The sequence below is a fragment of the Micromonospora sp. NPDC050686 genome (assembly GCF_040654475.1).
In the GTDB taxonomy this organism is placed as follows: Bacteria; Actinomycetota; Actinomycetes; order Mycobacteriales; family Micromonosporaceae; genus Micromonospora.
Window position 1 is genome coordinate 1 of sequence record NZ_JBFAID010000037.1, and the last position, 57013, is coordinate 57013.

Consider the following 57013-nt stretch of genomic DNA (forward strand, 5'->3'; position numbering starts at 1 on the left):
CCACCGCCACAGCCTGACCCCGGCGACGCCGCCCGGCTGACAGGCCGGACGGCGTGTCATCCATCACCGCGAACGTTCGTGGTCACGGCACTAGCGCTAACACCCGGCGAGACGGCCGGAGGCCGGCCCACCCCCTGCGGGTGGGGCCGACCTCCGGCCGTGCCGTGCGGTCGAGGCCCGCCGGTCAGGCCCGGCTCCACCGCTGATTGGTGTTGCCGTGACAGGACCACACGATCACCGCGGTGCCGTTCGCCGTGCCCGCGTTGTTGACGTCCACGCACAGGGACGGGAACCGGACGTTGCTGATCGTGCCGTTGCCGTTGAACGTCCACTGCTGGTTGGTGCCGCCGTTGCAGTCCCAGATCTGCACCCGGGTGCCGTTGGCCGCGTTGGTCGGCACCTCCAGGCACTTGCCGAGGATCCGCAGGGTCTGGCCGTTCTGGCTGATCTGCTGGTTGGGGTTGCTGTGGCAGTCCCAGATGAGGGTGCCGGTGCCGTTGGCGGTGTTGGAGTTGTCGAGGTCGAGGCAGCGCCCGGCCGACTCGCTGCGCAGCCGGAAGGTGCTCGGCGGCGGCGGCTCGGTGGTGCCGCCGCCGCTGACCCGGTACACCACCGTGCCGTGCGCCGGGACGCTCGCGCTGATCGCCCCGCTCGTGGTGCTGGTGCCGTTGGTCCAGGCGTCCCGCAGCGTGAACGAGCTGCCACTCTTGCCGATCGCCGCCGCCGTGGTGGAGACCGTCGTGGTGGAACTGCCCTGGTTGAACAGGGCGACCGCGACGTCGCCGTTGGCCAGCGGCTTGGCCAGGACCCGCCGGGTGCCGTCGTTGGACACCTGGACCGCCTGGCGGCCCAGGGTGTCCTGGTTGATGGCGATGAGCTGCTGGTTGCGCAGGATGGTCAGCGTCTCCGCGCTGGCCGAGCGCACGTCGTTGCCCATCATCAGCGGCGCCGCCATGATCGCCCACAGCGCGAAGTGGCTGCGCATCTCGGTGTCGGTCATGCCGCCGCGGCCGACCTCCAGCATGTCCGGGTCGTTGAACGCGCCCGGCGCGGCGTAGCCGGCCAGCGGCACGTTGACGTTGACGATGTTCTGGATGCCCATCGGGTAGCCGTTGGTCTGCCCGGTGTTCCACGCGTTGGTGATGTCCTCGGTGGTCCGCCACAGGTTCGCCACGTCGCCCCAGTTGCGCTGCGGCCCGGTCTTCTCGTGGACGCTGTTCGGGTTGATGCTGTAGACGATCGGCCGGCCGGTGGCGGCCAGCGCGTCGCGCATGATGCCGAACCTCGCCACCTGGTCGTTGATGGTGCCGGTGGGGGAGCACCAGTCGTACTTGAGGTAGTCGACGCCCCAGGCGGCGAACTGGCGGGCGTCCTGGTACTCGTGGCCGAGGCTGCCGGTGGAGCCGGGGAACGAGTCGAAGTACTGGGCGCAGGTCTGGTCCAGCGGTCCCTGGTAGATGCCGAACAGCAGACCCCGGGAGTGCAGGTAGTCGCCGAGCGCCTTCATCCCGCTCGGGAATCGCTGCGGGTGCCCCTGGAGATTGCCCTGCGCGTCGCGGTTCGGGTCGAACCAGCAGTCGTCGACGACGACGTACTTGTACCCCAGGTCGCGCAGGCCCTGGTTGACGATGGCGTCGGCCATTCCGCGGATCAGCGTCTCGTTGATGTTGCAGCCGAAGGTGTTCCAGGTGTTCCAACCCATCGGCGGGGTGCGGGCGACGCCGTTGTTCAACGCCTGCGCGGGGCGCGGCGAGACGACCACGCCGGTGACGGCCGACGCGAACGTCACCGCCAGGGCCGCCAGTACGGCCGTGAGCCATCTTCTAGGTCTACGCACGGTTCCTCCTTGCCGGAAGATGCGGACGCGTCGTTGGCTGCCACCGGCCGTCGGGGACGGCGGGGCGGTGCGGTCGATGTCGACTCCGACGAACCCTCCGTCCGGCTCCCGGCTGGTCCTGGTGGTGGCCATCCGGTCGTCGGCGGTTGCGCCGACGGCGACAGGGGGGATCGCCCGTCGCCCGGCCCGGCAGGATCGGGGTCGACAGCCGCGTGGCTGCCCGGTGGCCGACGCGATGATGCCGGCCATGTTATCGATGACATCAACAATTGTAAATCGAGAGACGCCCTGTCCGGGGTGTCGACGCGGCGGCCGGATCGGGCAAGGAAGGCCAGCTCATTGCCGATGAGCATGGTGCCTGGCGCGGCGCGGTCGACCCGGGTCCCGTCGCTGCGACGGGCCGTCGGGTGGATCACTGCGGCAACAAGATGTTCTCGCTAACAACGGTACCTGCCGGGAGGCGGCCCCGTCGACCCGTGGCCGGCTCCCGGTTCGTCCGAATCGTACGGACGCTCCGGGCCCGTTGCGTGGTGGCTCCGCCCGGGGTGGGCGGGTGTGCCGGCCCGCGACCGGGTGGGCGCTGAAGGTGGTCGTTCCGTTACTGAGCTGTTGCCGGCGGGTGTCTTGACGACGCTGGATGTGAGCGTTAACACTAGGGCCGTCTTCGTTCGGAGGTGGTCATGAGCAGTGTGGACGGTGCGGACGAGCGGTACGTGGTCGGAGTCGACTACGGCACCCTCTCCGGACGGGCCCTGGTGGTGCGGGTGCGCGACGGCGCGGAGGTCGGGACCGCGGTGCACGAGTACCGCCACGGGGTCATCGAGTCCGCGCTGCCGGACGGCGGGCCGGCGCTGCCCCCGGACTGGGCGCTGCAGGACCCGGAGGACTACCGGGACGTGCTGCGCCACGCCGTGCCCGCCGCGCTGACCGCCGCCGGCGTCGACCCGTCCCGGGTCGTCGGGATCGCCACCGACTTCACGGCCTGCACGGTGCTGCCGACACTCGCCGACGGCACCCCGCTGTGCCAGGTGCCGGAGTTGCGCGACCGCCCGCACGCCTGGGTCAAGCTCTGGAAGCACCACGCCGCCCAGCCGCACGCCGACCGGATCAACGCGCTGGCCCACGAGCGACGCGAGCCGTGGATCGGCCGCTACGGCGGGAAGATCTCCGCCGAGTGGCAGTTCGCCAAGGGGCTGCAGATCCTGGCCGAGGATCCCGACGTCTACCGACGCGCCGAGCGCTTCATCGAGGCGGCCGACTGGATCGTGTGGCAGCTGTGCGGCGCGGAGACCCGCAACGTCTGCACCGCCGGCTACAAGGGCATCCGGCAGGACGGCCGGTACCCGTCGCGGGAGTACCTGACCGCGCTCCACCCGGACTTCGCCGACTTCGTGACCAAGCTGGACGGCCCGCTGCTGCCGCTGGGCGACCGGGCCGGCTCACTCACCGCCCGGGCCGCCGCCTGGACCGGTCTGCCGGAGGGCATCGCCGTGGCCGTCGGCAACGTCGACGCGCACGTCACCGCCGCCGCCGCCCGGGCCCTCGACCCGGGCCGGCTGGTGGCCATCATGGGCACCTCCACCTGCCACGTCGTCAACGGCCGCGACCTCGCCGAGGTGCCCGGCATGTGCGGCGTGGTCGACGGCGGCATCAGCCCCGGCGCCTGGGGCTACGAGGCCGGGCAGAGCGGCGTCGGTGACATCTTCGGCTGGTTCGTCCGGCACGCCGCCCCGGCCGGGCTGGACTCGCACGAGCGGCTGACCGAGCTGGCCGCCGCCCAGCCGGTCGGCGCCCACGGGCTGGTGGCGCTGGACTGGTGGAACGGCAATCGTTCCCTGCTGGTCAACCACGACCTCAGCGGCCTGATCGTCGGGCTGACGCTGGCCACCCGGCCGGCGGACGTCTACCGGGCGCTGCTGGAGTCGACCGCGTTCGGCACCCGCATGATCATCGAGGCGTTCGTCGAGGCCGGGGTGCCGATCACCGACCTGGTGGTGGCCGGCGGCCTCACCTCGAACCGCCTGCTGATGCAGATCTACGCCGACGTGACCAACCGGCCGCTGAGCATCATCGGTTCCGCCCAGGGGCCGGCGCTCGGGTCGGCCATCCACGCGGCCGTCGCCGCCGGGGCGTACCCGTCGATCCACGAGGCGTCGGCGGCGATGGGCCGGGTGCACGAGGCCGCCTACCGGCCGGATCCGGCGAACGTGCGGGCGTACGACGCCCTCTACGCCGAGTACCGCGCGCTGCACGACCACTTCGGCCGCGGCGGCAACGATGTCATGCTCCGCCTGCGGGCGATCCGTAACGCGGCCGTCGAAGCGGGCGCGGCGCAGGCCGACACGGTTCTGGAGGTGGTCGGATGAACACCGACGTGACGGGGCAGTTGAGCGCGCTACGGGAGTCCGTGGCCCGGCTGCACGCCGAACTGACCCGGTACGCCCTGGTGGCGTGGACCGCCGGCAACGTCTCGGCGCGGGTCCCCGGCCAGAACCTGATGGTGATCAAACCCAGCGGGGTCGACTACGACGACCTGACGGCGGACGCCATGGTCGTCTGCGACCTCAACGGCAATGTGGTCGACGGCGGCGGATCCCCGTCCAGCGACACCGCGGCGCACGCCTACGTCTACCGGGCGATGCCCGAGGTCGGCGGTGTCGTGCACACGCACAGCAGCTACGCCACCGCCTGGGCGGCCCGGGGCGAGGCGATCCCGTGTTGGCTGACCGCCCAGGCCGACGAGTTCGGCGGGGAGATCCCGGTCGGGCCGTTCGCGCTGATCGGCGGGGACGACATCGGCAAGGGGATCGTCAGCACCCTGTCCGGGCACCGCTCGCCCGCGGTGCTCATGCGCAACCACGGGGTCTTCACGATCGGCAAGGATGCCCGCGCGGCGGTCAAGGCCGCGGTGATGTGCGAGGACGTCGCCCGCACCGCCCACCTGGCCCGCGCGCTCGGCCAACCGCTGCCGATCGCGCGGGCGGACGTCGACTCGCTGTACGACCGGTACCAGAACGTCTACGGCCAGCGCCCGACCACCGGGTGACGGCTGGCCGCGGACCCGCTGACCAGCACCACCTCATCCCACCACCACACCCCGGCCGGCCGCCCGCGGGCGGTGCGGTCGGCCATCCAACCCCGAGGAGAACCGATGAGAACCAGGAGAACGGCACGCAACGTCATCGCGGTGCTCGCCGCCGCACTGCTCGCGGGCAGCGTGGCGGCGTGCGGCAACAGCGACACCGGCGGCAGCGGCGGGGAGGGCGGCGACGGGAAGATCGTCATGGGCTTCTCCCAGGTCGGCGCGGAGAGCGGCTGGCGGACGGCGAACACCACCTCGATCAAGGAGGCCGCCGCCGATGCCGGTATCGAGCTGAAGTTCGACGACGCCCAGCAGAAGCAGGAAAACCAGATCAAGGCGATCCGCAACTACATCCAGCAGAAGGTGGACGTGATCGCCTTCTCGCCGGTGGTGGAGTCGGGCTGGGACACCGTCCTCAAGGAGGCCAAGGACGCGGGGATTCCGGTGATCCTCACCGACCGCGCCGTGGACTCCGCCGACAAGTCGCTGTACAAGACCTTCCTCGGCTCGGACTTCGTCAAGGAGGGCCGCCTGTCCGGCGAGTGGCTGCTGGAGAACACCAAGGACGCCACCGGGCCGGTCAACATCGTCGAGCTCCAGGGCACCACCGGCTCCGCCCCGGCCAACGACCGTAAGAAGGGCTTCGCCGAGGCCATCGCCGCCAACCCGAACCTGAAGATCGTCGCGTCCCAGTCGGGTGACTTCACCCGGGCCGGCGGCAAGCAGGTGATGGAGCAGTTCCTCAAGGCGAACCCGAAGATCGACGTGCTCTTCGCGCACAACGACGACATGGGCCTCGGCGCTCTCGAGGCGATCACCGCTGCCGGCAAGGTGCCCGGCAAGGACATCACCATCATCACCATCGACGCGGTGAAGGACGGCATGCAGGCCCTCGCGGACGGCAAGTTCAACTTCATCGCGGAGTGCAGCCCGCTGCTCGGCCCACAGCTGATGGACCTGGCGAAGAAGGTCCACGCCGGCGAGGAGGTGCAGCCCCGGATCGAGACCGAGGAGACCACCTTCACGCAGGAGCAGGCCAAGGAGGCCCTGCCCAACCGCAAGTACTGACCGGCGCCGGGGTCGCCGTCCCACCGGACGGCGGCCCCGACCCGTCGCTCGTTCCCGTGCCGAACCACCAGCCAGAAGAGGTCCGATGGATGACGGATAGCCCTCCGGTCCTGACGATGACCGGGATCAGCAAGTCGTTCCCGGGAGTACGCGCGCTGCACGACGTGGACTTCCGGCTCTTTCCGGGCGAGGTCCACGCCCTGATGGGCGAGAACGGCGCCGGCAAGTCCACCCTGATCAAGGTGTTGACCGGCGTCTACGGCATCGACGAGGGCACCATCACCCTCGCCGGTGAGCAGGTCGCCTTCAGCGGGCCGATGCAGGCCGCCGCAGCCGGCGTGAGCACCGTCTACCAGGAGGTCAATCTCTGCACCAACCTGTCGGTGGCGGAGAACATCTTCATCGGCCGGGAGCCGCGCCGGCTCGGCGCCGTCCGGTGGCGTGAGGTCCGCCGGCGGGCCCGCGCGCTGCTGGCCCGCCTCGACCTCGACCTCGACCTCGACGTCGCCGCGCCGCTGGGGTCGTACTCGCTGGCCGTGCAGCAGATGGTCGCCATCGCCCGGGCGATCGACGTACGGGCCCAGGTGCTCATCCTCGACGAGCCGACGTCCAGCCTGGACGCCGGTGAGGTCGCGCAGCTGTTCCGGATCATGCGGCAGCTGCGCGACGAGGGGATCGCCATCCTGTTCGTCACCCACTTCCTCGACCAGGTGTACGCCGTCGCCGACCGGATCACCGTGCTGCGCAACGGCGCCCTGGTGGGCGAGTACCCGACCGGGGAGCTGCCGCAGTTCAGCCTCGTCGAGAAGATGATCGGCAAGGAACTCGACGCGCTGGAGCGGCTCGACGAGCACCCCAAGCGGGCGGTCGCCGCCCAGTCCGCCGGGGCGCCGCTGGTGGAGACCTCGGAGCTCGGCCGCAAGGGCGCCGTCGCCCCGTTCAGCCTGCGCATCCACGCCGGCGAGGTGGTCGGCCTGGCCGGCCTGCTCGGTTCCGGGCGTACCGAGGTGGCGCGGCTGCTGTTCGGGGCCGACCGCGCCGATCACGGCCAGGTGGCGGTCGACGGTGGCCGGGCGTCGCTGCGCACCCCGGTCCAGGCCATCGACCGCGGCGTGGGGTTCTGCTCGGAGAACCGGCGCGCGGAGGGCATCGTGCCCGAGCTGTCGGTGCGCGAGAACATGATCCTCGCGATGCAGGCGGCGCGGGGCTGGCTGCGGCCGATTCCGCGCCGTCGCCAGGACGAGCTGGTCGACCGGTACGTCAAGGCGCTGAGCATCCGGCCGGCGAACCCCGACCTGCCGGTCCGCAACCTCTCCGGCGGCAACCAGCAGAAGGTCCTGCTGGCCCGGTGGCTGATCACCGAGCCGCGGCTGCTGATCCTCGACGAGCCCACCCGCGGCATCGACATCGGCGCCAAGACGGAGATCCAGAAGCTGGTGGTCCAGCTCTCGGACGGCGGCATGGCCGTGCTGTTCATCTCCGCCGAGTTGGAGGAGGTGCTGCGGCTGAGCCACCGGGTCGCCGTCATGCGCGACCGGACGATGGTCGCCCAGCTCGACAACGACGACACGCTCGACGCCGATCGCGTCATGCAGACCATCGCCAGCGGAACCAACCGGGAGGAGGTGAACCGATGAACCCCACCGCAGGCCGGCTGCGTGCCCTGACCGGGCACCGGCTGTTCTGGCCCGCCCTGGTGCTCGTGCTGATGCTGGTCGCCAACACGGTCTACCGGCCCGGCTTCCTGACCGTCGAGGTCAAGGACGGGCACCTGTACGGCACCCCGATCGACATCCTGCGGCTGAGCGCACCGTTGATCCTGGTCGCCCTCGGCATGACCCTGGTCATCGCCACCGGCGGCATCGACCTGTCCGTCGGCTCGCTCTGCGCGATCAGCGGCGCCATCGCCTGCCTCTACATCAGCAAGGCGCCCGACCAGAACAGCCCGGCCACGGTCGGCACCGCGCTCGCCCTGGCCCTCGGCACCGCGCTCGTGCTCGGCATGTGGAACGGCGTCCTGGTCGCCGTCATCGGCATCCAGCCCATCATCGCCACGCTGATCCTGATGGTGGCCGGCCGGGGGGTCGCCCAGCTCGTGACCGAGGGGCAGATCATCACGATCAACTCCGGTCCGTACCGGGCGATCGGGCTCGGGCACTTCCTGGCCCTGCCGCTGGCGATCCTCATCGCGCTGGCGGCGGCGCTGCTCGTCGCCGCGTTCACCCGCCGCACCGCGCTCGGCCTGATCGTCGAGTCGGTGGGCGGCAACGCCGAGGCGAGCCGGCTGGCCGGCATCCGCTCGGGTCGGGTCATCTTCCTCGTGTACGTGGTCAGCGCCGCCTGCGCGGCGGTGGCCGGCTTCATGATGACCGCCAACGTGTCCAGCGCCGACGGCAACTCCGCCGGTCTCTGGGTGGAACTCGACGCCATCCTCGCGGTGGTCATCGGCGGCACCTCTTTGGCCGGCGGCCGGTTCTCCCTCAGCGGGACCATCCTCGGCGCACTGATCATCCAGACCCTCACCACCACGGTGTACGCCATGAACATCTCGCCGCAGACGTCCCTGCTGTTCAAGGCGGTCGTCGTCATCGCCGTCTGCCTCATCCAGGCGCCGGCGTTCCGGGCCAGGTTCGCCCGGCGCCGCAGCGGCCCGACCTCCGGGCCGGCGGCGGCTGCGCGGGAGAAGGAGCAGGTGCCGGCATGAGCAGCACGTCGTTGACCAGCGGCCGGGCCTGGCGGCCCACCCTGCCCCGCCGGCACGTGCCGGTCCTGGCCACCCTCGCCCTGCTGCTGGTGATGTACGGCATCGGGGTGTCCCAGTACCGGGCGTTCTCCAACGTGCAGGTCGTCTTCAACGTCTTCATCGACAACGGCTTCCTGCTGGTCGTCGCGGTCGGCATGACCTTCGTGATCCTCACCGGCGGCATCGACCTGTCGGTCGGGTCGGTGGTCGCGATGACCGCGATGGTGTCGGCCGCGCTGCTGCGCGACGGCCTGCCCCCCGCACTGGTGCTGGTCGTCGCGCTGCTGATCGGCCCCGTCCTCGGTTTCCTGATGGGCTGCGCGATCCACTTCTTCGAGATCCAACCGTTCATCGTCACCCTCGCCGGCATGTTCTTCGCCCGCGGCATGTGCACGTTCATCAGCGGCGGTTCCATCCCCATCACCGACGGCTTCTGGACCGCCATGTCGCAGGAGCGCATCGGCAACCCCGCGGGCAACTTCGTGTCGATCAGTGTGCTGATCGCGTTCGCGGTGGTCCTCGTCGCCGCGTACGTGCTGGCGTACACCCGGTTCGGCCGCAGCGTGTACGCCATCGGCGGCAACCCGCAGTCCGCCCTGTTGATGGGGCTGCCGTTGGGCCGGACCCGGATCGCCGTCTACACGGTCAGCGGGCTGTGCTCGGCCATCGGCGGCATCCTGCTGTCGTTCTACACGCTCTCCGGCGCCCCGTTGATCGCCGTCGGCATGGAGTTGGACGTGATCGCCGCGGTCGTCATCGGCGGCACGGTGCTCACCGGCGGGTCCGGCTACGTGTTCGGCACCATGCTCGGCGTGCTGGTGCTGGGGGTCATCCAGACCCTGATCACCTTCGACGGCAGCCTCAACTCCTGGTGGACAAAGATCGTGATCGGGGGGCTGCTCTTCGCCTTCATCCTCCTCCAGCGCCTCATCGGCATCCGCTTCAAGTGACCGCCCCTCTCGCGGAAGGCAACAAGATGGCAACACACCCCCAGCCCGAGGTCTGGTTCCTCACCGGCAGCCAGGGGCTGTACGGCGAGGACACGCTCCGGCAGGTCGCGGACCAGTCCCGGCAGATCGCGGCGCGGCTCGACGAGGCACCGGACATTCCCGTCCGGGTGGTCTGGAAGCCCGTCCTGACCTCCAGCGCGGACATCCTCGCGGCCTGCCGGGACGCGGCCGGGCAGGGGGTGGTCGGGGTGATTGCCTGGATGCACACGTTCTCGCCGGCCAAGATGTGGATCGCCGGGCTGGACGCCCTCCGGACACCGCTGCTGCACCTGCACACCCAGGCGAACGTCATGCTGCCGTGGGACGACATCGACATGGACTTCATGAACCTCAACCAGGCCGCGCACGGCGACCGCGAGTTCGGGTACATCCAGACCCGGCTCGGCGTGGCCCGCAAGACCGTCGCCGGCCACGTCTCCGACCCCCGGGTCGTCGGGCGGATCGGTGCCTGGGCCCGCGCCGCCATCGGCTGGTCGGCGGTGCGGTCGCTGCGGCTGGCCCGGTTCGGGGACAACATGCGCGACGTCGCGGTGACCGAGGGTGACAAGGTCGAGGCGGAGCTACGCTTCGGCGTCTCGGTCAACACCTACGGCGTCAACGACCTCGTCGCGGTGGTCGACGAGGTGTCCGAGGCGCAGGTGGACGACCTGGTCAAGGAGTACGACGACACGTACCGGATGGATCCGCGGCTGCGTACGGGCGGGGAGCGGCACGACTCCCTGCGGTACGCCGCGCGCCTGGAGATCGGCCTGCGCACCTTCCTTGACGACGGCGGCTTCCGGGCGTTCACCACCAACTTCGAGGACCTCGGCGGCCTGCGCCAGCTGCCCGGCATCGCGGTGCAGCGGCTGATGGCCGACGGGTACGGGTTCGGCGGCGAGGGCGACTGGAAGACCTCGGTGCTGGTCCACACGCTGAAGGAGATGGCCGTCGGCGTGGAGGGCGGCACCTCCTTCATGGAGGACTACACCTACGACCTCAAGCCGGGCGAGGAGGTCGTGCTCGGCGCACACATGCTGGAGGTGTGCCCGAGCATCGCCGCGGACGTGCCGAACGTGGAGGTCCATCCGCTGAGCATCGGCGGCCGGGAGGACCCGGTGCGGCTGGTCTTCGACGCGGCGGCGGGCCCGGCCGTGGTGCTCGGCATGGCGGACATGGGGGAGCGGTTCCGGCTGGTGGCCAACGTCGTCGACGTCGTCCCGCCGCCGCACCCGCTGCGCCGGCTGCCGGTGGCCCGGGCGGTCTGGCGGCCCCAGCCGCATCTCGCCGGTTCCGCGGAGGCGTGGATCACCGCCGGCGCTCCCCACCACACCGTGCTCTCGCAGGCGGTCGGCGTGGAGGAGCTGCGCGACCTGGCCGAGATGAGCCGGACCGAGCTGGTGGTCATCGACGCGGACACCGACCCGTACCGCTTCGCCGACGAGCTGCGCTGGAACCAGGCGTACTACCGGCTCGCCCGGGGGTTCTGACCGCTTCGCACCGGGTGGTGCTCTATCGCCGAGGGCGGGGAGCACCACCCGTTCGCGTCCGGGTCCCGCCTCCGGTGTTACGTCTTGACTAACGTCGTGTTATCGCTCACAGTCGATGGATAGGACGGCCGACATCTCTGGTTGGCCGGGCCGAGGAGCGTTCTACCGCAGTCCCACGCGTCGCGCGCCGCCCTGGGCAGGAGGCGCAGTTGTTAGCGATCACATGCGGTGTGACCGCGGCCCGGTTCGAGCCGGGCGCACCGGGCTGGCGGCCGACGGACTTCCCCGAACCTGTCATCGAAGGAGGATCATGGTTGCCATCGGTGGGCTCTCGCGGGCCGTGGCGCGCCGGCGTGGCCGGCTGTCGCGGGTCGCCGCCGCCGTCGCGGCGGTGGTGCTGGGTGGCGCCCTGGTGGGCGTCGCACCGTCGCCGGCGTCGGCGGCGACGGTGGACACGAACGCCTGGTACGTGTTGGTGAACCGGAACAGTGGCAAGGCGTTGGACGTCTACAACCAGGCGACGAACGACGGGGCGCGGATCACCCAGTGGACGCGGAACGACGGTGCCTGGCAGCAGTGGCAGTTCGTGGATTCCGGTGGTGGTTACTACCGGTTGAAGTCGCGGCATTCGGGCAAGGTGCTCGATGTGTACAACTTCTCCACGGCCAACGGCGCGTCGATCGTGCAGTGGAGTGACGGCAACGGCACCAACCAGCAGTTCCGGTTGGCGGACTCGGCCGGTGGTTACGTGCGGTTGATAAACCGCAACAGCAACAAGGCGGTCGAGGTGCAGAACGCCTCCACCGCAGACGGTGGCAACGTGGTGCAGTACGACGACTGGGGTGGCAACAACCAGCAGTGGCAGTTGGTCCGGGTCGGCGACAGCGGCAACCCCGGCCCTCCGAGCGGGAACTTCACCAACCCGGTGGTCTGGCAGGACTTCGCGGACGTCGAGGTGATCCGGGTCGGGGACGTCTACTACATGACCGCCTCCACCATGCACTACTCGCCGGGCGCGCCGATCCTGCGCTCCTACGACCTGGTCAACTGGGAGTTCGCCGGGCACTCCGTACCCCGGCTGGACTTCGGCACGAAGTACGACCTGCCCCCCGGTCAGCAGGCGTACGTGGACGGCATCTGGGCCTCGACGCTGAACTACCGGCCGAGCAACCGGACGTACTACTGGGCCGGCTGTATCGACTTCGCCCAGACCCACATCTACACCGCCTCGGCCGTCGACGGCGCCTGGAGCCGGCTCACCACCATCCCGAACTGCTACTACGACGCCGGCATGCTGATCGACGACAACGACACCATGTACGTCGCGTACGGCAACGGCACGATCAGCGTCGCGCAGCTCTCCGCCGACGGGCGCACCCAGGTCCGGTCCCAGCAGGTCTACCAGACGCCGTCGAGCATCGGCACCCTGGAGGGGGCCCGCTTCTACAAGCGCAACGGCGCCTACTACATCTGGCTCACCCGCCCGGCCAACGGCCAGTACGTGCTGAAGTCGACAAACGGCCCGTTCGGCCCGTACGAGCAGCGGCAGGTGCTGCTCAACCTGCCGGGCCCGATCTCCGGCGGCGGGGTGCCCCACCAGGGCGGGCTGGTGCAGCTGCCGAACGGCTCCTGGTACTACATGGCGTTCACCGACGCCTTCCCGGGCGGCCGGATGCCGACGCTGGCTCCGATCACCTGGACCGCGGACGGCTGGCCGCAGGTGCAGACCGTCAACGGCGCCTGGGGCGCCAGCTACCCCAACCCGCTGCCGCTGCGACCGGTCAAGCCGCTCACCGGCGTGGACACCTTCGCCGGCACCACGCTCGGCCCGCAGTGGGAGTGGAACCACAACCCGGACAACAGCCGCTGGTCGGTGAACAACGGGCTGCGCCTGGAGACCGCCACCGTGACCAACGACCTGTACCGGGCCCGCAACACCGTCACCCACCGGATCCAGGGTCCGACCTCGACCGGGACGGTCGAGCTCGACTACTCGACGATGCGCGACGGCGACCGGACCGGACTCGCCATGCTGCGCGACGTCTCGGCCTGGATCGGGGTCCGGCGGGACAACGGCGCGACCCGGGTGGTCATGACCAACGGGCTGACCATGAACAACAGCTGGGACACCGCCAGCACCGGCAGCGAGATAGCCAGCGCACCGATCTCCGGCGGGCGGATCTGGTTGCGCGCCAACGCCGACATCAGACCCGGCTCGGGGCGGCAGGCCCGCTTCTCGTACAGCACGGACGGCGTCAACTTCGTCTCGCTGGGTAACGCCCTGACACTCAACAACAACTGGACATTCTTCATGGGCTACCGGTTCGCCATATTCAACCACGCCACCCAGGCCCTGGGCGGCGCGGTGACGGTACGCCGGTTCGAACTGTCGACGCCGTGAGGTTGCTCACCGTACGGTCCTCGGCCGGGCCCGCCGAGAACGGCAACTGACGCTGCCGAAAGGCCTGTTCCGCATGCCTCTGCAGGGTGTGGAACAGGCCTTTCGGTAATCCCGGCGGCATTGGCCCGGAGCGCGCCGGGCGTTGGCAGCGGTACCGCAGGAATGGTGTCCGCCAATTCGCCGGCGGGCCGATATGGGGCCGTCAATCCGTGGGCTCCGTGGCGCTCGGACCCGCACCGGAACTGGCGTAGACTGTCGGCGATCCAGTGCCGGCCACCGGCGGAGCCTGCTCCGACGTGGCGGCAGCGGGAGCGGGATTGGGCACCGCTCCGCCCCGGTCGACGTCGACGGGCCGCGGTCCCGCCCGGCGTGGGAAAGGGAGTGGCCGTGCGCGGTCCTGCGATGACTGACGTGGCCCGGCTCGCCGGTGTCTCGCACCAGACGGTGTCCCGGGTGTTGAACGGGCATCCCAACGTACGCGAGCAGACCCGGCTGCGGGTGCAGGCCGCCATCACCGAACTCGGCTACCGGCCCAACCGGGCCGCTCGGGCGCTGGTCACCGGCCGGTCCCAGGTGATCGGCGTGGTGGCTCAGAACACCACCCTCTACGGCCCGGCGTCGCTGCTCGCCGCCCTCGAACAGGCCGCCGCCGAGGCGGGCTTCGCGGTCAGCGTGGGCAGCGTCCGGGATCTCGACCACCGGTCCATCTCGGCGGTCGTCGAGCGGCACCTGGCGCACCGGGTCGCCGGGGTCGTGGTGATCGCACCCGTCGAGTCGGCCGGCGAGGCCCTGGCGCGGCTGCCCAAGGACGTCCCGCTGGTCACCGTCGACGGCGACCCGGACGGGCCGGTCCCGCTGGTGACGGTCGACCAGGTCGCCGGCGCGCGGGCCGCCACGCAGCACCTGCTCGACGCCGGGCACCGTACGGTCTGGCACGTCTCGGGGCCTTCGGACTGGTTCGACAGCGCCGGCCGGATCCAGGGCTGGCGGGAGGCGTTGCAGGCGGCCGGCGTTGAGGTCCCGCCGCTGGTGCCGGCGGACTGGTCGGCGGCGGCCGGCTACCGGTGTGGTCAGATGCTGGCCCGGATGCCCGAGGTCACCGCGGTCTTCACCGCGAACGACCACCTCGCCCTCGGCGTGCTGCGCGCCCTGCACGAGCACGGCCGCCGGGTGCCCGACGACATCAGCGTCGTGGGCTTCGACGACGTGCCGGAGGCCGCATACTTCATCCCGCCGCTGACCACCGTGCGGCCGGACTTCGCCGCGGTGGCCCGGGCCAGCCTGGAGATGCTGCTGACCCAGATCGAGACGGTCAGTGGTGGCGCCCTGCGACGCACCATCGCCCCGAGGCTGGTCGCCCGCGGCAGCGTCGCCGGGCCGCCCCGCCGCTGAGCATGGCCGACCCTCGGCCCGCCGAAGCGCCGGGCCGGGGACGGGTTTGCCGCCCCCGGCCCGGGCGGCGGCCTACACGAACCGCCAGAGGTGGTCGCTGGTGCCGTTGTCGTCCCAGATGACGACCTGGGCGCCCTGCGCCGTCGAGCCGCCGGTCACCGCGAGGACGCGCCCGCCGTTGGCGCACTGGATCCGGAAGTAGCCGTTGGCGCCGTACCGGAGCCGCCAGCGGTGGTCGGCGGCGCCGTTGTCGGCCCACTGCAGCACCCGGGCGCCGTTGGCGGTGCCGGCGTTCTCCACGCCGAGCACCCGGCCGCTGTTCGAGTTGCGCAGCCGCAGGTAGCCGCCGCTGTCCACGATCGCCGTCCAGAGGTGGTCGGCGGTGCCGGTGTCACGCCACTGGATCACCAGACCGCCGTCGGCGGTGGACATGTTCTGCACGCCGAGGACCAGGCCGCTGGCGAGGTTCTGGATCCGGCGCGCGCCGTTGGGCACGAACCGCCACTGGTTGTCCGGCGTGCCGTTGTCCGGGTCCTGCACCACCCGGGCGCCCTGCGCGGTGTTGCCGTTGAGCAGCGCCAGCAGCTTGCCGGAGTTGCCGTTGCGGATCTTGTGGGAGCCGTCGCCGACGTCGCCGAGCGTCCACCGGTGGTCGGCCGTCCCGGTGTTCGACCACTGCACGACCTGGGCGTTGTCCGCGGTCGACATGTTCTGCACGCCGAGCACCTTGCCGCTGTTGGCGTTGCGCAACCGCACCGCGCCGCCGTCGACCAGGAGTTCCCAGCCGTGGTCGGCGGTGCCGTTGTCCGCCCACTGCAGGGCCGGGGCGCCGTCGGCGGTGGACATGTTCTCGACGCCCAGCACGAGACCGCTGGCGGCATTGACCAGCCGGAAGGTGGCGCCGGCGGTGCCGCCGGTCTGGCCGTTGGCGTTCCAGTAGACGGTGTAGTTGTGTCCGTGCGCGTCGTGGAACGGCCCGAGGTTGACGGTGGAGCCGTTGGCGGTGGCGGTGAAGCTGAGCGCGGTGCTGCTGGTCCGGGTGACCGAGGCGGTGACGAGTGCGGGCAGCGCGGACAGCGCCGTGTTGCCGTAGTTGCCGGAGAGCACCACTGGCCCGTAGGTGAGCGCCACCACGTTCGGGTCGTCGTTCGCGGGCTGCGCCTGCACCCGCATCGGCAGCCGTACGGTGACGGCGTCGCCGCTGGTCCACGACCGGGTGAGGGCGGCGTACGTCCCCGGTGTGGTGGCGATGTCCTGGGCCACCCCGTTGACGCTGACCGTGGCGCCCGTCGTCCAGGCCGGGATGCGGATGCGCATCGTCCACGACCCGCCGACGCTGCCGCTGACGGTCAGGGTGGTGGTGTCCCCGACCGGGTAGCTGGTGGTCTGGGTGACCGTGATGCCCCGCTGCGACCAGGTGAGCACCGACGGCATGAACAGGTTCACGGTCAGCGTGCTGCCGTTGTGGAAGTAGACGGCGTCCATCAGGGCGGTGTTGCTCTCCAGGCCGGTGCCCTGGCAGCACCAGAAGGAGTTGTAGTCGGTGCTCCAGGTGCCACCGCCCCACGCCGGGCCCACGCCGCGCCGGCCGCCCGGCTGCAGCGGGGTGAAGTAGGTGATGTGGCCGTGGCTGTCGGCCGGGTTCTGCGCCCCGACGAGGTGGTTGAGCAGCGCCCGCTCGTAGAAGTCGAAGTACGCGGTCCGCCCGGGGTCGAGCTGCCACAACTCCCGGGTCAGCTTGAGCATGTTGTACGTGTTGCACGCCTCGCAGGTGTCGTTGCGCAGGTAGCCAGCGATGGCGTTGGGGGCGCGGAAGTGTTCGGCCTGGCTGTTGCCGCCGATGGCGTAGCTGTGCGCGTTGACGGTCATGGTCCAGGCGTTGCTGGCGATGTCGCGGTAGCGGGTGGTGCCGGTGGCCTTGAACTCCCGGGCCGCGCCGATCCACTTCGGCACCTGGGTGTTGGCGTGCAGCCCGTTGAGCTGGTCGGAGTTCGCGGCCAGCGGGTTGAACACCGCGGCGTGGTCGAACCGTTGCGCGGCGGTCAGCCACCGGCCGTCGCCGGTCTGCTGGTACAGGTCGGTCAGCACGGCGTTCATGCCGCCGAACTCGGTGCCCAGCATGGCCTGCATCTGGGTCGAGGTGAGCCGACCGGTGCGCCAGTCGACCCAGCCGGCGAGCGCCAGCAGGACGTCGCGGGCCTGGTTGGTGCCGACGAGCCGCCACACGTCGAGCAGGCCGGCCAGCGTCTTGTGGATGCAGTAGTACGGCACGTTGCCGTTGTTCAGGGTGCGGGCCTCGAGGGCGGTGAAGTCGGACTCCGGAAACCCGGACAGGTAGCCGGCGTTGAAGCCGGCCGCGGCGTTGTTGGCCTGGCACTTCGCCAGTTCGGCCACCATCTGGTTCGCCTTGTCCCGGCACGTGGTGTCGCCGAGCACCGCCCACGCCTGCGCCCACGCGGTCAGGAAGTGCCCCTGGACGTGGGTGCGGAAGGGGAACGTCGGGGCGTCCCATCCCCCGTTCGCGGCGGCGCCGCCGGTGGAGAGCCGGTGGTTGGCCCGGAAGTTGTAGAGCAGCCGGTTGACGTCGACGAAGCGCAGGTAGGTGAGTGTGCGGTCCTGGTTGTCCTGCCAGCGGCTGGCGGTCAGCCGCACCTGGCCGGGGTCGAAGGCGTACGCCGAGACGCCGATGTCGGGCCGGACCGGGGGCAGGGCGGCGCCGGCGCCGCCTGCCCGGACGGTGGACCCGACCGCGGAGGCGACGGCGGTCGCGCCGGCGGCCCGCAGGAGGAGGCGACGGTTCAGGAACGGAGAGGGCATCACAGGGCTCCCTGGGCAGGGCGGACCCGCCCGCGCCGCGACGGTCGGTGGCGGGGCGGGCGTGGCTCGACGGGGTCGTCCGCACGCGGCACGCCGTGGCCCGGACGGCCGCCGGGGCACCGGCGACCACACAACGAGCGATGCGAACGCATCGATGTTATCGCTAACATAGCGGCGGGGCGGGCGGGCTCGCAAGACCTGACGGTCGCAGGCCGACCCACGCCGGAAACGCCGGGGGAACCACTCCGGGCGCGGACCGGTCCACCCTGTGTTAGGCCGGGGCCCTTGTTGACACCCGTGTGTCAACAAGGGCCCCGGCCTTTCAGCTCACGTCCCGGGGCGGACCGGTGGTGCGGCGGTCAGGGCTGCGGCGCGTAGACCTCGGCCATCGCGTGGAACGCGGCCTTCGGCTCCCACCGCCCCGAGTCGAGCACCTTGACCAGGCCGTACGAGGCGAGGTCGAGGTCGGCCCGTCCACGGTCGGGCCGGTGCGGCAGGTTGCGCGCCGCGAAGGTGCACCAGAACGCGGCGTCCACCGGCTCCCGCTCGTACACCTCGACCAACTCGCGCAGGTACCGCGCCTGCTCCTGCTCGTCGCGGTCCAGCTCCCGGGTCAGCTCCCGCCCTCGCGTGCCGTCCCACTCGACCAGGAACGCGCCGCGGGCGCCGAGGTCCGCCGCGCCCCGGTACGTGGTGCAGCCGAACTCGGTCACCGCCACCGGCTTGCCCTGCTCGGCCAGCACCCGCAGGGCGTGCTCGTAGACGTCGGCGTTCTCCTTCGAGCGGTAGAGGTCCACACCGATGACGTCGAACGGGGCCCAGTCGACGCGCTCGGAGGGCAGGGCCGCGTAGCTGATCCGGCCGCCGAAGCGCTCGCGGACCCGGGCCACCGCCTCGGCGAGGAACGCGTTGAGTCGGGGCGGGATCGTGGGGAAGAGTTCGCGCAGCCGGTCCGGCCGCGACAGCAGCGCGAGCCGCTCGTCCAGCGTGTCGCCAGGCAGGAAGCCGCGGGTGAACAGGGTCAGTTCCGCCCCCGTGACCAGTACGACCTCGGCGCCGTCGCGGCGGAGGCGCTCGGCCCGGTCGGCGCAGTCGGCGAGCAGGTCCAGCAGTTCCTCGGTGGTCAGGTCGTTGGTGAAGGGCGAGAACCAGACCTCCAGGCCCGCGTCGGCGGCGTGCCGGGCGGCGACCTCGAGGCGCTCGGGCCGGCTGCCGGTGATCCGTACGGCGGTGCAGTGCAGGTCGTCACGGATCACCCGCAGGTCCCGGCGGACCGTTTCGGGGTCGAAGGGCTCGTGCGTGGTGGGGCCGGGGCCGAGGGCCCAGCCGGTGTCATAGGTGATTCCTCGGGTGCGCATGCCGACAGGGTACGGCACGTACCCTAAAAAGGAGACGGTGCGTACCCTAGGATGGGTGGGTGAGACGACGGCGCGGCGCGGTGCTGGTGGACGCGATCCTGCGGGCCGCCGCCGACGAGCTGGTCGAGTCCGGGTACGCCGGGCTGACCATGGAGGCCGTCGCGCGGCGGGCCGGGACCAACAAGAACGCGGTGTACCGCCGCTGGCCGGGCAAGGCCGCGCTGGGCATCGCCGCCTATCGCCGGCTGGCCGCCGCCGCCACGGATGTGCCCGACACCGGCAGCCTCCGCGAGGACGTGCTGGAGTTGCTGCGCCGGGTCAATCGGCAGTTCTCCTCACCGCTGGGCGCGGTGCAGCGTGACCTGCTGGCCGCCGCCGCGACCGAGGCGGACCTGCTCGCCGGCCTGCGGGAGGCGTCGGCGGACGCCGGCTCGCTGCTCTGGCTCGGCGTGCTCGAACGCGCCGTCACCCGCGGCGAGGCCCCGGCGTCGGCGCTGCATCCCCGGGTGGCCACCGTCGCGGTGGTGCTGCTGCGCAACGAGTACGTCGTCCGGGGCGCCCAGACCGCGCCGGACGACGTCCTGGTGGAGATCGTCGACGAGATCTACCTGCCGCTGATCCGCGGTCGGGCCGGGTCGGCGCCCCTACACCCGTCTGCGGATCCACCCGATGACCGCGGTCACGATGAAGAGGATCGCCGCGACCACGAACAGCCAGAACAGACCCTTGACCGCCAGGCCGACGATCGCCAGGACCAGCCACACCACCAGTAGAGCAACGATCAATGCGATCATGAGCCGCCACTTACCCGCACCTGACCTGCGCAAACCCTGCCCGCGGGTTACCGGTCGTCCGCTGGGCAGTTGGACGAGCAGCCGCAGGGCACAGCCGCGGCGGCGGGGGCGGCGCAGCAGGCGTCCCCACGCCAGGCGTCGCGGCCTTCCTTGACGGCGACGGCGGCGATGACCAGGGCGGCGAGCGGGTCGGCCCAGGACCAGCCGAACAGGCTGTTGAGGCCGAGGCCGACGAGCAGGACCGCTGAGAGATAGGTGCAGAGCAGGGTCTGCTTGGAGTCCGCGACCGCGGTGCGGGAGCCCAGTTCGCGGCCGGCGCGGCGCTGGGCGTACGACAGGCCCGGCATGATCGCCAGGGACAGCGCGGCGAGCGCGAGCCCGACGGGGGAGTGCCCCGCGTCGGCGCCGCCCAGCAGCGCGCGGATCGACTCGGCGCCGACATAGCCGGCGAGGGCGAAGAACGAGACGGCGATGATCCGTAGGGCGGTCCGCTCCCGGGCCTCGGGGTCGCGGCCGGCGAACTGCCAGGCCACCGCCGTGGCGGAGGAGACCTCGATGATCGAGTCGAGGCCGAAGCCGATCAACGCGGTGGACGAGGCGACCGTGCCGGCGCCGAGCGCCACGACCGCCTCGATCACGTTGTAGGTGATGGTGGCGGCGACGAGGAGCCGGACCCGGCGGGTGAGCACCGCGCGGCGGTCGCCCGACGGCCCGCCGGAGGTCCGCAGGAGGGGCAGGGTCATCAGCAGCAGCCCTTCGCCTCGCTGTCGGGGCAGCTCGCGGGGTCGACGGCCAGGACCAGGCCGAGCAGGTCGCCCAGTGCGTGCGCCAATCGGGGGTCGGCCAGCTCGTAGCGGGTGCGTCGCCCTTCGGGGGTGGCCACGACCAGGCCGCAGCCGCGTAGGCAGCTCAGATGGTTGGAGAGATTCTGCCGCGTGGTGCCGAGCAGGTCGGCGAGCTGCGCCGGGTAGCCCGGCCCGTCGCGCAAAGCCAGCAGCAGCCGCGCCCGGGTCTGGTCGGACAGCGCGTGGCCGAAGCGGGCCAGCACCTGCCCGTGGGTCAACGTCTCCACGCGCCAACAGTACACCGATTGCTGTATCAAGTCACCGGCGCCCGCGCACCCCGACGTTCTGCCTCAACGGCCGCCAGCTCACCAAGCTGCGCAACTCCGACGACCTGACGGCGGCCATCGACGGCGCCCTCGCCGAATGAGCGCCGCCCCCGCCGTGGCGCGCGTCGAGGCCGCCTCGTCCTCGTCGCCTGGTACGCCGCCGTCGCCGCCGCGATCCTGCACCGCTTCTGGGACTACTGGACGACGCTGCCGTAGCGCCGGCGGACGCCCGTCTGTCAGGAAGCAGATCCCCCCGCGCCACTTGCACTTATTGCAATGTAAACATATGTTGGCGGGAGTGGACGGGGAAGGAAGTGCGGCATGGGAGCGGGGCACGACCATGGTGGGCAGGTGCTGCGGGCCGGTGCGAAGCACCGGGGCCGGCTCTGGGCGGCCTTCGGCCTCCTCGCCGGGTTCATGCTGGTCGAGGCGGTCGCCGCCTGGCTGACCGGTTCCCTGGCGCTGCTCTCCGACGCCGGGCACATGTTCACCGACGTGCTCGGCATCGGGATGGCGCTGGCCGCGATCACCGCGGCGAGCCGGGCCTCCCGCGACGGGCAGCGCACCTTCGGCCTCTACCGCACGGAGGTGCTCGCCGCGCTCGCCAACGCCGTGCTGCTCTTCGGCGTGGCGATCTTCGTGCTGGTGGAGGCGGTGCGCCGGTTCGCCGAGCCGCCCGAGGTGCTTGCCGGGCCGATGCTGGTCGTGGCGGTGGCGGGCCTGCTGGCCAACGTCGGGGCGTTCCTGCTGCTGCGCTCCGGCGCGACGGAGAGCCTGAACGTGCGGGGCGCCTACCTGGAGGTGCTCGGTGACCTGTTCAGCTCCGTCGGGGTGATCGTCGCCGCGGCGGTCATCGCCCTCACCGAGTGGTGGTACGCCGACCCGATCATCGCCGTGGCGGTCGGCCTGTTCATCCTGCCCCGCACCTACCGGCTGGGCCGGGCGGCCGTGCGCGTGCTGGTGCAGGCCGCGCCGCCGCACCTCGACGTCGCCGAGGTCCGCGACGCGCTGGCCGCGGTCGACGGCGTCGCCGACGTCCACGACCTGCACGTGTGGACCCTCACCTCGGGCATGGAGGTGGCCTCGGCGCACCTGATCCTGGCCCGTCGCGGCGACCTCGCCGCCGTGCTCGCCGGGTCCCGGCAGGTGCTGCACGACCGGTTCGGCATCGAGCACGCCACCCTCCAGGCCGAACCCCAGGACGCCGACGGGGTGTGTGACAAGAGCGGTTGGTGACGCCCGGGGCGGCACCGTCCCGGCGGCCGGCGTACGCCGGGGGGCCGGACGGCCCGGCGGTCCGGGCCCGCGGTCCCTGGCCCGGCAGCGCCGGCCGCGTGACGATGGCGGGGTGGGGACCGCCCCCGGAGGTGACGCGATGATGTACGGATACGGCCCTGGCGGGCTGTGGATGACGCTGGTTCCGGTGCTGTGGCTCGCGCTCGGCGCCGGGCTGGTCTGGGCGCTGCTGCGGCTGGTCCGGCGCCCGGACGGCGAGGGCGGGCGGCAGACCCGGGAGACGCCGCAGGAGATCCTCGACCGCCGGTACGCGTCGGGCGAGATCGACGCCGAGGAGCACCGGCGCGCTCGGGCGCAGCTGGCCGGCCGGGACGCCGGCGCCTCCTGATCCGCTCAGCCGGTGACCGGCGTGGCCGCCGCCCGGCGCGCGGGTTGGAAGAGCTCGACGAGGTTGCCGGCGGGGTCGGCGAGCAGGATCTGCCGCCCGCCCGGGCCGGCCACCACGTCGCTGCGGAACGGCACTCCGGTGCCGCGCAGCCGGCCGATCGTGGCGTCGAGATCGTCGACGACCAGGTGGATCCGGTTGTGTCCGGCGGTGGCGGCGTCGTCGGGGGTGGCGCGGGCACCCGAACTGGCCGGGCCGGACAGCAGCAGCCGCAGCGGGCCCCGTACCACATCGGCGAAGGCGGGCGCGGCGTCGAAGTTCAGGGTGAAGCCGAGGTGCGTGGTGTAGAAGTCGACGGCTGCCTGGACGTCGTCGACGAGGTAGCGGACGCTGGCGTACCGGTCGGATGCGGTCACTGCGGGGCCTCCTTCGGGCGGGTGCTGGCGGTGAGGACGGGCGTCAGGTGTCCGACCCGTCGCTGGATCTCGGCCGCGACCCGCCGAAAGGACGGATAGCTGGCCCGGTCGGTGTCGCCGGCCGCGGCCGGGTCGGGGATGCTCCAGTGCACCCTGCGGGGCTGGCCGGCGAAGTCGGGGCAGGACTCCCGGGCCCGGTCGCACAGGCTGATCACGTAGTCGAAGCGGCGCCCGGCCAGCGTGTCGACGTGCCGGGTGCGCTGCCCGGCGACGTCCGTGCCGAACTCCTCGCGCAGCACCCGTACGGCGTTGGGATGCAGGCGGTCCCGGGGCCGGATGCCGGCGCTGGCCACCTCGACCCGGCCGCCGGTGTGCCGGCGCAGCAGGGCCTCGGCGATCGGGGACCGGGCGCTGTTGCCGGTGCACACGAACAGCACGCCGGGGCGGGGCGAGCGTCGCGGGCCGATCTCGGCGCACTGCGGCGCGGCGGGCGGGTGCAGCGCCGGGTGCAGTGCGGCGCCGGTGTCGGCCAACGCCTGGGCGCAGCGGTCCAGATCGAGGTGGTGGTAGCTGTCCCGACCGTCGAAGCTGCTGCGGGTGGCGGTGACCAACCCGCCGTCGCGCAGCAGCCGCAGGTGGTAGGAGACCAGGTTCTGCGGCTCACCCACCAGTGCCGCCAGGTCCCGGACCCGGTGGTCGCCCTGCGCGAGCACGGTCAACAGCCGCCACCGCAGCGGGTGGGCGGCCAGCCGTAAGAACGCCGGGGCGGCCCGGCTCGGCGACGCCATGACCGGAAAATACATCAAACCCGTTTGATGGAGCAACGGGTTCGGGTCATCCCGGGCTCACCCGGTGGCGGTCAGCCCCCGGGTTCGTCGTCCTCGTCGTCCTCGGCCCAGCCGAGCGCGACGAGCAGGGCGGACCAGTCGTCCGGGCCGGCGATGTCCAGGTATCCGTCGCCGAGCAGGTAGTCGAGCACCAGGTCGGCGGGGTTGTCGGCGAGCTTCTCGAACAGGTGGCTCTCGTACCACACCACGCCGGTGTCGGGGAACCACCACACCTCGCCGGTGGTGGCGTTGGCCAGCAGCGGCTCGTAGTTGCGGGCGCCGACATGAACCCAGTTGCCGGGGTCGGGGACGTCGGCGGCGACCTCGTCGAGGGGTATCTCGGGCTCGCCGATCCGGTCGGCCTTGAGCAGCACCAGGTCGCCGGCGCGCGGGCCCTCGGTGATCGCGACGACCTCGGCCAGGCCGGGCGGGAGACCGGCCGCCTCGACCGTGCGGCCGGGCGGGAAGTCGCCGAGCACGATGCCGTCGTCCCGGTCGGCCAGCACCGCCCGGATCCGCTCGACCCGCCGGCGCAGCTCGTCGTTCACTCGATCACCTCGATCCTGATGGGCGTGCCGTCGGTCAGGTTCTGGATCTGCGGCCAGATCTGCCGGGTACCGATGTCGGTGTTCGTCCGGGCGTGCAGGAATCTGAGGTTGCTCGCGTGGTCCGGGCCGCCGAGTTGCAGCTCCCAGACGTGGTCGGGATGCATCCGGGTCGGATCCGTGACCCGGTCGATGAGCCTGCGGGAGAACTCGGGGTTGCGCCGGCCGTACTGCTCGTGGATGCGCTTGATCAGGTCCTGCCGGTAGTCGCTGGTGATCTTGTCATTGCGGGCGACCGGGTTGGTGGCCTTGTAGAGCTTGCCCTCCTCGCCGAGCTTCTTCAGCGCGTTGGTCTTGCGCTGGAACGGGCCCTTCGGCATGAACGGCTTGCGCTGGATCTTGATGGTCACCGGGGGCAGGTCCGGGTTCGGGCCGCGTACCCGGGGCTTGTCCAGCGCCTCCACCGCCTTGCGGACCAGCTTGCCGGCCCGGGGCTTGCCGGCCCCACCGGCCCGGGAACCACGCCTAGCCACCGGTCACTCCTGCACTGCCCGAACCCGCCGGCATGCCCACCCTCCGAACAGGACGACCGAACCGCTACCACTGGCAGCTTAGGAGACGCCGTCGCGCCGCACCGACCGTGGTGCGGCGGGCGAGCCGGCTGATGGGCGCGGCGAAATCTTTCCGCCGGCTGCTGTCGGGAGCCGGCGCGCGGCTCCGACCTCTCCATGACCACCCCGACCGGGGGCGGGAGAGAACGGAGCGACGACCATGACCAAGGTGACCGCACAGCTGTCGGTCTCCCTCGACGGGTGCTACGCCGGACCGAGGCACGACGGCACCGGCAACTGGATGGAGTCGGCGGAGAGCCTCGGGTTCTTCCGGGTGACCCGCTGGGTGATCGACGCGATGGCCTGGCGGGAGCGGTTGGGCTTCGCCGGCGGCGAGCAGGACACCAACTCCCAGATCATGGCGGAGACGTTCGCGGCCGCCGGGGCGTACGTGATGGGCCGGCGGATGGCCGACGGCGGTGAGGTGCCGTGGGGCGACGAGCCGCCGTTCCGGGCGCCGGTCTTCGTCGTCACGCACCGGCCCCGCGAGACCCTGGTCCGTGGGGGCGGGACGAGCTTCACCTACGTCACCGACGGCGTCGCCGCCGCGATCGAGCGGGCCCGGGCCGTGGCGGACGGCCGGAATGTGGCCGTGGCCGGCGGTGGGGAACTGGTCCGGCAGGTGCTGAAGGCCGGCCTGCTGGACGAGTTGGAGCTGCACATCGCCCCCGTGGTGCTGGGCGCCGGGATGCGGTTGCTGGACGAACGCCTCGACCTGGACGGGCGGGAAGGGATCGAACTCACCCCGATCCGGGTCGTGCACACCCCGCAGGTCATCCACGTCCGGTACGCCGTCGGGGGCCGCGCGCGGCTGGTGCTCGACGACCGGGGCAGCGGCGGCGGTCCGGCCCGGGTGGAGGTCGCCGCGGGTGACTGACCGCGGTCGCACCGGCTGCCCCGCCCGGTTTGTCCGGCCACCAGGCGGGTAGGGCGAGCCGGCAACCGAGTGGAGGGCGGTACGGGGATGCGCAGGAGTCGGATGGATGACGTGGCGGTCGGCGCGGCCGGCGACGTCGCGGGAGCGGTCGTCGATCCCCGGCAGGGGCTGCGCCGGTTGCGCGGCACGGTCGGCGGGAGCGCCCTGCCGCTGGGGGTGGGCCTGGTGCTCGGCTTCCTGCTGGCCCGTGCCCGCCGGCCCGGCTGACCGGCGCTGCCCCGGCCCGGTGGGATGGCGCCGGGGCCGCCCGCCGGGCCGGGACGGGAGAACCGGCCGGATCTGGGCGTTTAACGCCAATCGGTGCGGGTAGGCGCGGCATCCGGACGGTCAACGCGAACGGGCACGGGTAGCCCGGCAACCGGCCGGCGGCCCACGGGGCCGGTACGCAACCGGGAGGCGTGACGTGCAGGAGATCGTGGGCGAGAGCCTGGCCCGTCGGCTGGTGGAGTGGGGTGTCGACACCGTCTTCGGCCTGCCCGGCGACGGCATCAACGGGCTGATGGAGGGCTTCCGGCGGCAACGGGAGAAGCTGACCTTCGTCCTGGTGCACCACGAGGAGGCGGCGGCTTTCATGGCCACCGGCTACGCCAAGGCCACCGGGCGGCTCGGCGTCTGCGTGGCCACCTCCGGCCCGGGCGCCATCCACCTGCTCAACGGGCTGTACGACGCCAAGCTCGACCACGTGCCGGTGCTGGCGATCACCGGCATGCAGGAGACCTCGGTGCTCGGGCAGAACTACCAGCAGGAGGTGCACACCCCGCTGCTGTACCAGGACGTCGCGGTCTACAACATGATGGTCACCAACCCGCGGCAGCTGCCCGGGCTGGTCGACATCGCCATCCGCAACGCCCTGGCCAAGCGCACCGTCGCCCACCTGAGCTTCCCCAACGACGTGCAGGTCGCGGCCCTCGACGAGGACCCGTACCGGCACGTGAGCCCCGGGGAGCCGCCGGCCAGCAGCCCGGTCGTGTCGCGTCCCGCGGTGCCGGCCGAGCCGGCCGACCTGGCCCGCGCGGCGGAACTGCTCAACGCCGGGACGAAGATCGCCATGCTGGTCGGCGTCGGCGCCCGGCACGCCCGCGACGAGGTGCTCGCGGTCGCCGCGGCGCTGGGCAGCCCGATCGTCAAGACGCTCTCCGGCAAGATGGTCGTCCCCGACGACCATCCGCTCACCACCGGCGGCCTCGGCCTGCTCGGCACCCGCCCGAGCGAGGAGCTGATGGAGGAGTGCGACACCCTGCTGATGGTCGGCACCTCCTTCCCGTACGCGAAGTTCCTGCCGGCGCCGGGGCAGGCCCGGGTGGCGCAGATCGACATCGACGCCAGCCTGATCGGGATGCGGCTGCCGGTGGACGCCCCGGTCACCGCCGACGCCGGGGTCGCGCTGCGGCAGTTGCTGCCGCTGCTGGCGGCCCGCACCGACCGGTCCTTCCTGACCAAGTACCAGCGGGAGCGGGACGCGTGGCGCGCGGAGATGGTCGCCCTGCAGGACCCGACCCGCGACCCGATCGCGCCGCAGTACCTGATCAGCTGCGTGGACGAGGCGGCCACCTCCGACGCGATCCTCACCTGCGACTCCGGCACCATCGCCACCTGGTCGGCCCGGCACTGGACCATCCGCGGCCGCCGGGAGTTCTACCTCTCCGGCAACCTGGCCACCATGGCGCCCGGTCTGCCGTACGCGATCGCCATGCAGCACGCGTTCCCCGGCCGGCAGGTGATCGCGTTCGTCGGGGACGGCGGGTTCGCCATGCTGATGGCCGAGTTCCTCACCGCGGCGCGGCACCAGCTGCCGATCAAGGTGATCATCAACAACAACAACTCGTACGGGCAGATCCTCTGGGAGCAGATCGTCCTCGGCTACCCGGAGTACGCGGTGCGGCACCGGCAGCCGGAGGCGGACTTCGCCGCCTGGGCGCGCGCCTGCGGCGGGTACGGCGCCAAGGTCACCGACCCCAGGGCGCTGCCCGGGGTGATCCGCGACGCGCTGTCCCACCCCGGCCCGGCGCTGGTCGACTGCGACGTCAACCCCGACGAGCCGCCGATGCCGGGCAAGGTCGGCTACGACCAGGCCAAGCACTTCACCGAGGCGTTCCTGCGCGGCCAGCCGCACAAGGCCGCCACCCTCACCACGGTGGCCCGCGACAAGATCAACGAGCTGCGGTCGTGATCCGGCGGACCGCAGCCCGGCCGGCCCCGGTCGCCGGCGTGCCGCTGCCCGACCCCGTCCTGCGGCCACCCGCGCCGGCGCACGACGTCGACCTGGCCGCCCTCGCCGCCGACCTGTCCACCGAGGTCGACGGGGAGGTGCGGTTCGACGACGGCTCCCGGGCCGCCTACGCCACCGGCGGCTCCAACTACCGGCAGGTGCCGCTCGGCCTGGTGCTGCCCCGTACGGTCGAGGCGGCGGTGGCCGCGGTCGCCGTCTGCCGGCGGCACGGCGTGCCCGTGCTCTCCCGGGGCGGCGGCACGAGCCTGGCCGGCCAGGTCACCAACGTGGCGGTGGTGATCGACTGGTCGAAGTACTGCAACCGGCTGCTGGCGGTCGACCCGGCCGCGCGGACCTGCCTCGTCGAGCCGGGCATCGTGCTCGACACGCTCAACGACCTGCTCGCGCCGCACGGGCTGGAGTTCGGGCCGCGCCCCTCCACCCACAGCCACTGCACCATCGGCGGCATGATCGGCAACAACTCCTGCGGCTCCACCGCCCAACGCAGCGGCAAAACGGTCGACAACGTCGTCGAGCTGGAGGTGCTGCTGTACGACGGCACCCGGATGTGGGTGGGCGAGACCAGCGACGAGCGGTACGCCGAGATCCAGCGCCGGGGTGGCCGCCAGGCCGAGATCTACCGGGCCCTGCGGGAGCTGCGCGACGAGTACCTGACCGAGATCCGCGCCCGGTACCCGCACATCCCGCGCCGGGTCTCCGGATACAACATCGACAGCCTGCTGCCGGAGAAGAACTTCCACGTCGGGCAGGCGCTGGTCGGCTCCGAGGGCACACTGGTCACCGTCCTGCGGGCCCGGCTGCGGCTGGTGCCGGTGGTGCGGGCCACGTCGATGGTGTTCCTGTCGTACCCGGACATCGCCGCCGCCGGCGACGCGGTGCCCCGGGTCCTGCCGCACCGTCCGGTCGCGCTGGAGGGCCTCGACGACAAGCTGATCAATTTCGAGAAGCGCAAGCACCTGCACCCGGCCGCCCTGCACAAGCTTCCCGCCGGCGGCGGCTGGCTGATGGTGCAGCTCGGCGGCGACACCGTGGCCGAGGCGGAGGCGGCCGCCGCGCGCCTGATCGACGACCTGTGCCGCGACGGCGGCGGGCCGGGCGTGCACCGCTTCGACGACCCGGCCGACGAGGAAGACATGTGGCGGGTCCGCGAGTCCGGGCTTGGCGCGACCGCCCGGGTGCCGGGGGAGCGGGACACCTGGGAGGGGTGGGAGGACTCCGCGGTCCCCCCGGAACGGCTGGGCGACTACCTGCGGGACCTGGACCGCCTCTTCCACGAGTACGGATTCGAACAGGCGTCGCTGTACGGGCACTTCGGGCAGGGCTGCGTGCACACCCGCATCCCGTTCGTGATGACCACCGCGGACGGCGTGCGCCAGTACCGCTCCTTCGTCGAGCGGGCCGCCGACCTGGTCGTGACGTACGGCGGCTCCTTCTCCGGCGAGCACGGTGACGGGCAGTCCCGCGGCGAGCTGCTGGTGAAGATGTTCGGTGACCGGCTGATCCGGGCGTTCGGCCAGTGCAAGGCGATCTTCGACGCCGACGACCGGATGAACCCCGGCAAGGCGGTCGCGCCCTACCCGCTGGACAGCCACCTGCGGCTCGGCGTGGACTTCAACCACGGCGACGTGGACACCCGGTTCCGCTACCCCGACGACTCCGGCAGCTTCAGCCGCGCCGTGCTGCGCTGCGTCGGCGTCGGCCAGTGCCGCCGGGAGCACGGCGGGGTGATGTGCCCGTCGTACATGGTCACCCGGGAGGAGGAGCACTCCACCCGAGGCCGGGCCCGGCTGCTGTTCGAGATGCTCGACGGCACCGCCCGGGGCGGCCCGATCGGCGACGGCTGGCGCTCGGACGCCGTCCGCGACGCCCTCGACCTCTGCCTGGCCTGCAAGGGCTGCAAGGCGGACTGCCCGGTCAACGTGGACATGGCCACCTACAAGGCGGAGTTCCTGTCCCACCACTACGCGGGCCGGCTGCGCCCCCGGTCGCACTACTCGATGGGCTGGCTGCCGCTGGCCGCGGCCGTCGCCGGCCGGGCTCCCCGGCTGGTGAACGCGCTGGCGCAGGCCCCGGCCCTGGGCCGGCTCGCCAAGGCGCTCGGCGGCGTCGACCGGCGCCGGGACATCCCGCTCTTCGCCACCGAGTCCTTCCAGCGCTGGTTCGCCCGGCGTACCCCCGGCGGGGACGGCTCGCGCGGCGAGGTGCTGCTCTGGCCGGACACCTTCACCAACCACTTCCACCCCGACATCGGGCGGGCGGCGGTCGAGGTGCTGGAGGCCGCCGGCTGGCGGGTCCGGGTGCCCGACCAGCCGGTCTGCTGCGGCCTGACCTGGATCTCCACCGGCCAGCTCGACGTCGCCAAGCGGGTGCTGCAGCGGACCGTCGACGTGCTGCGCCCGCACCTGCGGGCCGGGACCCGGGTGGTCGGCCTGGAGCCGAGCTGCACCGCCGTGTTCCGCAGCGACGCCCACGAGCTGTTCCCCGTCGACGAGGACGTGACCCGGCTGCGCCAGCAGACGGTGACCCTGGCGGAACTGCTGCACGAGCACACCCCCGGCTGGCGGCCACCGCGACTGCCGGCGCACGCGCTGATCCAGACCCACTGCCACCAGCACGCCATCCTCGGCACCGACGCCGACCGGGCGGTGCTCGCCGCCGCCGGGGTGCACGCCGACGTCCTGGACTCCGGCTGCTGCGGCCTGGCCGGCAACTTCGGCTTCGAACAGGGCCACTACGAGGTCTCCGAGGCGTGCGCCGAACGGGTGCTGCTGCCCGCCGTACGGGACGCCGCCGACACCGACGTGATCCTCGCCGACGGCTTCAGCTGTCGTACCCAGGTCGCGCAGAGCGCCGCGGCCGGACGCCGGGCGATCCACCTCGCCGAGCTGCTCCGCGCCGGCCTGCGCGGCGGCCCGGTGCCGGCCCGGCCCGAGTGGAGCTGGGCCGAGCGGCCCACCCCGCCACCCCGGGCCGCCCGCTGGGCCGCCGCGGCGGCCCTCGCCCTGGCCGCGCTGGCGCCGGTGGCCGCGCTCGCCGTCCGGGCCGCCCGGCGGGGGCGGTGACGGCGTGCGGCTGAGCGTGGCCGCGTACCGGGTGCCCACCGACGCCCCGGAGGGCGACGGCACCCTGGCCTGGGACGCCACCACGCTGGTGCTGGTCTCCGCGACGGCCGACGGGCACACCGGCCTGGGCTGGACCTACGGTCCGCCGGCCGTGCTGCCCGTGGTGGCCGACCTGCTCGCCCCGGTGGTCGCCGAGCTGGACCCGGACGACGTGCCGGCCGCGTGGGCGGCGATGCGCCGGCGGCTGCGCAACGCTGGCCGGCCGGGCGTCGCCGGGCTCGCCCTCTCCGCCGCCGACTGCGCGATCTGGGACCTCAAGGCCCGCCGGCTCGGCCTGCCGCTGGCCCGGCTGCTGGGCACCGCCCGCCGGCGCGTCCCGGTGTACGGCAGCGGCGGCTTCACCACCTACGACGCCGCCCGCCAGCACCGGCAGCTCGCCGCCTGGGTGCACGAGGAGGGCATCCCCCGCGTGAAGATCAAGATCGGCGAGTCCGGGGGGAACGAGGCCACCCGCGACCTGGCCCGGATGGCCGCCGCCCGGCGCACCATCGGCGACCAGGCCGAGCTGTACGTGGACGCCAACGGCGGCTACCAGCGCAAGCAGGCCGTCCGGGTGATGCGGGCCGCCGACGACCTCGACGTGCGCTGGTACGAGGAACCGGTCAGCTCCGACGACCTGGCCGGCCTCGGCCAGGTGCGCGACCAGGTGCTGCCCGACGTGGCCGCCGGCGAGTACGGCTTCGACCTGGTCTACTTCCACCGGATGGCGCCGTACGTCGACTGCCTCCAGATCGACGTCACCCGGTGCGGCGGGATCACCGAGTTCCTGCGGGCGGCGGCGGTGGCCGCCGCGGCCGGGCTGGAGGTCTCCGCGCACTGCGCCCCCCACCAGCACCTCGCGGTCGCCGCCGCCACCCCCAATTTGCGGCACGTCGAGTGGTTCCACGACCACGTCCGGATCGAGTCGATGCTCTTCGACGGCGCGGTGCCGGCCACCGGCGGCGCGGCGGCCGTTCCGCTGGACCGGCCGGGCGTGGGGCTGACGCTGCGGGCCGGCGAGGCGGACCGGTACCGGGTGGCCTGAGGCGGAGGAGGTTCGACGATGCGGGCACGCGAGGTGCGCCAGCAGACCGGCCGGGTCCTGGTGGTGGTCTGCGACCAGGGGGAGGAGGCGGTCGCCGCCGTCGGGGCGGCCCTGCGCGAGCAGGGGATACGCGCCGCCCGGGTGACCGCCGTCGGCGGGTTCGCCGACGCCGAGGTCGGCTGGTTCGACCGGGACGCCGGCGACTACCGGCGGATCCCCGTGGCCGAGCAGGTCGAGGTGCTCTCGCTGCTCGGCGACGTCGCGGCCCGCGACGGCACGCCGGTGCTGCACGTGCACGCGGTCCTCGGCCGCCGCGACGGCGGCACGGTCGGCGGGCACCTGCTGCGCGGCCGGGTCTGGCCGACGCTGGAGGTGATCATCTCGGAGGTGGCGCCGGAGCTGGCCAAGCGGGTCGATCCGGAGACCGGGCTGGCGCTCATCTCCGGGTCGTGACGGCCGGTCAGCCGGGCGGCCGGCACGGCGTGGCCTGGCCCAGCGTCACCGCCGTCTCCAACATCAACGCGTGCACGAACGCCTGCGGCAGGTTCGCCCGCAACTGCCGCTGCTGCACGTCGTACTCCTCGGTGAAGAGCCCCGGCGGGCCGCAGGCGGCGCGGTTGCGTTCGAACCAGCGTTGCGCCTCGGCCACGTCGCCGGCCTGCCACGCGGCCAGCGCCGCGCCGAACCCGCAGAGCAGGAACGCGCCCTCGGCGTCGCCCAGCGGGCGGCGGTCCGGACGGAACCGGTACAGGTACCCGTCGCACTCCAGCTCGGCCAGGACCGCCCGCCGGGTCGCCTCGGTGCGGGGGTCGTCCGCCGGCACCGCGCCGCGGATCGCGGGAAACAGCAGCGCCGCATCGACCCGCCCGTCGTCGTACGCCCGCTGCCACCGACCGGACGGATGCAGGCCGTGTGCCGCCGCGCCGGCGAGAATCGCGTCCGCCAACGCCACCCACCGTCCGGCCAGGCCGCGCGGCGCGATCCCAGCGGCCGAACGCAGGCCGGCCACGCAGGTGAGCTTCGAGTGCGTCCACTGCCGGGCCGACAACTCCCAGATCCCCGAGTCCGGCTGCCGCCAGCACTCCGCCACGATCCGCGCGGTGGAGTCCAACGCCCGCCAGCCGTCGTCGGTCAGCCGGTCGTGCCGCCCGGCGGTCGCCAGCAGCAGCAGGACCTCGCCGAGGCTGTCCAGCTGGAACTGCCCGCTCACCCAGTTCCCGGTGCGCGGCGGCGCCCCCGGATACCCCGCCAGGAACTCCAGCCCGTGCGGTGGCGGCATCGGGCCGCCGTCGACGGTGTACGCGGGGGCAAGCCGGTCCCCGTCGGCGAGCACCCGCGCGGAGAGGAAGGCGACCGCGTCGTCCAGCAGGTCGTACCGCCCGATCCGCGCGGCGGCGTGTCCGGCGAAGGACTGGTCCCGCAACCAGGCGTAGCGGTAGTCGAAGTTGCGGCCGGCGAGCGCCCGTTCCGGCAGCGCCGTCGTGGCCGCCGCCACCATTCCGCCGCCGGGCCGGGTCAGCCCGCGCAGCACCGCGTACGCGAACACCGCGTCGCGCTGCGCGGGGCCGCCGGCCAGCGGTGGCAGCGCCTGCCGCCAGGTGTGCTCGGTGGTGCGCCACAGCTCGGACGGCTGGGGCGGCTCGTCCTCGATCGGCCGGTCGGCTATCTCCAGCACCAGGTCGTGCCGGCCGCCGGCGGGCACGGTGAGCTCACCGCAGAGCGCACCGTCGCCGGTGGGCCGCAGCCCCTCGCCGCCGCTGTGCCGCAGGTACAGGTTGCCCGAGCGGGCCAGCCAGTGCGAACCCTCCCGTCGCGCGTCGCGCACCGGCTCGCGGCCGAAGTCGGCCCTCGGGTCGAGCCGGACCCGGACCACCGCGTCCCGGTCGACCGCGCGGATCTGGCGCAGCAGCACCACCCGTCGCTGCTCGCCCGGGTAGCACAGGGCTTCCCGGGACTCGATGATCCCGTCGGTGGTCACCCACCGGCTCAGCCACACCAACGACGCCGGCTCGTAGTGGCCGCCCCAGACGAAGCGGGGATTGGCCGGGGTCACCAGATAGTCGCCGCGACCGCCCAGCAGCCTGCTGAACACCGGCGGGTCGGCCCAGCCGGGGGCGCACAGCCAGCTGATGTTGCCGTCGGGTCCGACGAGCGCGCCGCGCCGACCGTCGGCGAGCAGCGCGTACTCGCGCAGCACGCTCGGTGCGTGCGTCGCCGTCTGCGCCCCGGGCGGATGGTCGTCGCGGCCCACCGGCAGCGGCTACCCGCTCCGTACCGCCGCACACCCGACCGGCGGTCCGGAGTAGCTCGGCCGGCACCGGGTAGACGCCGGGACCGCACAGCGACGAGACCGGGAGGGCGGGATGGGCCGGAACCCACAGCACGCACGGGTCGCGGTGATCACCGGGGCCAGCGCCGGGGTGGGCCGGGCCACCGCCCGCCTGCTGGCCCGGCGGGGTATCGCCATCGCCCTGCTGGCCCGGGGCCGCAAGGGGCTCGACGCGGCCGCCGAGGAGGTACGCGCCGCCGGCAGCCGGGCGCTGCCGATCGAGGTGGACATGGCCGACTACGACCAGGTCGTCGCCGCCGGGCGGCGCGTCGAGTCCGAACTCGGCCCGATGGACCTGTGGATCAACGACGCCTTCAGCTCGATCTTCGCCCCGTTCCGGCAGACCCGGCCGGAGGAGTTCCGCCGGGCCATGGAGGTCACCTACCTCGGCTACGTGCACGGCACCCGGGTCGCGCTCGACCACATGGCGCCCCGCGACCGGGGCGCCATCGTGCAGGTCGGCTCGGCGCTGGCGTACCGGGGCATCCCGTTGCAGGCCACCTACTGCGCGTCCAAGCACGCCATCGTCGGCTTCACCGAGGCGTTGCGCTGCGAGCTGATGCACGACCGGAGCAACGTCAAGGTGACCATGGTGCACCTGCCCGCGCTCAACACCCCGCAGTTCGACTGGCTGGCGTCCCGGCTGTCCCGGCACGCCCAACCCGTACCGCCGATCTACCAGCCGGTGGTCGCGGCCCGGGCCATCGTGGCCGCCGCCGACCGGCCCGGCCGCCGGGCGTACTGGGTCGGGGCCTCCACCGCGCTGACCATCCTCGGCAACCGGCTGGCGCCGGGGCTGCTCGACCGGTACCTGGCCCGCACCGGATACCAGTCGCAGCAGACCGACCAGCCCGCCGATCCGCACCGGCCCGGGAACCTGTGGCTACCGGCGGACGGACCCCAGGGCCGCGATCACGGCGCGCAGGGCGAGTTCAGCGGCCGGTCACACCCGCACAGCGCCCAGGCCTGGCTGTCCCGGCACCGGTTCCTGACGGCCGCCGGCCTGGCCGCCGCGACTGCCGGGACGGTGGCCTGGCGCCGGCACTGACCGGGCTCACCGACGGGCGGCGGAAACCGGCCGGCCGGCGCGGTCGCGGGTCAGCGCCGCGACGGCCTCGTCGGCGCCGTCGAAGATCGGGAAGACCGCCTCCAACCGCATCGTGTGCAACACCGTACGCACGAACGGGGGCGGCGCCGCCAGGCACAGCTCGGCCCCCCGGGCGCGGGCGTCCCGGTGGGCGCGGACCAGCAAGCTCAGCCCCGTCGAGTCGATCACGTGCACCTCGGCCAGGTCGACCACCACGTCGCCGCCCATGTCGGCCGCGTGCCGCAGCGCCGCGCGCAGCGTGTCGCCGCTGTCCAGGTCGATGTCACCGGTGGCGGCGACCAGGGTCACCCCGGCTCGGTGGTCGATGCCGGCGATGCCACCCGGGCCGTGCCCCGCGCACCGCGCGTGGTGCCCGCCGGCGGATCGGGGCTGGCGACTGCAGTGCGGGCAGTGGTGGGGCCCGGCTGCGAGCGGCGAGCCGGTCCACGCCTGCTCGGCCAGCAGGGGCCAGACGACCTCGGCGTCGGTGAGCGGCGAGGCGGCGTCCGTGACGGTGTCGCCGCAGCTGTCGCAGATCAACGTCAGCACGTGGGCGTCCGGGACGGCGGTCATCCTGGTGTCCTTTCCGGGTACGGGCCGGCGGCGCCGCCGCTCGGGCGCCGGGCCCGGCGGGCTCGCCCCTGCCTCCTGGTGCGCGGACCGCGTCGGCCCACCATGCTGGTGCGCGGACCGCGTCGGCCCACCATGCTGGTGCGCGGACCGCGTCGGCCCACCATGCTGGTGCGCGGACCGCGTCGGCCCACCTTGGCCAACCGGTATGGCGGTCACCCCACGACCACATGACGGTCAGGTGACAGGTCGGGGTCGCGGCGCCCCGTGTCCGCTGGGGCGGCTCAGCGACCCTTCCGATCAGCACGACCGCCCGGGTCGTACGCTGGTCCGGCACCTGCCGCGACCTTGGGAGCACCGATGACCAGCGCTGGAACCCGCGCCGCCCGGCTGGCCCGACCCGCCGACGTGCCCGCCCTCGTCGACCTGGTCCAGTCGGCGTACCGGGGGGAGTCCAGCCGGGCCGGCTGGACCACCGAGGCGGACCTGATCGACGGCCAGCGCGCCGACGCGGCGATGGTGGGCGCGGCGGTGACCGACCCGAACGGGGTGGTGCTGGTCGTCGAGGACGGGGCCGGAATCGCGGCCTGCTGCCAGCTGGAGCGCCGGGACGACCACGCGTACTTCGGGATGTTCGCCGTGTCGCCGGGCCGGCAGGGCGGCGGCCTGGGCCGGGCGATGCTGGCCGAGGCCGAGCGGTTCGCCCGCGACGAGTGGGGCGTCGGTGCGCTGCGGATGACCGTCATCCGGCAGCGGGAGGACCTGATCGCCTGGTACGAGCGCCGCGGCTACGCCCGCACCGGCGAGCTGACCCCGTTCCCGTACGGCGACGAGCGGTTCGGGCTGCCACTCCGGCCGGACCTGGTGTTCGAGACGCTGACCCGGAAGCTCGGCTGAACCGCGCCGCAGCCGGGGCGCCGCGACCAGGGGTGTGCTCGGTGGAGGGAGCGGAGCGCAAGCGGTAAGAGGTTTGTCAGCGGGGAACCCTCCTACCGTCGGGGGCGTTCCGAGACCGCGACGGCCGTGCCGTACGCGCCGATCCCCGGAGGTCAGATGACCGCCCGTCCCCAGCAGCTTGGGCCGGTGGACCCTCCGTCGCTCCTGGCGACGTTGAATACCACCTGGCACCGTGCCGCGCTCAACGTCTTCATGTTCGTCGTGCTCGCCCACTGGGCCGAGCATCTGGTGCAGGCCGCTCAGATCTGGCTCCTCGGCTGGAGCCGGCCCGAGGCTCGTGGCCTGCTGGGTCTGCCCTTCCCGTGGTTGGTCGAGTCGGAGTGGCTGCATTACGGCTACGCACTGGTGATGCTCGCGGGTTTCTGGTTGCTGCGGACCGGCTTCGTCGGTCGGGCCCGGCTGTGGTGGGGCATCGCCCTCGGCGTCCAGGTGTGGCATCACCTGGAGCATCTGCTGCTGTTGGTGCAGGCCCTCACCGGCCAGTACCTGCTGGGCCGCGCGGTGCCGACCAGCCTCGCGCAGGTCGTGTTTCCCCGGGTCGAGCTGCACCTGTTCTACAACGCCGTGGTCTTCGCGCCGATGGTGATCGCGATCGGTCTGCACCTGCGACCGACCTGGCGGGAGCAGGCGCTGATGAAGTGCAGCTGCCGGCCTACCGCGGTCGCGGAGGCCTGAGATGGCCGGCCCCGCCGTCCGGCCCGCCCGGGCGGTGGGCGCCGGCCGGGTCGCCGGTCTCGCGGTGGCGGCACTCGCCCTCGGCGTACCGCTCCTGGGCGTGCTGGTCGCGGCGGCCCCGGTCCGGCTGGTCGCCGCGGCGCCCGCCGACCGGGCCGTACGTGCCCAGCCGCCGTCCGAGGTCACGATGACCTTCGACCGCCCGCCGACCGTGTCCGGGACGCACCTGTCGGTGGCCGCCCCCGACGGCACGGCCCGGGTCGGCCGGCCGACCGTGCGGGGGCGCACGGTCAGCGTCGCGGTGCCGCCAGCCGGCGACGGGACCTACCTGGTCGCCTATCACGCCGAGTTCGGCGCCGGCCGTGAGCTCACCGGCACGATCCGGTTCGTGGTGCGCCGGGACGCGGGGCCGGACGCCGCCGCTGCGGGTGCCGGCCGGCCCGACGCCGCCGGCCCGGCTGTCGACCGCTCCGACGCGGTCGACCCGCCCGGGCCCTCGGGGTCAACGGGCGGAGGCCACTCGCACGGCGTGCCGACGGAGCCGTGGGTGCTGCTCCTGCTCGGGTTCGACCTTCTGGTGCTGGCGGTCGTCGGGCTGCGACTGCGCCGCCGGCGCCGGCCGCATCTCCGGGGCCGGATGTCGCGCCGGGGTTGCACTGACTAACAGTCATACTCCACTATGACTATTAGTCATAGAGGGCGTCGGGTGGGGGCATCGGGGTTCCGAGCTGCCCGTCCCGCCGGCTGATCGCCGCCAGACCGCGGTGCATTCCGGTCGGCGCTGCCAGTCGGGTGGGGCGCGAACCGCCGGGGAGGTACCGATGGTTGCCGCAGACAGTACGAAGCGAGAGGCTCCGGTGCTTTCCGGCCGGTTGCCCATCGCCGGGCACGCGCCGCTGCTGATGAGCCAGGGGCTGCGGCTGATGGAACGCGCCCGCGACACCGGGCCGGTGGTCAGGATCTACCTCGGGCGCAAGCCGGCCTACGTGGTCAACGATCCCGACCTGCTGCGCCGGGTCCTGGTCACCGACGCCTCGGCCTTCGCCGGGAAAGGGCCGCTGGTCGAGAAGGCGAAACTTGTGCTCGGCAACGGGATCTCCTGCTCCACCGGCGACTTCAACCATCGCCAGCGCCGCCTGATGCAGCCCGCCTTCCACAAGGAACGGGTCGCCGGCTATGTGGACGTCATGCGCGCGGTCGCCACCGAACGGATCGGCGGCTGGCACGCCGGCGAGCGGCTCGTGATGGAGCAGGAGATGCGCGAGATCGCCCTCACCGTCGCGGCGAAGGCGCTCTTCGCCTCCGACATCGGGCGCGAGGCAGTCGAGGAGTTCCGCACGTCGATCCCGGTCGCGGTCCGCGGGGTGGCCGTCCGCACCATGATGCCGGCGCTGGCCGCCCTGCCCACGCCCGGCAACCGCCGATTCGATCAGGCGCTGCGGCAGCTGCATCGGATCATCGACCGGATGATCGAGGCGTACCGGCGCGACGGCGTCGACCACGGTGACGTGCTGTCGATGCTGCTCGCGGCGCGCGACGAGGAGACCGGCGAGGCGATGCCGGACAAGCAGATCCACGCCGAGGTGATGACCATCGCGACGGCCGCCACCGAGACCACCAACGGCGCGCTGGTCTGGGCGGCGTACGAGCTGGGCCAACGGGAGGACGTCGAGCGCCGGCTGCACGACGAGCTGACCGACGTGCTCAGCGACCGCCCGGTCACCGCGGCCGATCTGCCGAAGCTCGAGTACACCCGACGCTTCCTCAACGAGGTGCTGCGGCTGTACGCGATGTGGGTGCTGACCCGGCAGACGACCCGCCCCACCGAACTCGCCGGGATCGCCCTGCCGGCCGGCGCGACCGTCATGTTCAGTCCGCAGGCGATCCACCGCGACCCGCGGATCTACCGCGACCCGACCCGGTTCGACCCGGACCGCTGGCTGCCCGAGCGCGCCGAGGAGGTGCCCCGCAACGCGTTCCTGCCGTTCGGCTCCGGCCGCTACATCTGCATCGGCGAACAGTTCGCCATGACCGAGATGCTGGTCGTCTTCGCCACGCTGGTCCGCCGGTGGCGGCTGCGGCCGGTGCCCGGCCACGTCGTGAAGCCCTCGGTCGCCAAGGGCGGCCTGCCGAACAGCCTGCCCATGGTCGTCGAGCCGCGTCACCACTGAGGGTGCCGAGCACTATCCCAGGAGGATTCATGGCCATCCCGGTCGACCCGCCCCGGCGGCCCGCGCGCTGGTGGGCGCTGACGCTGCTCTGCTTCGTACAGTTCATGCTGGTCGTGGACGACACGGTGGTGAACGTCGCGCTGCCCTCGATCCGTGAAGACCTGGGCTTCTCCGCCACCGGGCTCGCCTGGGTGGTGAACGGCTATCTGCTCGCCTTCGGCGGGCTGATCCTGCTCGGCGGGCGCGCCGGCGACCTGGTCGGGCACCGGCGGGTGTTCCTCGTCGGCGTCGCCGTCTTCGCCGTGGCCTCGCTCGCCTGCGGCGTCGCGCAGGAGCCCTGGCAGCTGGTCGTGGCCCGGTTCCTGCAGGGCGTCGGCGGCGCGCTCGCCTCGCCGACCGCCCTCGCGCTGATCACGCTCATCTTCGCGGAAGGTGCGGAGCGGGCCAAGGCCATCGGCCTCTGGGGCGGCATCGCCGCCCTCGGTGGCATCGTCGGCTACGTGTTGTCGGGCCTGCTCACCGACCTGGTCTCCTGGCGGCTGGTCTTCCTGATCAACCTGCCGGTGGCGGTCGTCGTGCTCGCGCTGGTGCCGATGCTGATCCCGCCCGCGGCGACCGCCTCGCGGCACCGGGTCGACGTCCCCGGCGCGGTGACCGCAACGGTCGGCCTCGCCGCCCTGGTCTTCGCGCTGCTGGAGGCGCCCGCCGCCGGCTGGGGCAGCGTCCGCGCGCTCGTCCCGCTGGCGGTCGCCGTCGTGCTGCTCGCGGCGTTCCTGCTGCAGGAACGCCGGGTCGCGCACCCGCTCGTGCCGTTGGGGTTCTTCGCCAACCGCACGCGCAGCGCGGCGAACGGCACGATGATGCTCTTCACCACCGGCCTGTTCGCGATGTTCTTCCTGCTGACCCTGCACGTCCAGGAACGACTGGACTGGTCGCCGCTGGAGACCGGGCTGGCATACGTGCCGATGGCGGTGACCCTGCTGATCGGCATCTCGCTGTCGCAGCGGCTGGGCGGGCTCATCGGAGCGCGGGCGGTGCTGATCCTGGGGCCCCTGCTCACCGCGGCCGGGATGTTCTACCTGTCCCGCATCGACGGGACCGACCGGTACCTGACGGACATCCTGCCCGGGATGATGCTGGTCGCGCTGGGCGCCGGGCTCGCTGTGCCGGTGCTCGCCACCGCGGCGATGTCCGCCACCACCGCCGAGGACGCCGGGCTCGGCTCGGGGATGCTGACCGTCGCCCAGCAGATCGGCGGGGCGGTCGGCCTGGCCCTGCTGGTCAGTCTCGCCGGCCTGCGATCCCGGCAGATGCTCGCGGGCGGCGCCGCGGCGGATACCGCCGCCATCGGCGGAGCCGTGCTCGCCCTTCAGGTCGCGGCCGGGATCCTTGCCGTCGCGGCCCTGCTCACCCTCGCCATCCGGCAGCCGCGACCGGCCGCGCCGCCGGCCACGAGCGACAGTCCGGACCGTACGTCGATCGGAGTCACCTCATGAATCGCCTACCAGGAAAAGTCGCGCTGGTCACCGGCTCGACCTCCGGCATCGGCCGGGCCATCGCCACGGGATACGCGGCCGAAGGTGCCACCGTGGTGGTGCACGGCCGCGACAAGGAGCGGGCCGACGCCGTCGTCGAGCGGATCAGGGCCGCCGGCGGGCGGGCCGAGGCCGTGCTCGCGGACCTGTCCCGGCCGGGGGAGGCCGATCGGCTGGTGCGAGCGGTGCTCGACAGCCACGGCGGAATCGATGTCGTGGTGAACAACGCCGGCGTGATGAGCATGGGCACCGCGGAGCAGGTGACCGAGGAGGTCGTCGACCAGGTGCTCGCGATCAACTTCAAGGCGCCCCTGTTCGTCACCCGGGCCGCCCTGCCGTCCCTGGCAGAACGGGGCGGATCGGTCGTCAACGTCACCACGGCGGGCGCGCACCGGGGCTCGCCGGGCGGCGCCGTCTACGCTGCCGCAAAGGCCGCCCTGCACCTGCTGACGGTGAGCTGGGCAGCCGAGTTCGCCCCCCGGGGCGTACGGGTCAACGAGCTGATCCCCGGGGCGACCCGGACGCCGATGATGGCGCCCCTGCTGGATGCCCCCGAGGTGCAGGCCATGCTGGCGCAGCGGATCCCGGCCGGCCGGGTGGCCGAGCCGGAGGACCTCGTCGGGGCGGCCGTCTTCCTCGCCTCAGCCGAGGCGAGCTACGTGACCGGGGCGGTGCTCGCCGTCGACGGCGGTTTCCTCGCCGGTTGAGCCGGCCCACGGGACCCGCTCGAGGATCCGCAAGCCGTGAGAAGGCCCGGGCACCGGACGGTGGCTATCAATTGCGGAGTGGGGCGCGACCACGTGTCGCGTCCCCCTTCCATCAGCCTCCGAAGGGATTGCCATGCGGCACGGCGTCACCCAGCACCGCGGCCTCCACGTTCCCCCGGGGAACACGGCACAGCACGGACGGTTCGGCAGGATGTTTCCAAACCTGCCGCCCCGTCGCCCGACCGGCCTGCCCCTGGCCGAGGAGTACGGACTGCCCGGCGGCCGGTTGGACGCGGGCGAGATCACCCCGGACAAGCTCGGCCCGGTGGACACCGGCTTCGTCTACCTCGCCCAGTTCATCGACCACAACGTCACCTTCGACCCGACCACCGTCCTCAACCAGCAGGTGGACCCGGAAGCCGTCCAGGCGTTCCGGCCGCCCCGGCTCGACCTCGACGCGCTCTACGGCGCCGGCCCCACCGTCGACCCCTACCTCTACGACCAGGCGTCGCACGGCACCAAACTGGTGCTCGGGCCCGGTGGGATCGACTTCGCCCGCACGCCCGACGGGGTGCCCCTGATCGGGGACCCGCGAAACGACGAGAACATGCTGATCGCCCACATCCACATGGCGTTCATCAGGTTCCACAACCGGGTGGTGGACGGCCTGGCCGACGGCAGCCTGACCGACGCGGTCGGCGACCGCTTGCGGCCCCGCCCGGCCGCGCCCGCTGACGCGCCGGCCGGTCGGCTCGACGACCTGCTCTCGCTCGACAACTACTACAACGAGCTGCTCTACAAGGCGCAGCAGCTGGTCCGCTGGCACTTCCAGTGGATCGTGGTGCACGAGTACCTACCGCTCTTCGTCGGGCAGCACGTGGTCGACGACATCTTCGAGAACGGGCTGCGCTTCTATGACCCCCGTCCGGTGCCGTACATCCCGGTGGAGTTCGCGGTCGCCGCGTTCCGGGTGATGCACTCGACCGTGCTGCCCCGCTACCAGATCAACGAGAAGTTCCACATGCCGCTGTTCCCGGCCGACCGCAACGCGGCCACGAGCCCGCGGGCCGACCTGCGGGGCGGGCGGATCCTGCCCGAGCACTCGGTCGACTGGTCGTTCTTCTTCCGGACCGACCCGAACCGGGTCCCGCAGCGGGCCAAGGCGTTCGGCGCCTCGCTCGCTCCGGTACTGCTCAACCTGCCGTTCGTCGCGGTGCCCGGGGCCAAGGAGGGTGCCCTGGCGAAGTCGCTCGGCTCGCTCGCGGTCCGGAACATGCTGCGCAGCGAGGCGCAGCAGCTTCCGTCGGGTCAGGACGTCGCGCGGGCCATGGGCGAGGTGCCGCTCTCCGACGAGTTGCTGGAGTTCGACGGCCCTGCCTACCTCTGGTACTACATCCTCAAGGAGGCGGAGGTGCTCGCCGGCGGGCACCGGCTGGGCCCGGTCGGCGGCCGGCTCGTCGCCGAGGTGCTGCTCGGGATCCTCAAGGCGGACCCGATGTCGTACTGCGCCGCCTACCCGGCCTGGCGGCCCACACTGGCCGGCCAGAACGGCGACTTCGGCATGGTCGAGCTGCTCCGGTTCGCCGGTCTGGCGCCGCGCCGATCCGGCGCCGGGGATTGACGGCGTCCCTACCCGTGTCCGGCTGGCGCTGGCCGTACGACTCGTGCACTATGACTGACAGTCATAGTGCACGAGTCGTGGAGCGCCCGGGCCGGCCGGCCGACGGGCGGATCAGACGGAGGTACCTGTGGAACGCGTGACGGGCATCGGTGGTCTCTTCTTCCGAGTCAAGGACCCGACGGCGATGACGAAGTGGTATGTCGACCACCTCGGCCTCACCCCACCGCCCACGCCCGAGGAGGACCGGGACTGGTGGCAGGAGCAGGGCCCCACCGTCTTCGCGCCGTACGGCGCCGATGTGGAGGAGGAGACCGGGCAGTCGGTCCGCCTCAACTTCCGCGTCCGTGACCTGCCGGCGATGCTCGGGCAACTGCGCGCCGCCGGCGTGGAGGTGAGCCCCGAGGCGGAGGAGTACCCGGAGGGCCGGTTCGGCTGGGCGATCGACCCGGAGGGCAACCGGATCGAGCTCTGGGAACCCGCCCCCGACCGGCTCAAGCCGCCGACCGGCTGACCGGCGTACGGCACGACGACGGGGTGGGGCCGCCAAGGCGACCCCACCCCTGCTGTCGGTCGACGTCCTAGCCCGCCCGCCTCACGGCGAGGGCGGCGAGGTCCGGTAGAGGCGGTTCGGCGTGTCGTCGAGGAAGTCCCGCGGGTCCAGCCGGAAGCCCGTGAAGCGGTAGGGCAGGATCCGGTGCTCCTCGCCCGCGGTCCGCGGCTGGACGTGCTGCCGCAGCGCGTACCACAGGCTGACGTCGTTCTCCTCGCCCACCGACGCGCCGGCCTCGGCGGCGTACCGCGAGGTCAGGGCACTGTCGTCGGTGCCGACCTCGTAGCCGTCGTCCAGGTTGCCCCGGTACGGCACGACCCAGACGTCGGCGCTGCTGGTCCTGCCGTCCGGGCCGACGTTCGAGCCGGGCAGCACCTCGTAGGAACGGAGCAGGCCGTTCGGCTTGGGCGCGTCGCTCGCCACCCGCAGCCGGGAGCCGGCCTCCAGGGTGTGCGCACCGCGCGGCAGGTCGCGCCAGTCGGCCGCCCCCCGGGCTCCGACCTGGACGGTGTTGCCGCCGATGGTCGCCACGTCCGGGTCGAGCCGGTAGTAGTGGTGGTGGGTGTGTGGCAGTCCCGCCACCGTGCCGGCGGCCGGTCGGCCGCCCACGCCCACCGACGCGGCGATGACACCGTCCTCGAAGAGCTCCCACCGGTGCACGTACTGGTAGTCACCGGCCTGGAACTTCGCCCAGAACGCGACCTTGGCCGGCTCGATGCCGCTGGGGCCGTACCGCTCGACGTGGACCGCGCCGGTCGGGTTGGCGGCGGCGTCGTACTGGCTGTCGTTGGTGGCGATCGCCGTGGGGGGCAGGTTGCCCGCGGCCGCGTTGGGCGCGGTCGGCACCAGCGGCACCAGGGGTGATCCGCCACCCTGGGCGCCGAGGCCGTTCTTGGCCACGCCGTGCGGCGTGCCGTAGTCGACCAGGGTGAAGGCCAGCTCGCCCCGGAACAGGACGGGCCGGCCGTCGAAGTGTGCGTGGGCCAGCCGGAGCCCGGTGCCCTGCATCGTGTTGATCGAGTATCCGAAGGTCCAGTTGGCGTGGGTGATGTAACCGCCAGGCATTGGTTTTCTCCTCGTCAGTTGTGGGGAGCCTGGGTCTGCGGCCCCGACGCGGTGCCCCGCGCCTCTTCGGTCGGGACGACCTCGCGGGTGCTCAGGTCCACCGCCGCCTGCCCGACCCGGGTCGGCTCGTCGCCGCGGGACCAGAAGTAGAGCTGGAAGAGCCGGTGGCCGTAGCGGGGGTGCTCCTCGATCTGGGCCGCCCGGGCCGGCAGGGCGACCATGTCGACCGGGCCGCGGGCGCGCAGTCCGTCGTACCGGGCGTCGGCCACGACCAGCTCGTACGCCTCCTCCCGCTCCTCGGCGGTCAGCGCCGGCTGGACCCCCGGCCGCTCGACGATCGCCTCCACGACGCCGGCCCGCAGGTCCAGCACGGCGATGACGAGGACGCTGCGGTCGTAGTCGTAGATGACTGCCTCGGCGAGGCGGACCGACACCTGGGCGTCGGCGACCTTCTGCTCCTCCTCGCGGAACTCGATGTCGATCAGCCGGTGCCGGTTGCCGCCCAGTCGCTCGGCGACCAGCGGATCGGCGTCGATCGCATCGGCCACCCGGTCCTTGATCTGGTCGAGCAGGTCGAGGAAGACGGAGGTGGAACCAGGCTGGTCCTGGACCAGTTCGAGAAGTTGGCTTACTTCGTGGGAATGCAGCAGTGCGGGCATTCTGTCCTTCCTCACAGTAATGCGGCCGTGGGCGGCGGCGCTTTCCCCCGCCGAAGATCGGCGGCAGCCGCGCGCCGGCCTGCTTTGAAATGGTTACCGATCTCCGTTTCAGAGACATGGCGCACCGATCTCCATCCATTGGTAGGTGGCCCCGGTCGGCACCGCTTCTTCCCCCTTGCTGCGTGGCGCGACGGGGAACCTGCAACGACCGGTCCGCACGCCGCGCAAGCTGCGAGAAGTCCGGCCGATTCCGGAGGAGTACGAATGGAGGCGCGTCGCGTCAGAATGGGAGGACCACGTGAATGACCTGCGCGTGTTCGGCGAACAACTCCGGACGTTGCTGAGTGGGCTGCTGGGATTTGGGGACCCGGGAGCGCCGGAACGCAACACCCGACTGATCCACCAGATTTTCGAATGGTACAACCAGGGTGATCTCGATTCCATCGTGGAGAGCGTCACCGACGATTTCGAACTGCACGACGTACCGGCCGGGGAGATCTACCGCGGGCCGGACGGCCTGCGCCGCTGGTTCTCGATCTCGAAGACCGCACTGCCCGAGGCCCGGCTGTTCATCACGAACCTGGTCGCCGCCGGCGACAAGGTGGCGAGTGAGCACGCCGGCGGGGGCCTGCAGACCGGTCCGCTGGAGGTGCCGGGCGGCACGATCCCGCCGACCAACCGCCTGGTGAAGGCCGAGGTGGCCGAGACGTTCGAGTTCCGCGACGGGCGGATCTTCCGGTGGCGCGTCTACTACGACGGCGCGGCACTGGCCTCGCAGTTGCTCGGGGCCACGGCGGGCGGCCCCACCGGGTCGACCGGCTCCACCCCGGACGGGACCGGCCCGGGGACGGGACCAGCTTCCGGTGGTGCCGGGCCGTCCGGTGGCGCCGAGGCCACCCGACCGGCATCGGGTGGCGCCGCCGCGCGCGACTGACGCCGGGTACCGGTGCCGCGGGGCCCGTCCGGACGGACGGGCCCCGGTCGTGCCGACCGGCGGTCTCAGTCTTCCGCGGTCGGTGGGTGGAGGCGGTCGAGTTCGGCGAGCACCGCCTCGACCGCTGCGGTCTCCGCGGCGTAGTAGGCCTGACCCCAGACCGCGACGAGATGGGGGTACTGGAAGGCGGGCAGCAGTCCGCGGCCGACCTCGCCCAGATCGGTGCGCTGCTCCCGCAGCCAGCACAGGTAGCCGCGCAGGGTGCGGCGCAGCTCGTCCGGCTCGGCCTGTTGGCCGAAGAAGAGGCGGAGCATCACGCTGTGCTTGATCACCGGAGGATCCACCTCGTCCCGACCCAGCCACGCCCGCAGGGCGGTCATCCCGGCGTCGGTGATCCGGTAGTACCGCTTGGTCTGCGGGCCGGGCTGCGGTTCCTGCCGCTCGCTGATGTAGCCGTGCGAGAGCAGCCGCCGCAGCTCGCTGTAGACCTGGCTCTGCGCCGGGCTCCAATAGAAGAAGCGCATGTTCTTGGACCACTTGCGCAGGTCGTAGCCGGTCAGCTCGCGCCCGAAGGAGAGCAGGCCGAGAACCGCGTACGCGGTGGCCGGCAGCTCGGGAGCCCCGGATCGGGGATGATCTGCCACGTTGGTCCTCCTTGCGGTGAGCAGCGGCGCCTTCCACTATGACTATTAGTCCTAGTGCGTGGCCCATGATGTCGGGGATGCGAAGCTGCCGGAGGATCTTCCCACCCTCGACTCGGGGCCGGTCAACGGAGGGAGCCGGCATGGCACCGGCAGGTCTGATGGTGTACGCGACGGTCAACGCCCGCCCGTCGGCGGTCTATGCCGCCCTGACCGAGCGCGAGGCGTTGGCCGCGTGGTTCGCCGAGCGGGTCGACCCGCAACCCGGCGCGGGGCGCCTCCGCATCGACGGCAGGTTCACCCCCGGGTGGGCCAGCGGCAGCGTACGGACCGTGCACGCGAAACCCGGCCAGCGCCTGGTGCTGTGCTGGGAGGCCGGCCCCGGGTCACCCCTCGGCATCGACCTGGTGGCGGTGCCGTCGGGACGCACCGTCGTCCGGTTCGTGCAGAGCTCGCCGCCGCGCCGCGGTCCCGACGACCCCTCAGCCCTCGACTTCTGGTGCCTCGCGGTGGGCAACCTCGCCAACCATCTGGAGGGTCGCCGGATCGTCCGGCATGACTTCGCGCGGCCCCGCCGCGGCATGGCCCAGGCGGAGACCGTCCTGGCCGTCCCCGCCCGCCGGGTGTACGCGGCCCTGACCGTGCCGGCGGAACTGGAACGGTGGATCGCCGCCACCGCCGTGGTGTCGCCCATCGTCGGCGGCCGGTACGACTTCGGCTGGGGGGACGACGTCGGACCCCGATCCATCGTCGACCTGGAGCCCGCCCGGTCGCTGACCTACACCTGGCGGGAGCGCGGGCACCGGGACAGCCTCGTGCGGTGGACGCTGCGGTCCGCCGGGGGCGGCACGAGTGTGCGGGTGCAGCACGAGCTGGCCGGCCGCCCGGCCGAGCGGCACCAGATCGGCTGGGAGAACTTCCTCATCGACCTGCAGCGGATGCTCGAGGTCGAGGGGGACTGGCAGCGCAGCGTGTGGCAGGACGAACCGGTCGGCGCGGAGGCCTGAGGCAACGACGATCGCGCCGGCGGTCGGAAGGGAGACGAACAATGGAGCGGGTACTCGGCATCGGGGGATACTTCTTTCGGCCGAAGGACCCGGAAGGGCTGGCCCGGTGGTACCGGGACAACCTGGGCACCTCGCCGGACGACCTGGACGGCTACTGGTTCCAGCGGGGAGGTCCGACGGTTTTCGCGAGACGGACGACAACGGGCGGTTCGGCTGGGCGACGGACCCCGAGGGCAACCGCTTCGAGCTGTGGGAGCCCGCCGTCGACGTCTCCGATCCGGCCGACCGGACGTGACGGCCCGCCTCATGCCCGACCGGGTTCCGCCGACGACCGGGTCGCGCTGATCGCCCAGAAGCCGGACCGGCCGTTGCGCAGGTCATCCTGCGCGGCCCGGATCAGCGCGAGGAGCTGGTCGGCGCCCGACGGCCGGATGTGCCGGACCACCTCGCGGTGCCGCCGGATCAGCGCGAGCTGCGCCGAGCGGAGCGCGTACGCCGCCTCGTCCGAGATGTCGACCGACCGGATCCCGCCGAAGCCGGCCCGGCGCAGCCGGGCCTCCAGCCCCGCCGGCGCGGTGCCGAGGGGCCGGGCGGGCCGACGTCGGACCACCTCGCTGAGCATGAGCCGGCCCCCGGGGGGCAGCGCGAGCCCCGCCAGACGCAGCACGGTGGCCGGGTCGTCCCCGGCGCGGGCCGGTTGGAGTGCCAGCACCCGATCGTAGGGTGGGCCGGGCGTTCCTTCCGGCGACGAACCGGCGATCCGGATCGGCGCCGCCGTGCCGGCCGGCAGCGCCCGGATCCGGCGCCGGGCGTGACCCAACCGGACCGGGTCCGGCTCCATGGCCCGCACCGGGCAGCCGAGGCGCAGGGCGAGGTAGCGGCACGTCTCCCCGGCGTCGCCGCCGAGGTGCAGGACCCGGTCCTGGGCACGTAGCGGCAGCTCGTCGATCGCCCGCTCGATGAGCGCCGGCCCGGCGTACGAGCCGAACTCCCAGCCCTGGTGCGCCGGCCCGTACCAGATCAGTCGCCACAGCTCGTCCGTCGCCCAGTCCCCGGGCCAGGTCAGCGCGGCCGTGGTCGGCGTCGCCGTGGTCGCCGCGGCGGTCACGAGGCCCGCCGTGCATCCGCGGGCGCGCCCCACCGGCCGGTGAAGGCGATCTCCGCCAGCGGCAGCCGGGAGCGGGGTGGGGGAGCGCCGGAGGGATCGTCGGCCGCGCGGCCGACGGCGAGGACGACGAACGGCTCGAACTGCTCCGGTACCTCGAACTCCGCCACCAGCGCCCGGCGGCGGAACCCGCCGAGCTGCACGGTGTGCCAGCCCGTGGCCCGGGCCTGCACGCTGAGTCGGGCGACCGCGAGACCCAGCTCGTACTCGGTGCCGACCAACGGACCGCCGTCGACGCCGCGGGCCTGGCGCAGGGCCAGGATCAGCGCGCCGGCGTCGCGGGCGATCGTGCGGTTCGCCGGGGCCAGCGCGCGGTGCAGCTCCTGGAAGGTGCGGTCGCCGTTGCGTCCGACCAGGAAACGCCAGGGCTGCCGGTTCCACCCGGAGGCGGTCCACCGGGCCGCCTCCAGCAACCCGGCCAACCGGGTCCAGGGCAGCACCGAGCCGTCGAAGACCTGGGTGTTGGCCGCGGGGGCCAGCAGCGGGTGCACGACGTCGATCGCGACCGAAAGCCCATTCATGCGTGGGATCCCCTCCCCGGCCGGCGAAAGGCCGGCCACCACTTCCGCGCAATTCAAGGGCGTTGGCGAGGGTCGCTCCACCTGAATCTTGCTCAACTGTCCGGTGTCGATACCAGCAAGATCCGAGAAGTTCGCCGTACGCCCCTCCGTATACGAATTGATCGCCGTGTTCGGCGCGCAGCCGCAAGTCGAGCGGCGGGTGATTCAGGAGGTTTGGCGTGCGATTCTGTGCAGCGGTCTTTCGTCGACCCGGCGGGCCGTCCCGGCCTGATCGGCCTGTGCCGTGAAGCGGGCGGCAGGCAGCGGAGGCGTCGCTGGGGCGGAGGGGGAGGGATTTCGCCTGCGCCGCCTCGCCGTCGATCCGAACGGCTCCGGGGACGGGGCGATATCGCCCGACGGAACGAGGTTCGTCGCCTCCTCGAAACGGAACGGTTCCGTGAATCTGTGGTTCTTCGACCTGCGGACCGGGAAGTGGCAGCAGGGCACGTGGGGGTCCGGTGACGACATCGAGGCGCAATGGTCGCCGGACGGCCGACAGTTGGCCTTCACCTCCTCCCGGGGTGGCCACAAGGCGATCTGGCTGTACCGGCTGAGCGACGGCCAGATCCGGCAGTTGACGTCGGCCGACCACGAGGAGGAGTACCCTTCCTGGTCGCCGGACGGGCGGATGGTCGCCTTCGTCGGCGGCCCGTGGGGCCGTCGGCACTTCCTGGTGGTGCCCGCCACCGGCGGCACGCCTCGCCGGGTGACGACCGACCCGGGTCGTGCCGGCGCCTGCTCCTGGGCGCCGGACGGGCGGTGGCTCGTCTGCCACTCGTACGACACCGGCGCCGGGGCGGTGTGGTTGCTGGACAGCCAGACCGCGGAGGCGATTCCGGTCACCGACGGCTCGTCGTGGGACTACAAGCCGACCATCTGCCCGACCCGGCCGGCGGTCGCCTTCTCCCGCAGCAACGAGGGACGGTCCGTCATCTGGGTGCAACGGCTCGGTGACGGCACCGGCCAGCCGCTCGTCGTCACCGGCGCCGACGACCGCTGGCCCACCTGGACCCGGGACGGCAACCACCTCTTCTTCCACCGCCTGGTCGACGAGGGGGCGGGCATCGCGGTGTGGGACCGGCGGACGAAGACCGTACGGGAGCTCGTGCCGGCCGAGCAGCGGCCCCGCTACGCGTCCTTCGCCCCGGACGGGCGCCGGATCGTGTACGGCACGGAGGCCGGCGGCCGGTCCGCGCTGCGGATCCTGGACCTGGACACCGGGGCCTCGCAGCCCGTACCGGCGGGCGAGGCTGCCTTCCCGACCTGGTCCCCGGACGGCCGGACGATCGCCTGTACGGTTCGGCCCGACCCCGGCTCACGGTGGGAGATCGCGACCGTCGATGTGGCCGGGGGGCAGGTGCGCCTCTGGACGACCGGTCGCACCGACCTGCGTGGACTTCACGCGCCCGTCTCGTTCGCCCCGGACGGGCGGCGCCTGGTGTTCCGCAGCGAGACCGAGCCGTTCGAAGCGAACCTGCTCGTCCTGGACCTGGACAGCGGCCAGCTCACCAACCTCACCGAGGACAGTTGGTGGGACGAGGCCCCGGCGTTCTGCTCCGACGGGCGCAGCGTCGTCTTCATGTCGACCCGGGGCGGGGACTGGACCTGGGGTTTCTACCGCATCGACCTGGACAGCAGGGAGGTCGTGACGGTGGCCGGCCCGGACTACGTCGAGCGCAACAATCCGCAGCCCACCGTGGACGGCCGGATCCTGTCGACCATGGTGGCCTCGAAGGTCGAGGAACTGTACGAACAACTGCCCGACGGCACCGGCCGGGTGGTGACCGAGGCGGGACCGGGGGTCCGCTACCCCGTGCCGTCCCCCGACGGCGAGCAGGTCGTGTTCACCCGTACCCGGACGACCGTCGAGTACTGGCTCGCGGAGAACGTCTGGGCCGCCGACTCGCCGCTCGCCCCACTGGGCCGCCCGCTGGTCGCCGAGGCCGGGGCGCCGGGGGCGATCGAGCAGCCGCCGCTCGGTCCGGTGCGCAGCCCCGTCGACACCCGCCGCAGATGACGGATGTGACCTCGTCCCATCCGGTCGGGTGGGCATCGACCGGCGCGGCCAGCCACCGCGCGCGACAGGAGGAACAGAAGATGACCGACGCACCGGGATGGGCGCCGCACGACGCCGACGCCGCGGCCGAGGAGGACAAGAACCACATCTACGACACGGTGACCGGGCCGATCTGGCGGACGGCCGTCTACGAGCCGGTCCACGGCGGGTGGGAGTTCACCAACATCGCTGGCGCGCGGCTGCTCGACGACGTCGCGGCGGCGTTCCGGATCGGGCCGCTGACCCACGTGCTCGAACTCTGCTCCGGCACCGGCGCGGTCGCCCGGTACCTCAACCAGCGGACCGGTTGCTCCGTCACGGGCGTGGAGATCAACGAGGCCCAGCTCACCGCGGCCCGGCGCGCCCGGGCCGAGGCCGGCCCCCGGATGGCCCGGGTGTCCTACGTGGCCGGGGACGTCACCCGATGGCAACCGGATCGGCTCTACGACCTGGCCCTGGTCATCGACTCGCTGTCCCTGCTGTCGGACCCGGTCGCCGCGCTGCGCAACGCCCGGCGGGCGCTGTGCTCCGGGGGCTGGCTGGTCTTCGCCGACACCGTGGCGGGGCCGGAGCTGACCACCGAGACCGAACGCCGCGCCTGGGACCTCGACGGCCTTCGCCCGCTGCCGGCCCGGCCGCGGTCCGTCGACCTGTTCACCTCGGCGGGCCTGACGGACGTCCGCATGATCGACGCCACCGCCACCGCCGTCGACTGCTTCCGGACCATCGCGGACGCGTTGAGCGAGCGGGCCGACGAGCTCGCCGCGGTGGCCACGGCCGAGGAACTCGCCGACTGGCGCGCCTCGACGCGCTTCTACCTCGACGCCTACCGCACCGGACAGCTCACGTACTGGCACGGGTTCGCCCGCCGACCACGTCGGGCGAGCCTGCCCACGGCGGCCTGATCCGACCTCGACAAGGAGTAGACATGATCTTCAAGCGCGAGCCCGTCATCTTCCAGGTGGCCCTCTTCGCCCTGTTCAACCTGCTGGCCGCGTTCGGGGTCATCGGCTGGAGCTGCGCCCAGATCACCGCCGTGAACGCCGCGGTCGCCGCGGTCTTCGGGGTGGTCACCCGGCAGCTGGTCACCCCCCTTACCGACCCGCGGGACGCGTACGGGCGCCGGCTCGCCGCCGCCGGCGGGGGCTCGGCCGACGATCGGCCCTACCGGTGAGAACCAGTGCGGGCCGGGGCGCGCTGTTCGTGCCGCCCCTGCCGCCGGCGGTCGTGGAACTCGCCGGGCGCCGGCACCGGCGGGGGGAACTGACCACCCGGCTGCTCCTGCAGACCCGCGCGTTCGCCTTCGTCGAGGGCTACGAGCTGAGGCGGCGGGCCGGACGGGCCGGCATCCACGAGGACCTGGCGCGGATCCGGCCCGAGAACCGCGGGTTCGCCTACGAGGGAGCCGCGCTGGCCGCGGCGCTGGCGGACCTCACGGCCCCGCGCCGGGCGCCCGGTCCCGGCGACCCGGGTGGCCGGAACACCCGGCTGGGTAACCTGCTCGACGGTCCCGGCGCCGGCTTCGTGCACCTGATCCACGTCGGCGCCGGATGGTCGGCCGCCGTGCTGCCCTGGCGGGCGGTCCGCCGCCGGCTGACGCTCGACCCGATGCTGCGCTGGCTCGCCCTGGACGGGGCCGGGTTCGCCCGGGGCTTCTTCGGCGGGCCGCGCTGGATCCGCCGGCTGGCCGACCGGCCGGACCGCGAGGACCCGGTCCAGGCGGTGCTCCGGCAGGGGGTGGGCCGCAGCCTGTGGTTCGTCGAGTGTGGTGACGTCGCCGAGATCGGCCGGCAGATCGAGCGGTTCCCGCCGGGCCTGCGGCCCGAGTTGTGGGCCGGCGTCGGCCTGGCCGTGTGTTACGCGGGCGGCTGCGCCGACCGCCAGTTCGAACACTTGCAGGCGCTGGCCGGGAAGGACCGCGCCGCCCTGGCCCAGGGGGCGGCGTTCGCGGCCGAGGCCCGCCGCACCGCCGGTCAGGTGCCGGCACACACCGAGGTGGCGGTCGCCGCGCTCACCGGCGTGCCGGCGTACACCGCGGCCAACTGGGCGCGCGACTCCTACGAACTCGCCCGCGCCGTCGGCCCCGAGATCGATTCCTACCGGTGGTGGCAGCGGGAGATCCGCCGTCGGGCCACCGCCGCGGCCGGCTGAGGCCCTCCGGCCTTCCGGCCCGGTTCGCACCCGCCGGCGGCTTCCGCCGCCACGAGCAGGGAGAAAGCCCATGTCCTTGTCATCGCGTCGCATGCTGCCCGGAGCGCTGGCGACGGTGCTGGTCGCCGTCCTCGGCGTGCTCACCGTCCGGCCGGCGCCCAGTCCGGGCGAGGCGGACGTCCTGGCCGCCCGCTTCGCCTTCGACGTACGCCCGTTGAACAACGCCCCCGCCGGGGGCAGGCACGTTCGTGCCGTCGCGCCCGACCTCTCGGGCATCCGGTCCTGGATCTCCGCCGTGGGCGCCGCCGTCGCGCTGTTCGACGCGGACGGCAACCGGCGCCAGGACGACGTGTGCCTGGTCGACCCGAGGGACGACTCGGTGCGAGTCTTCCCGGTGCCCAGCACCGGCGACCGGTATCCGCCGGCGTCCCTGGTTCCGCCGCCAGGCCCGATCGACCATGTCGCGCCCATGGGTTGCGTACCGGCGGACCTCGACGCGGACGGCGACACCGACCTGATCGTCTACTACTGGGGCCGGTCACCGGTGCAGTTCCTCCGGGCCGGCGCCGGATGGCGTGCGGTGGAACTGGTCCAGCCACCGCAGGTGTGGAACACCACCGCCCTCGCCGTGGGTGATCTGGACGGTGACGGCGCCCCGGACGTGCTGGTGGGCAACTACTTTCCGGACGGTGCCCGGGTGCTCGACCCGGGGGCCGCCGGGGACGGGCGGATGCGGATGCAGGCGGGCATGGCGGACGCCGGCAACGGGGGGACGAACCGAGCGTTCCTCTCCCGTCCCGGCGCCCCGGACACGGCCCCGACCTGGCTCGACGCGTCCACCGGTCTGCCGGACCGGGTCGCCCGGTCCTGGACGCTCGCCTTCGGCCTGCAGGACCTGACCGGAGACCTGCTGCCGGAGGTCTACCTCGCGAACGACTTCGGCCCCGACCACCTGCTGGTGAATCACTCCCGGCCAGGGCGGCTGGACCTGCGGCCGGTCGTGGGGCAGCGCACGGCGCTGATGCCCAAGTCCAAGGTGCTGGGCCGTGACTCGTTCAAGGGCATGGGCGTGACCTACACCTACCCGGACGGCGCCGAACTGCCGACGATCGTGGTCAGCAACATCACTACCCCGTGGGGCCTGCAGGAGAGCAATTTCGCCTTCACCCCGACCGGACCCGGCGCCGACCTGCTCGACGGCCGGCTGCCGTACGAGGACCGCAGCGAACCGTTGGGCGTGTCCCGCAGCGGCTGGGCCTGGGACGTCAAGGCCGTCGACTTCGACGGCGACGGCACCGACGAGCTGCTGCAGGCGACCGGCTTCGTGGCCGGGAAGCGGTGGCGCTGGCCCGAACTCCAGGAACTCGCCATGGCCAACGACCAGGTGCTCCAGCACCCGTGGGCGTGGCCCCACTTCCGGCCGGGTGACGATCTCTCCGGGCACCAGGCCAACGTGCTCTGGACGCGGGGACACGACGGCCGGTACGTGGACGTGGCCGCCCGAAGCGGACTCGGCCACCTGGACGTCAGCCGCGGCATCGCCATCGGCGACGTGGACGTCGACGGCCGCCCGGACGCGCTCGTGGCCAACCAGTGGCAGGACAGCCGGCTGGTGTTGAACCGGTCCCGGTCGGCCACCCAGTCGACGCTGGTCCTCCTGCGGGCCGGCGAGGGCGGGCGGCAGCCCACGGCCGCCATCGGCGCGTCCGTCGTCGGCCGCCCCGCTGACGGCCAGCCGGACCTGCGGGCCCAGCTCTACCCCAGCAACGGGCACGCGGGGGTGTCCAGCCCCGAACTCTTCTTCGCCATCGACCGGACGACCCCGTTCACCGTGTCCTGGCGTACGGCGGGCGGGGTGCGTACCGCAGAGGTGAGCCTGGCGCCGGGGCGGCACGAACTCGTGCTGCACGACGACGGCCGGGTGACGACGCGATGAGGGCCCGGACGAGTCGGCCCACCGCGACACTGACCCGGATCGACGGTGACCTGTTCCCGGCGCGGACCATCGAGCGCCCGCCCCCCGGACCGCAGCCCGGCCCGTCCTCCACCGGTGCGCACGGCCCGGCCCCGACCGGCACGCCCCGTCACGTCATCAACGCCACCAGCATCCTGGTGCATCCCGGCCTCGGTCGGGCCGTACTCTCCGGTTCGGCCCGCC

The 57013-nt window shown here is 72.7% G+C and carries 51 protein-coding genes and 2 pseudogenes (1 of these 53 cut by a window edge); 37 read left to right on the forward strand and 16 right to left on the reverse strand.

Features of this window, described 5'->3' with window-relative positions; genetic code table 11:
• Positions 1-184: 184 nt before the first annotated feature.
• Positions 185-1702, reverse strand: coding sequence for an RICIN domain-containing protein (locus tag AB0H57_RS21845; protein WP_357509290.1), 1518 nt, complete (start codon positions 1700-1702; stop codon positions 185-187).
• Between the two features lie 815 nt (positions 1703-2517).
• Between AB0H57_RS21845 and araB the strand changes: the two genes are divergently transcribed.
• From araB to AB0H57_RS21890, 9 genes are all read left to right on the forward strand, one after another.
• Positions 2518-4203 (forward strand): ribulokinase, encoded by a 1686-nt coding sequence (gene araB, locus AB0H57_RS21850; protein WP_357509177.1) that lies wholly within the window; start codon positions 2518-2520, stop codon positions 4201-4203.
• Complete coding sequence (locus tag AB0H57_RS21855; protein ID WP_357509179.1) at positions 4200-4883, forward strand: L-ribulose-5-phosphate 4-epimerase; 684 nt, start codon at positions 4200-4202, stop codon at positions 4881-4883. Before araB ends, AB0H57_RS21855 begins: the two co-directional genes overlap by 4 nt.
• A gap of 105 nt (positions 4884-4988) precedes the next feature.
• The gene (locus tag AB0H57_RS21860) at positions 4989-5987 is read left to right on the forward strand and encodes an ABC transporter substrate-binding protein (RefSeq protein WP_357509180.1); all 999 of its coding nucleotides are present in this window, start codon (positions 4989-4991) and stop codon (positions 5985-5987) included.
• A gap of 89 nt (positions 5988-6076) precedes the next feature.
• Complete coding sequence (locus AB0H57_RS21865; protein WP_357509182.1) at positions 6077-7624, forward strand: sugar ABC transporter ATP-binding protein; 1548 nt, start codon at positions 6077-6079, stop codon at positions 7622-7624.
• On the forward strand, positions 7621-8691 hold the full coding sequence (locus AB0H57_RS21870) for an ABC transporter permease (protein ID WP_357509185.1): 1071 nt from the start codon (positions 7621-7623) through the stop codon (positions 8689-8691). The genes AB0H57_RS21865 and AB0H57_RS21870 overlap by 4 nt, the downstream gene beginning before the upstream one ends.
• Complete coding sequence (yjfF, locus tag AB0H57_RS21875; RefSeq protein ID WP_357509187.1) at positions 8688-9680, forward strand: galactofuranose ABC transporter, permease protein YjfF; 993 nt, start codon at positions 8688-8690, stop codon at positions 9678-9680. The genes AB0H57_RS21870 and yjfF overlap by 4 nt, the downstream gene beginning before the upstream one ends.
• A 26-nt stretch (positions 9681-9706) precedes the next feature.
• Positions 9707-11209: an L-arabinose isomerase gene (gene araA, locus AB0H57_RS21880; protein WP_357509189.1), complete on the forward strand. Its 1503-nt coding sequence runs from the start codon at positions 9707-9709 to the stop codon at positions 11207-11209.
• A gap of 310 nt (positions 11210-11519) precedes the next feature.
• Positions 11520-13610 (forward strand): RICIN domain-containing protein, encoded by a 2091-nt coding sequence (locus AB0H57_RS21885; protein ID WP_357509191.1) that lies wholly within the window; start codon positions 11520-11522, stop codon positions 13608-13610.
• A 402-nt stretch (positions 13611-14012) separates the two neighbouring features.
• The gene (locus AB0H57_RS21890; RefSeq protein ID WP_357509193.1) at positions 14013-15002 is read left to right on the forward strand and encodes a LacI family DNA-binding transcriptional regulator; all 990 of its coding nucleotides are present in this window, start codon (positions 14013-14015) and stop codon (positions 15000-15002) included.
• A gap of 72 nt (positions 15003-15074) precedes the next feature.
• Here the strand turns inward: AB0H57_RS21890 and AB0H57_RS21895 are convergent, their stop codons facing one another.
• Together AB0H57_RS21895 and AB0H57_RS21900 are read right to left on the reverse strand one after the other, a co-directional pair.
• Positions 15075-17819: a beta-L-arabinofuranosidase domain-containing protein gene (locus AB0H57_RS21895; protein ID WP_357509194.1), complete on the reverse strand. Its 2745-nt coding sequence runs from the start codon at positions 17817-17819 to the stop codon at positions 15075-15077.
• 359 nt (positions 17820-18178) lie between these two features.
• A complete protein-coding gene (locus AB0H57_RS21900) occupies positions 18179-19177 on the reverse strand; it encodes a hypothetical protein (protein ID WP_357509196.1) in 999 nt (332 codons plus the stop codon).
• Positions 19178-19236: 59 nt separating this feature from the next.
• On the opposite strand from AB0H57_RS21900, the gene AB0H57_RS21905 reads away from it, so the two are divergent.
• Positions 19237-19950, forward strand: a complete 714-nt coding sequence (locus AB0H57_RS21905) for a TetR/AcrR family transcriptional regulator (RefSeq protein ID WP_357509198.1) — start codon at positions 19237-19239, stop codon at positions 19948-19950.
• A 68-nt stretch (positions 19951-20018) separates the two neighbouring features.
• Here the strand turns inward: AB0H57_RS21905 and AB0H57_RS21910 are convergent, their stop codons facing one another.
• Positions 20019-20714: a cation transporter gene (locus tag AB0H57_RS21910; protein ID WP_357509200.1), complete on the reverse strand. Its 696-nt coding sequence runs from the start codon at positions 20712-20714 to the stop codon at positions 20019-20021.
• Positions 20714-21043, reverse strand: a complete 330-nt coding sequence (locus AB0H57_RS21915; protein WP_357509202.1) for a metalloregulator ArsR/SmtB family transcription factor — start codon at positions 21041-21043, stop codon at positions 20714-20716. Before AB0H57_RS21915 ends, AB0H57_RS21910 begins: the two co-directional genes overlap by 1 nt.
• 47 nt (positions 21044-21090) lie before the next feature.
• Between AB0H57_RS21915 and AB0H57_RS21920 the strand changes: the two are divergent.
• The 4 genes and pseudogenes from AB0H57_RS21920 to AB0H57_RS21935 all read left to right on the forward strand — a co-directional run.
• Positions 21091-21183: pseudogene (locus tag AB0H57_RS21920) on the forward strand (disulfide bond formation protein DsbA); the annotation flags it as partial.
• A 34-nt stretch (positions 21184-21217) separates the two neighbouring features.
• Positions 21218-21298 (forward strand): annotated as a pseudogene (locus AB0H57_RS21925) (Vitamin K epoxide reductase); the annotation flags it as partial.
• Between the two features lie 105 nt (positions 21299-21403).
• On the forward strand, positions 21404-22318 hold the full coding sequence (locus AB0H57_RS21930; protein ID WP_357509204.1) for a cation diffusion facilitator family transporter: 915 nt from the start codon (positions 21404-21406) through the stop codon (positions 22316-22318).
• A 139-nt stretch (positions 22319-22457) separates the two neighbouring features.
• The gene (locus tag AB0H57_RS21935; RefSeq protein WP_357509206.1) at positions 22458-22706 is read left to right on the forward strand and encodes an SHOCT domain-containing protein; all 249 of its coding nucleotides are present in this window, start codon (positions 22458-22460) and stop codon (positions 22704-22706) included.
• Positions 22707-22711: 5 nt separating this feature from the next.
• Here AB0H57_RS21935 and AB0H57_RS21940 read toward each other — a convergent pair whose 3' ends face one another.
• From AB0H57_RS21940 to AB0H57_RS21955, 4 genes are all read right to left on the reverse strand, one after another.
• A complete protein-coding gene (locus AB0H57_RS21940; RefSeq protein WP_357509208.1) occupies positions 22712-23119 on the reverse strand; it encodes a VOC family protein in 408 nt (135 codons plus the stop codon).
• On the reverse strand, positions 23116-23907 hold the full coding sequence (locus tag AB0H57_RS21945) for an ArsR family transcriptional regulator (protein WP_357509210.1): 792 nt from the start codon (positions 23905-23907) through the stop codon (positions 23116-23118). The genes AB0H57_RS21940 and AB0H57_RS21945 overlap by 4 nt, the downstream gene beginning before the upstream one ends.
• Before the next feature lie 71 nt (positions 23908-23978).
• Positions 23979-24494 carry a hypothetical protein gene (locus tag AB0H57_RS21950; RefSeq protein ID WP_357509212.1) on the reverse strand — a complete coding sequence of 172 codons (516 nt, stop codon included), beginning with the start codon at positions 24492-24494 and terminating at the stop codon, positions 23979-23981.
• Positions 24491-25024: an endonuclease gene (locus tag AB0H57_RS21955; protein WP_357509214.1), complete on the reverse strand. Its 534-nt coding sequence runs from the start codon at positions 25022-25024 to the stop codon at positions 24491-24493. The genes AB0H57_RS21950 and AB0H57_RS21955 overlap by 4 nt, the downstream gene beginning before the upstream one ends.
• 238 nt (positions 25025-25262) lie before the next feature.
• Between AB0H57_RS21955 and AB0H57_RS21960 the strand changes: the two genes are divergently transcribed.
• From AB0H57_RS21960 to AB0H57_RS21985, 6 genes are all read left to right on the forward strand, one after another.
• Positions 25263-25979 (forward strand): dihydrofolate reductase family protein, encoded by a 717-nt coding sequence (locus AB0H57_RS21960; RefSeq protein WP_357509216.1) that lies wholly within the window; start codon positions 25263-25265, stop codon positions 25977-25979.
• A 102-nt stretch (positions 25980-26081) separates the two neighbouring features.
• Positions 26082-26246 carry a hypothetical protein gene (locus AB0H57_RS21965; RefSeq protein ID WP_357509218.1) on the forward strand — a complete coding sequence of 55 codons (165 nt, stop codon included), beginning with the start codon at positions 26082-26084 and terminating at the stop codon, positions 26244-26246.
• Between the two features lie 196 nt (positions 26247-26442).
• A complete protein-coding gene (locus AB0H57_RS21970) occupies positions 26443-28209 on the forward strand; it encodes a thiamine pyrophosphate-dependent enzyme (protein WP_357509220.1) in 1767 nt (588 codons plus the stop codon).
• Entirely contained in the window at positions 28206-31331 is a 3126-nt protein-coding gene (locus AB0H57_RS21975) for an FAD-linked oxidase C-terminal domain-containing protein (protein WP_357509222.1), read from the forward strand. Before AB0H57_RS21970 ends, AB0H57_RS21975 begins: the two co-directional genes overlap by 4 nt.
• A 4-nt stretch (positions 31332-31335) precedes the next feature.
• Entirely contained in the window at positions 31336-32415 is a 1080-nt protein-coding gene (locus AB0H57_RS21980; protein ID WP_357509224.1) for an enolase C-terminal domain-like protein, read from the forward strand.
• Positions 32416-32433: 18 nt separating this feature from the next.
• Entirely contained in the window at positions 32434-32868 is a 435-nt protein-coding gene (locus AB0H57_RS21985; RefSeq protein ID WP_357509226.1) for a DUF296 domain-containing protein, read from the forward strand.
• Positions 32869-32875: 7 nt separating this feature from the next.
• Here AB0H57_RS21985 and AB0H57_RS21990 read toward each other — a convergent pair whose 3' ends face one another.
• A complete protein-coding gene (locus AB0H57_RS21990; protein WP_357509228.1) occupies positions 32876-34666 on the reverse strand; it encodes a glycoside hydrolase family 15 protein in 1791 nt (596 codons plus the stop codon).
• Between the two features lie 112 nt (positions 34667-34778).
• On the opposite strand from AB0H57_RS21990, the gene AB0H57_RS21995 reads away from it, so the two are divergent.
• A complete protein-coding gene (locus AB0H57_RS21995; RefSeq protein ID WP_357509230.1) occupies positions 34779-35792 on the forward strand; it encodes an SDR family oxidoreductase in 1014 nt (337 codons plus the stop codon).
• Positions 35793-35798: 6 nt separating this feature from the next.
• Here the strand turns inward: AB0H57_RS21995 and AB0H57_RS22000 are convergent, their stop codons facing one another.
• On the reverse strand, positions 35799-36404 hold the full coding sequence (locus AB0H57_RS22000) for an STAS domain-containing protein (protein WP_357509232.1): 606 nt from the start codon (positions 36402-36404) through the stop codon (positions 35799-35801).
• Positions 36405-36761: 357 nt separating this feature from the next.
• On the opposite strand from AB0H57_RS22000, the gene AB0H57_RS22005 reads away from it, so the two are divergent.
• The 8 genes from AB0H57_RS22005 to AB0H57_RS22040 all read left to right on the forward strand — a co-directional run bounded on the left by AB0H57_RS22005 (position 36762) and on the right by AB0H57_RS22040 (position 44578).
• On the forward strand, positions 36762-37298 hold the full coding sequence (locus AB0H57_RS22005; protein WP_357509234.1) for a GNAT family N-acetyltransferase: 537 nt from the start codon (positions 36762-36764) through the stop codon (positions 37296-37298).
• Positions 37299-37454: 156 nt separating this feature from the next.
• Positions 37455-38033, forward strand: a complete 579-nt coding sequence (locus tag AB0H57_RS22010) for a hypothetical protein (RefSeq protein WP_357509236.1) — start codon at positions 37455-37457, stop codon at positions 38031-38033.
• Position 38034: 1 nt separating this feature from the next.
• Complete coding sequence (locus tag AB0H57_RS22015) at positions 38035-38697, forward strand: copper resistance CopC family protein (protein ID WP_357509238.1); 663 nt, start codon at positions 38035-38037, stop codon at positions 38695-38697.
• 157 nt (positions 38698-38854) lie between these two features.
• Complete coding sequence (locus AB0H57_RS22020) at positions 38855-40204, forward strand: cytochrome P450 (protein ID WP_357509239.1); 1350 nt, start codon at positions 38855-38857, stop codon at positions 40202-40204.
• A gap of 29 nt (positions 40205-40233) precedes the next feature.
• A complete protein-coding gene (locus tag AB0H57_RS22025) occupies positions 40234-41700 on the forward strand; it encodes an MFS transporter (protein WP_357509241.1) in 1467 nt (488 codons plus the stop codon).
• On the forward strand, positions 41697-42446 hold the full coding sequence (locus AB0H57_RS22030) for a glucose 1-dehydrogenase (RefSeq protein ID WP_357509243.1): 750 nt from the start codon (positions 41697-41699) through the stop codon (positions 42444-42446). The genes AB0H57_RS22025 and AB0H57_RS22030 overlap by 4 nt, the downstream gene beginning before the upstream one ends.
• A 211-nt stretch (positions 42447-42657) precedes the next feature.
• On the forward strand, positions 42658-44067 hold the full coding sequence (locus AB0H57_RS22035) for a peroxidase family protein (protein WP_357509245.1): 1410 nt from the start codon (positions 42658-42660) through the stop codon (positions 44065-44067).
• A 127-nt stretch (positions 44068-44194) separates the two neighbouring features.
• Entirely contained in the window at positions 44195-44578 is a 384-nt protein-coding gene (locus tag AB0H57_RS22040; protein WP_357509247.1) for a VOC family protein, read from the forward strand.
• An 81-nt stretch (positions 44579-44659) separates the two neighbouring features.
• Here the strand turns inward: AB0H57_RS22040 and AB0H57_RS22045 are convergent, their stop codons facing one another.
• Together AB0H57_RS22045 and AB0H57_RS22050 are read right to left on the reverse strand one after the other, a co-directional pair.
• Positions 44660-45682 (reverse strand): hypothetical protein, encoded by a 1023-nt coding sequence (locus AB0H57_RS22045; protein ID WP_357509249.1) that lies wholly within the window; start codon positions 45680-45682, stop codon positions 44660-44662.
• 14 nt (positions 45683-45696) lie between these two features.
• Positions 45697-46341: a hypothetical protein gene (locus tag AB0H57_RS22050; RefSeq protein ID WP_357509251.1), complete on the reverse strand. Its 645-nt coding sequence runs from the start codon at positions 46339-46341 to the stop codon at positions 45697-45699.
• A 145-nt stretch (positions 46342-46486) separates the two neighbouring features.
• Here AB0H57_RS22050 and AB0H57_RS22055 point away from each other — a divergent pair, with 145 nt between their 5' ends.
• Positions 46487-47275, forward strand: a complete 789-nt coding sequence (locus tag AB0H57_RS22055; protein ID WP_357509253.1) for an ester cyclase — start codon at positions 46487-46489, stop codon at positions 47273-47275.
• Positions 47276-47340: 65 nt separating this feature from the next.
• On the opposite strand, the gene AB0H57_RS22060 is transcribed toward AB0H57_RS22055, so the two are convergent.
• Complete coding sequence (locus AB0H57_RS22060) at positions 47341-47919, reverse strand: PadR family transcriptional regulator (protein ID WP_357509255.1); 579 nt, start codon at positions 47917-47919, stop codon at positions 47341-47343.
• 140 nt (positions 47920-48059) lie between these two features.
• Between AB0H57_RS22060 and AB0H57_RS22065 the strand changes: the two genes are divergently transcribed.
• Positions 48060-48923 (forward strand): SRPBCC family protein, encoded by an 864-nt coding sequence (locus AB0H57_RS22065; protein ID WP_357509257.1) that lies wholly within the window; start codon positions 48060-48062, stop codon positions 48921-48923.
• Positions 48924-49227: 304 nt separating this feature from the next.
• Here AB0H57_RS22065 and AB0H57_RS22070 read toward each other — a convergent pair whose 3' ends face one another.
• The gene (locus AB0H57_RS22070; RefSeq protein ID WP_357509259.1) at positions 49228-50031 is read right to left on the reverse strand and encodes a class I SAM-dependent methyltransferase; all 804 of its coding nucleotides are present in this window, start codon (positions 50029-50031) and stop codon (positions 49228-49230) included.
• Positions 50028-50609, reverse strand: coding sequence for a nitroreductase family protein (locus AB0H57_RS22075; protein WP_357509261.1), 582 nt, complete (start codon positions 50607-50609; stop codon positions 50028-50030). The genes AB0H57_RS22070 and AB0H57_RS22075 overlap by 4 nt, the downstream gene beginning before the upstream one ends.
• 436 nt (positions 50610-51045) lie before the next feature.
• Between AB0H57_RS22075 and AB0H57_RS22080 the strand changes: the two genes are divergently transcribed.
• From AB0H57_RS22080 to AB0H57_RS22105, 6 genes are all read left to right on the forward strand, one after another.
• Positions 51046-52665 (forward strand): peptidase S9, encoded by a 1620-nt coding sequence (locus tag AB0H57_RS22080; RefSeq protein ID WP_357509263.1) that lies wholly within the window; start codon positions 51046-51048, stop codon positions 52663-52665.
• An 80-nt stretch (positions 52666-52745) separates the two neighbouring features.
• Positions 52746-53609, forward strand: a complete 864-nt coding sequence (locus tag AB0H57_RS22085) for a class I SAM-dependent methyltransferase (protein ID WP_357509265.1) — start codon at positions 52746-52748, stop codon at positions 53607-53609.
• Between the two features lie 23 nt (positions 53610-53632).
• The gene (locus tag AB0H57_RS22090) at positions 53633-53878 is read left to right on the forward strand and encodes a hypothetical protein (RefSeq protein ID WP_357509267.1); all 246 of its coding nucleotides are present in this window, start codon (positions 53633-53635) and stop codon (positions 53876-53878) included.
• A complete protein-coding gene (locus AB0H57_RS22095; protein WP_357509268.1) occupies positions 53875-54855 on the forward strand; it encodes a DUF1702 family protein in 981 nt (326 codons plus the stop codon). Before AB0H57_RS22090 ends, AB0H57_RS22095 begins: the two co-directional genes overlap by 4 nt.
• 70 nt (positions 54856-54925) lie before the next feature.
• Positions 54926-56791 (forward strand): VCBS repeat-containing protein, encoded by a 1866-nt coding sequence (locus tag AB0H57_RS22100; RefSeq protein ID WP_357509270.1) that lies wholly within the window; start codon positions 54926-54928, stop codon positions 56789-56791.
• Positions 56788-57013 carry the beginning of an L-seryl-tRNA selenium transferase gene (locus AB0H57_RS22105; RefSeq protein ID WP_357509272.1) on the forward strand. It continues 1013 nt past the right edge of the window, so the window shows 226 of its 1239 coding nt (coding positions 1-226); its start codon is at positions 56788-56790; its stop codon lies off the right edge, out of view. Before AB0H57_RS22100 ends, AB0H57_RS22105 begins: the two co-directional genes overlap by 4 nt.

Excerpts from the sequence above, each read along its gene's own strand:
- AB0H57_RS21845 (WP_357509290.1), bottom strand. The coding sequence starts at position 1,702 with ATGGGTTGGAACACCTGGAACACCTTCGGCTGCAACATCAACGAGACG.
- araB (WP_357509177.1), top strand. The coding sequence starts at position 2,518 with ATGAGCAGTGTGGACGGTGCGGACGAGCGGTACGTGGTCGGAGTCGAC.
- AB0H57_RS21855 (WP_357509179.1), top strand. The coding sequence starts at position 4,200 with ATGAACACCGACGTGACGGGGCAGTTGAGCGCGCTACGGGAGTCCGTG.
- AB0H57_RS21860 (WP_357509180.1), top strand. The coding sequence starts at position 4,989 with ATGAGAACCAGGAGAACGGCACGCAACGTCATCGCGGTGCTCGCCGCC.
- AB0H57_RS21865 (WP_357509182.1), top strand. The coding sequence starts at position 6,077 with ATGACGGATAGCCCTCCGGTCCTGACGATGACCGGGATCAGCAAGTCG.
- AB0H57_RS21870 (WP_357509185.1), top strand. The coding sequence starts at position 7,621 with ATGAACCCCACCGCAGGCCGGCTGCGTGCCCTGACCGGGCACCGGCTG.
- yjfF (WP_357509187.1), top strand. The coding sequence starts at position 8,688 with ATGAGCAGCACGTCGTTGACCAGCGGCCGGGCCTGGCGGCCCACCCTG.
- araA (WP_357509189.1), top strand. The coding sequence starts at position 9,707 with ATGGCAACACACCCCCAGCCCGAGGTCTGGTTCCTCACCGGCAGCCAG.
- AB0H57_RS21885 (WP_357509191.1), top strand. The coding sequence starts at position 11,520 with ATGGTTGCCATCGGTGGGCTCTCGCGGGCCGTGGCGCGCCGGCGTGGC.
- AB0H57_RS21890 (WP_357509193.1), top strand. The coding sequence starts at position 14,013 with ATGACTGACGTGGCCCGGCTCGCCGGTGTCTCGCACCAGACGGTGTCC.
- AB0H57_RS21895 (WP_357509194.1), bottom strand. The coding sequence starts at position 17,819 with ATGCCCTCTCCGTTCCTGAACCGTCGCCTCCTCCTGCGGGCCGCCGGC.
- AB0H57_RS21900 (WP_357509196.1), bottom strand. The coding sequence starts at position 19,177 with ATGCGCACCCGAGGAATCACCTATGACACCGGCTGGGCCCTCGGCCCC.
- AB0H57_RS21910 (WP_357509200.1), bottom strand. The coding sequence starts at position 20,714 with ATGACCCTGCCCCTCCTGCGGACCTCCGGCGGGCCGTCGGGCGACCGC.
- AB0H57_RS21930 (WP_357509204.1), top strand. The coding sequence starts at position 21,404 with ATGGGAGCGGGGCACGACCATGGTGGGCAGGTGCTGCGGGCCGGTGCG.
- AB0H57_RS21935 (WP_357509206.1), top strand. The coding sequence starts at position 22,458 with ATGATGTACGGATACGGCCCTGGCGGGCTGTGGATGACGCTGGTTCCG.
- AB0H57_RS21945 (WP_357509210.1), bottom strand. The coding sequence starts at position 23,907 with ATGGCGTCGCCGAGCCGGGCCGCCCCGGCGTTCTTACGGCTGGCCGCC.
- AB0H57_RS21960 (WP_357509216.1), top strand. The coding sequence starts at position 25,263 with ATGACCAAGGTGACCGCACAGCTGTCGGTCTCCCTCGACGGGTGCTAC.
- AB0H57_RS21965 (WP_357509218.1), top strand. The coding sequence starts at position 26,082 with ATGGATGACGTGGCGGTCGGCGCGGCCGGCGACGTCGCGGGAGCGGTC.
- AB0H57_RS21985 (WP_357509226.1), top strand. The coding sequence starts at position 32,434 with ATGCGGGCACGCGAGGTGCGCCAGCAGACCGGCCGGGTCCTGGTGGTG.
- AB0H57_RS21995 (WP_357509230.1), top strand. The coding sequence starts at position 34,779 with ATGGGCCGGAACCCACAGCACGCACGGGTCGCGGTGATCACCGGGGCC.
- AB0H57_RS22000 (WP_357509232.1), bottom strand. The coding sequence starts at position 36,404 with ATGACCGCCGTCCCGGACGCCCACGTGCTGACGTTGATCTGCGACAGC.
- AB0H57_RS22005 (WP_357509234.1), top strand. The coding sequence starts at position 36,762 with ATGACCAGCGCTGGAACCCGCGCCGCCCGGCTGGCCCGACCCGCCGAC.
- AB0H57_RS22010 (WP_357509236.1), top strand. The coding sequence starts at position 37,455 with ATGACCGCCCGTCCCCAGCAGCTTGGGCCGGTGGACCCTCCGTCGCTC.
- AB0H57_RS22015 (WP_357509238.1), top strand. The coding sequence starts at position 38,035 with ATGGCCGGCCCCGCCGTCCGGCCCGCCCGGGCGGTGGGCGCCGGCCGG.
- AB0H57_RS22020 (WP_357509239.1), top strand. The coding sequence starts at position 38,855 with ATGGTTGCCGCAGACAGTACGAAGCGAGAGGCTCCGGTGCTTTCCGGC.
- AB0H57_RS22025 (WP_357509241.1), top strand. The coding sequence starts at position 40,234 with ATGGCCATCCCGGTCGACCCGCCCCGGCGGCCCGCGCGCTGGTGGGCG.
- AB0H57_RS22030 (WP_357509243.1), top strand. The coding sequence starts at position 41,697 with ATGAATCGCCTACCAGGAAAAGTCGCGCTGGTCACCGGCTCGACCTCC.
- AB0H57_RS22035 (WP_357509245.1), top strand. The coding sequence starts at position 42,658 with ATGTTTCCAAACCTGCCGCCCCGTCGCCCGACCGGCCTGCCCCTGGCC.
- AB0H57_RS22045 (WP_357509249.1), bottom strand. The coding sequence starts at position 45,682 with ATGCCTGGCGGTTACATCACCCACGCCAACTGGACCTTCGGATACTCG.
- AB0H57_RS22050 (WP_357509251.1), bottom strand. The coding sequence starts at position 46,341 with ATGCCCGCACTGCTGCATTCCCACGAAGTAAGCCAACTTCTCGAACTG.
- AB0H57_RS22065 (WP_357509257.1), top strand. The coding sequence starts at position 48,060 with ATGGCACCGGCAGGTCTGATGGTGTACGCGACGGTCAACGCCCGCCCG.
- AB0H57_RS22075 (WP_357509261.1), bottom strand. The coding sequence starts at position 50,609 with ATGAATGGGCTTTCGGTCGCGATCGACGTCGTGCACCCGCTGCTGGCC.
- AB0H57_RS22085 (WP_357509265.1), top strand. The coding sequence starts at position 52,746 with ATGACCGACGCACCGGGATGGGCGCCGCACGACGCCGACGCCGCGGCC.
- AB0H57_RS22090 (WP_357509267.1), top strand. The coding sequence starts at position 53,633 with ATGATCTTCAAGCGCGAGCCCGTCATCTTCCAGGTGGCCCTCTTCGCC.
- AB0H57_RS22100 (WP_357509270.1), top strand. The coding sequence starts at position 54,926 with ATGTCCTTGTCATCGCGTCGCATGCTGCCCGGAGCGCTGGCGACGGTG.